This window comes from Citrobacter sp. GW821-FHT02E08, from assembly GCF_059421685.1.
Genome location: NZ_JBWKVL010000009.1, coordinates 1 through 57,671, shown reverse-complemented (window position 1 = coordinate 57,671; position 57,671 = coordinate 1). Strand labels below are relative to the sequence as shown.

General features: G+C 52.2%; 49 protein-coding genes, 3 tRNA genes and 1 pseudogene (1 of these 53 running past the window's edge). 40 read left to right on the top strand and 13 right to left on the bottom strand.

Going from position 1 to position 57,671, the window contains the following annotated elements; genetic code table 11:
* The 14 genes from cbiG to ldtA form a co-directional block, all read left to right on the top strand.
* A protein-coding gene (gene cbiG, locus AC07UY_RS13095; protein WP_494701339.1) for a cobalt-precorrin 5A hydrolase crosses the window boundary here: on the top strand, positions 1-178 show its 3' end. The gene continues 878 nt to the left of window position 1, outside the view; only the last 178 of its 1,056 coding nucleotides appear in the window; its start codon lies off the left edge, out of view; its stop codon occupies positions 176-178.
* On the top strand, positions 178-903 hold the full coding sequence (locus AC07UY_RS13090) for a precorrin-3B C(17)-methyltransferase (protein WP_490470451.1): 726 nt from the start codon (positions 178-180) through the stop codon (positions 901-903). The genes cbiG and AC07UY_RS13090 overlap by 1 nt, the downstream gene beginning before the upstream one ends.
* Positions 900-1,685 (top strand): cobalt-precorrin-6A reductase, encoded by a 786-nt coding sequence (locus AC07UY_RS13085; protein WP_494701340.1) that lies wholly within the window; start codon positions 900-902, stop codon positions 1,683-1,685. Before AC07UY_RS13090 ends, AC07UY_RS13085 begins: the two co-directional genes overlap by 4 nt.
* Positions 1,686-1,695: 10 nt before the next feature.
* Positions 1,696-2,490: a sirohydrochlorin cobaltochelatase gene (cbiK, locus tag AC07UY_RS13080; protein WP_494701341.1), complete on the top strand. Its 795-nt coding sequence runs from the start codon at positions 1,696-1,698 to the stop codon at positions 2,488-2,490.
* Complete coding sequence (locus tag AC07UY_RS13075; RefSeq protein WP_494660319.1) at positions 2,487-3,200, top strand: cobalt-factor II C(20)-methyltransferase; 714 nt, start codon at positions 2,487-2,489, stop codon at positions 3,198-3,200. Before cbiK ends, AC07UY_RS13075 begins: the two co-directional genes overlap by 4 nt.
* On the top strand, positions 3,197-3,934 hold the full coding sequence (gene cbiM, locus AC07UY_RS13070; protein ID WP_203360788.1) for a cobalt ECF transporter S component CbiM: 738 nt from the start codon (positions 3,197-3,199) through the stop codon (positions 3,932-3,934). Before AC07UY_RS13075 ends, cbiM begins: the two co-directional genes overlap by 4 nt.
* A 1-nt stretch (position 3,935) precedes the next feature.
* On the top strand, positions 3,936-4,217 hold the full coding sequence (locus AC07UY_RS13065) for an energy-coupling factor ABC transporter substrate-binding protein (RefSeq protein ID WP_203360789.1): 282 nt from the start codon (positions 3,936-3,938) through the stop codon (positions 4,215-4,217).
* Positions 4,204-4,881, top strand: a complete 678-nt coding sequence (locus AC07UY_RS13060) for an energy-coupling factor ABC transporter transmembrane protein (RefSeq protein WP_494660354.1) — start codon at positions 4,204-4,206, stop codon at positions 4,879-4,881. Before AC07UY_RS13065 ends, AC07UY_RS13060 begins: the two co-directional genes overlap by 14 nt.
* Before the next feature lie 8 nt (positions 4,882-4,889).
* Positions 4,890-5,705, top strand: coding sequence for an energy-coupling factor ABC transporter ATP-binding protein (locus tag AC07UY_RS13055; RefSeq protein ID WP_203360790.1), 816 nt, complete (start codon positions 4,890-4,892; stop codon positions 5,703-5,705).
* On the top strand, positions 5,702-7,222 hold the full coding sequence (locus AC07UY_RS13050; protein ID WP_494701342.1) for a cobyric acid synthase: 1,521 nt from the start codon (positions 5,702-5,704) through the stop codon (positions 7,220-7,222). The genes AC07UY_RS13055 and AC07UY_RS13050 overlap by 4 nt, the downstream gene beginning before the upstream one ends.
* Entirely contained in the window at positions 7,219-7,764 is a 546-nt protein-coding gene (gene cobU / locus AC07UY_RS13045) for a bifunctional adenosylcobinamide kinase/adenosylcobinamide-phosphate guanylyltransferase (protein WP_192612655.1), read from the top strand. Before AC07UY_RS13050 ends, cobU begins: the two co-directional genes overlap by 4 nt.
* Positions 7,761-8,504, top strand: a complete 744-nt coding sequence (gene cobS / locus AC07UY_RS13040) for an adenosylcobinamide-GDP ribazoletransferase (RefSeq protein ID WP_494660321.1) — start codon at positions 7,761-7,763, stop codon at positions 8,502-8,504. Before cobU ends, cobS begins: the two co-directional genes overlap by 4 nt.
* 25 nt (positions 8,505-8,529) lie before the next feature.
* Entirely contained in the window at positions 8,530-9,594 is a 1,065-nt protein-coding gene (gene cobT / locus AC07UY_RS13035) for a nicotinate-nucleotide--dimethylbenzimidazole phosphoribosyltransferase (protein WP_494660322.1), read from the top strand.
* A 154-nt stretch (positions 9,595-9,748) separates the two neighbouring features.
* Entirely contained in the window at positions 9,749-10,678 is a 930-nt protein-coding gene (ldtA, locus tag AC07UY_RS13030; RefSeq protein ID WP_494660355.1) for a L,D-transpeptidase, read from the top strand.
* Between the two features lie 155 nt (positions 10,679-10,833).
* Here ldtA and AC07UY_RS13025 read toward each other — a convergent pair whose 3' ends face one another.
* Complete coding sequence (locus AC07UY_RS13025) at positions 10,834-12,387, bottom strand: PRD domain-containing protein (RefSeq protein ID WP_494660323.1); 1,554 nt, start codon at positions 12,385-12,387, stop codon at positions 10,834-10,836.
* 218 nt (positions 12,388-12,605) lie between these two features.
* Here AC07UY_RS13025 and AC07UY_RS13020 point away from each other — a divergent pair, with 218 nt between their 5' ends.
* The 3 genes from AC07UY_RS13020 (at position 12,606) to AC07UY_RS13010 (ending at position 16,336) form a co-directional block, all read left to right on the top strand.
* Positions 12,606-14,162 carry a PTS transporter subunit EIIC gene (locus AC07UY_RS13020; protein ID WP_494660324.1) on the top strand — a complete coding sequence of 519 codons (1,557 nt, stop codon included), beginning with the start codon at positions 12,606-12,608 and terminating at the stop codon, positions 14,160-14,162.
* A gap of 17 nt (positions 14,163-14,179) precedes the next feature.
* Positions 14,180-15,538, top strand: coding sequence for a class-II fumarase/aspartase family protein (locus AC07UY_RS13015; protein WP_494660325.1), 1,359 nt, complete (start codon positions 14,180-14,182; stop codon positions 15,536-15,538).
* Positions 15,539-15,631: 93 nt separating this feature from the next.
* On the top strand, positions 15,632-16,336 hold the full coding sequence (locus AC07UY_RS13010) for an oligogalacturonate-specific porin KdgM family protein (protein WP_494660326.1): 705 nt from the start codon (positions 15,632-15,634) through the stop codon (positions 16,334-16,336).
* Positions 16,337-16,478: 142 nt separating this feature from the next.
* Here AC07UY_RS13010 and AC07UY_RS13005 read toward each other — a convergent pair.
* Together AC07UY_RS13005 and AC07UY_RS13000 are read right to left on the bottom strand one after the other, a co-directional pair.
* Positions 16,479-16,554: transfer RNA gene (locus AC07UY_RS13005), tRNA-Asn, on the bottom strand.
* A 99-nt stretch (positions 16,555-16,653) separates the two neighbouring features.
* Positions 16,654-18,108, bottom strand: coding sequence for an EmmdR/YeeO family multidrug/toxin efflux MATE transporter (locus AC07UY_RS13000; RefSeq protein WP_494660327.1), 1,455 nt, complete (start codon positions 18,106-18,108; stop codon positions 16,654-16,656).
* A gap of 192 nt (positions 18,109-18,300) precedes the next feature.
* On the opposite strand from AC07UY_RS13000, the gene AC07UY_RS12995 reads away from it, so the two are divergent.
* Positions 18,301-18,376: transfer RNA gene (locus AC07UY_RS12995), tRNA-Asn, on the top strand.
* A 50-nt stretch (positions 18,377-18,426) separates the two neighbouring features.
* On the opposite strand, the gene AC07UY_RS12990 is transcribed toward AC07UY_RS12995, so the two are convergent.
* From AC07UY_RS12990 to AC07UY_RS12975, 4 genes are all read right to left on the bottom strand, one after another.
* On the bottom strand, positions 18,427-20,205 hold the full coding sequence (locus AC07UY_RS12990; protein WP_494701343.1) for an aminopeptidase P family protein: 1,779 nt from the start codon (positions 20,203-20,205) through the stop codon (positions 18,427-18,429).
* Positions 20,206-20,220: 15 nt separating this feature from the next.
* Complete coding sequence (locus tag AC07UY_RS12985; RefSeq protein ID WP_494660329.1) at positions 20,221-21,675, bottom strand: AMP nucleosidase; 1,455 nt, start codon at positions 21,673-21,675, stop codon at positions 20,221-20,223.
* Positions 21,676-21,817: 142 nt separating this feature from the next.
* Positions 21,818-23,314, bottom strand: coding sequence for a C69 family dipeptidase (locus tag AC07UY_RS12980; RefSeq protein ID WP_494660330.1), 1,497 nt, complete (start codon positions 23,312-23,314; stop codon positions 21,818-21,820).
* Between the two features lie 497 nt (positions 23,315-23,811).
* Positions 23,812-23,887, bottom strand: a tRNA-Asn gene (locus AC07UY_RS12975).
* 327 nt (positions 23,888-24,214) lie between these two features.
* Between AC07UY_RS12975 and nac the strand changes: the two genes are divergently transcribed.
* Together nac and cbl are read left to right on the top strand one after the other, a co-directional pair.
* On the top strand, positions 24,215-25,132 hold the full coding sequence (gene nac / locus AC07UY_RS12970; RefSeq protein WP_490470492.1) for a nitrogen assimilation transcriptional regulator NAC: 918 nt from the start codon (positions 24,215-24,217) through the stop codon (positions 25,130-25,132).
* Between the two features lie 101 nt (positions 25,133-25,233).
* Positions 25,234-26,184 carry an HTH-type transcriptional regulator Cbl gene (gene cbl / locus AC07UY_RS12965; RefSeq protein WP_494660331.1) on the top strand — a complete coding sequence of 317 codons (951 nt, stop codon included), beginning with the start codon at positions 25,234-25,236 and terminating at the stop codon, positions 26,182-26,184.
* Between the two features lie 229 nt (positions 26,185-26,413).
* Here the strand turns inward: cbl and AC07UY_RS12960 are convergent, their stop codons facing one another.
* From AC07UY_RS12960 to tagK, 6 genes are read right to left on the bottom strand one after another with little or no spacing between them, the layout of a single operon-like run.
* The gene (locus AC07UY_RS12960; RefSeq protein ID WP_494701344.1) at positions 26,414-27,463 is read right to left on the bottom strand and encodes a type VI secretion system protein TssA; all 1,050 of its coding nucleotides are present in this window, start codon (positions 27,461-27,463) and stop codon (positions 26,414-26,416) included.
* A gap of 10 nt (positions 27,464-27,473) precedes the next feature.
* Positions 27,474-28,469, bottom strand: a complete 996-nt coding sequence (gene tssG / locus AC07UY_RS12955) for a type VI secretion system baseplate subunit TssG (protein WP_494701345.1) — start codon at positions 28,467-28,469, stop codon at positions 27,474-27,476.
* Entirely contained in the window at positions 28,466-30,349 is a 1,884-nt protein-coding gene (gene tssF / locus AC07UY_RS12950) for a type VI secretion system baseplate subunit TssF (protein ID WP_494701346.1), read from the bottom strand. Before tssF ends, tssG begins: the two co-directional genes overlap by 4 nt.
* A gap of 15 nt (positions 30,350-30,364) precedes the next feature.
* Positions 30,365-30,859, bottom strand: a complete 495-nt coding sequence (tssE, locus tag AC07UY_RS12945) for a type VI secretion system baseplate subunit TssE (RefSeq protein ID WP_494660335.1) — start codon at positions 30,857-30,859, stop codon at positions 30,365-30,367.
* Entirely contained in the window at positions 30,856-31,686 is an 831-nt protein-coding gene (locus AC07UY_RS12940; RefSeq protein WP_494660336.1) for a type VI secretion system accessory protein TagJ, read from the bottom strand. The genes tssE and AC07UY_RS12940 overlap by 4 nt, the downstream gene beginning before the upstream one ends.
* Positions 31,673-32,584: a type VI secretion system-associated protein TagK gene (tagK, locus tag AC07UY_RS12935; RefSeq protein WP_494660356.1), complete on the bottom strand. Its 912-nt coding sequence runs from the start codon at positions 32,582-32,584 to the stop codon at positions 31,673-31,675. Before tagK ends, AC07UY_RS12940 begins: the two co-directional genes overlap by 14 nt.
* A 354-nt stretch (positions 32,585-32,938) precedes the next feature.
* On the opposite strand from tagK, the gene tssH reads away from it, so the two are divergent.
* The 20 genes and pseudogenes from tssH to AC07UY_RS12835 all read left to right on the top strand — a co-directional run.
* A complete protein-coding gene (gene tssH, locus AC07UY_RS12930) occupies positions 32,939-35,593 on the top strand; it encodes a type VI secretion system ATPase TssH (RefSeq protein WP_494660337.1) in 2,655 nt (884 codons plus the stop codon).
* Positions 35,594-35,676: 83 nt separating this feature from the next.
* A complete protein-coding gene (tssB, locus tag AC07UY_RS12925) occupies positions 35,677-36,222 on the top strand; it encodes a type VI secretion system contractile sheath small subunit (protein ID WP_494660338.1) in 546 nt (181 codons plus the stop codon).
* Between the two features lie 23 nt (positions 36,223-36,245).
* Positions 36,246-37,754, top strand: a complete 1,509-nt coding sequence (tssC, locus tag AC07UY_RS12920; RefSeq protein WP_494660339.1) for a type VI secretion system contractile sheath large subunit — start codon at positions 36,246-36,248, stop codon at positions 37,752-37,754.
* Between the two features lie 88 nt (positions 37,755-37,842).
* Positions 37,843-38,016, top strand: coding sequence for a BPSL0067 family protein (locus tag AC07UY_RS12915; RefSeq protein ID WP_494701347.1), 174 nt, complete (start codon positions 37,843-37,845; stop codon positions 38,014-38,016).
* 324 nt (positions 38,017-38,340) lie between these two features.
* On the top strand, positions 38,341-38,826 hold the full coding sequence (locus AC07UY_RS12910; RefSeq protein ID WP_494660341.1) for an Hcp family type VI secretion system effector: 486 nt from the start codon (positions 38,341-38,343) through the stop codon (positions 38,824-38,826).
* 66 nt (positions 38,827-38,892) lie between these two features.
* Complete coding sequence (gene tssJ / locus AC07UY_RS12905; RefSeq protein ID WP_494660342.1) at positions 38,893-39,414, top strand: type VI secretion system lipoprotein TssJ; 522 nt, start codon at positions 38,893-38,895, stop codon at positions 39,412-39,414.
* 3 nt (positions 39,415-39,417) lie between these two features.
* Positions 39,418-40,761, top strand: a complete 1,344-nt coding sequence (tssK, locus tag AC07UY_RS12900; RefSeq protein WP_494660343.1) for a type VI secretion system baseplate subunit TssK — start codon at positions 39,418-39,420, stop codon at positions 40,759-40,761.
* Positions 40,758-42,083, top strand: coding sequence for a type VI secretion system protein TssL, long form (gene tssL, locus AC07UY_RS12895; RefSeq protein WP_494701348.1), 1,326 nt, complete (start codon positions 40,758-40,760; stop codon positions 42,081-42,083). Before tssK ends, tssL begins: the two co-directional genes overlap by 4 nt.
* On the top strand, positions 42,083-45,943 hold the full coding sequence (gene tssM / locus AC07UY_RS12890; RefSeq protein WP_494701349.1) for a type VI secretion system membrane subunit TssM: 3,861 nt from the start codon (positions 42,083-42,085) through the stop codon (positions 45,941-45,943). Before tssL ends, tssM begins: the two co-directional genes overlap by 1 nt.
* Positions 45,943-46,713 carry a TagF domain-containing protein gene (locus AC07UY_RS12885; RefSeq protein WP_494701350.1) on the top strand — a complete coding sequence of 257 codons (771 nt, stop codon included), beginning with the start codon at positions 45,943-45,945 and terminating at the stop codon, positions 46,711-46,713. Before tssM ends, AC07UY_RS12885 begins: the two co-directional genes overlap by 1 nt.
* Complete coding sequence (locus tag AC07UY_RS12880) at positions 46,599-47,582, top strand: hypothetical protein (protein ID WP_494701351.1); 984 nt, start codon at positions 46,599-46,601, stop codon at positions 47,580-47,582. Before AC07UY_RS12885 ends, AC07UY_RS12880 begins: the two co-directional genes overlap by 115 nt.
* Positions 47,572-47,841, top strand: a complete 270-nt coding sequence (locus AC07UY_RS12875) for a hypothetical protein (protein ID WP_494701352.1) — start codon at positions 47,572-47,574, stop codon at positions 47,839-47,841. Before AC07UY_RS12880 ends, AC07UY_RS12875 begins: the two co-directional genes overlap by 11 nt.
* A gap of 446 nt (positions 47,842-48,287) precedes the next feature.
* On the top strand, positions 48,288-49,043 hold the full coding sequence (locus AC07UY_RS12870; protein WP_494660349.1) for a hypothetical protein: 756 nt from the start codon (positions 48,288-48,290) through the stop codon (positions 49,041-49,043).
* Positions 49,040-49,423 (top strand): hypothetical protein, encoded by a 384-nt coding sequence (locus AC07UY_RS12865; protein ID WP_494660350.1) that lies wholly within the window; start codon positions 49,040-49,042, stop codon positions 49,421-49,423. The genes AC07UY_RS12870 and AC07UY_RS12865 overlap by 4 nt, the downstream gene beginning before the upstream one ends.
* 24 nt (positions 49,424-49,447) lie before the next feature.
* A pseudogene (locus tag AC07UY_RS12860) lies at positions 49,448-51,493 on the top strand (type VI secretion system Vgr family protein); the annotation flags it as partial.
* A gap of 362 nt (positions 51,494-51,855) precedes the next feature.
* Positions 51,856-55,749, top strand: a complete 3,894-nt coding sequence (locus AC07UY_RS12855; RefSeq protein WP_494701353.1) for an RHS repeat-associated core domain-containing protein — start codon at positions 51,856-51,858, stop codon at positions 55,747-55,749.
* A gap of 1 nt (position 55,750) precedes the next feature.
* Entirely contained in the window at positions 55,751-56,143 is a 393-nt protein-coding gene (locus AC07UY_RS12850; RefSeq protein ID WP_494701354.1) for a hypothetical protein, read from the top strand.
* Positions 56,144-56,319: 176 nt separating this feature from the next.
* Complete coding sequence (locus AC07UY_RS12845) at positions 56,320-56,727, top strand: hypothetical protein (RefSeq protein WP_494701355.1); 408 nt, start codon at positions 56,320-56,322, stop codon at positions 56,725-56,727.
* 38 nt (positions 56,728-56,765) lie between these two features.
* Positions 56,766-57,101, top strand: a complete 336-nt coding sequence (locus AC07UY_RS12840; RefSeq protein WP_494701356.1) for a hypothetical protein — start codon at positions 56,766-56,768, stop codon at positions 57,099-57,101.
* A 238-nt stretch (positions 57,102-57,339) separates the two neighbouring features.
* The coding region (locus AC07UY_RS12835; protein WP_494701357.1) for an RHS repeat-associated core domain-containing protein at positions 57,340-57,671 on the top strand (332 nt) is incomplete at its 3' end.

Below are 57,671 nucleotides of genomic sequence, written 5' to 3'. Positions count from 1 at the left end.
TTCCGCTGACGCGCTGCGTGAGCACGAACATCGCTTTCCTGCTTCGTCGTTTGTGCGTCAAACGGTGGGCGTCGGGAGCGTATCAGGTCCGGCAGCCTGGCTGCTGAGCCATGGACAACTGTTAGGCGAGACCCTGCGTGAGCAGGGCGTGACTATTACTTTGGGAGTTTCACACTGATGTTAACCGTAATTGGAATAGGCCCTGGCTCGCAGGCAATGATGACGATGGAAGCGGTCGAGGCACTACAGGCGGCGGAAATTATTGTCGGTTACAAAACCTACACCCACCTGGTGAAAGCCTTCACGGGCGACAAGCAGGTGATCAAAACCGGTATGTGCAAAGAGATCGAACGCTGTCAGGCGGCGATTGAACTGGCGCAGGCTGGGCATAACGTGGCGCTGATCAGCAGCGGCGACGCAGGCATTTATGGCATGGCGGGTCTGGTGCTGGAACTGGTCAGTAAGCAGAAACTGGATGTTGAAGTCCGTCTGGTGCCCGGCATGACCGCCAGCATTGCGGCCGCGTCTTTGTTGGGCGCGCCGTTGATGCACGATTTTTGTCACATCAGCTTAAGCGATCTTCTGACGCCGTGGCCGGTCATTGAAAAACGCATTATCGCCGCAGGCGAAGCCGACTTTGTGATTTGCTTCTACAACCCGCGTAGTCGGGGCCGCGAAGGGCATCTGGCGCGCGCGTTCGAATTACTGTCGGCCAGTAAGAGCGCAGAAACTCCGGTTGGCGTCGTGAAGTCGGCGGGACGTAAGAAACAGGAGAAATGGCTGAGCACGCTTGGCGGGATGGACTTCGAACCCGTGGATATGACCAGCCTGGTGATTGTCGGTAACAAAGCCACCTACATCCAGGATGGTCTGATGATCACGCCAAGAGGCTACGTGCTGTGAGATACGGCGAGGTGCTGGTGATGGGCGGAACCAGCGATGCGCGGGCGTTGTGTCAGCAACTGGACGCGGCAAACGTCCCTTACACCCTGTCGGTGGCGACCCCCACTGGCCAGCAACTGGCAGGGGAGATTAAAGGGCAAGTGCGATGCGGTCGTCTGGAGCTGGAGCAGATGATCGCCTGGCTGCGGGACAACCGCACCCGCTGGGTGATCGATGCGTCACATCCGTATGCCGAAGTGGTGAGCCGTAACATTCTGCGCGCCTGCGAAGCGGCGGGCGTGTTGCTGAGTCGCTACCAGCGCCCGGAGCAACTTAGCGACCTGACGCACCCGTTGCTTTATACCGTTCAGAGCATTGCACAAGCCTGTGATGTGGCACAGAAGTTTGGCGATCGTGTGCTGCTGACCACCGGCAGTAAGGACCTGGCGCAATGGCGTGCAGGGCTGCCGGAAAAAACATTGCTGGCCCGCGTCTTACCCGTTCCTGATGTGATTGCGCAATGCGCTGGACTGGGATTTGGCGTAGGGGAGATCTTCGCCCTCTGCGGCCCCTTTAGCGCTGAATTTAACGCCGCGTTTTATCGCCAGTGTCAGGCCGACGTGGTAGTGACAAAAGCCTCTGGCGCAGAAGGCGGTTATCAGGAAAAAGTTCAACCCTGTCTGGATGCAGGGATCCCCTGCATCGTGATCACCCGCCCGGCGCCGCTGGTGACGGGAGACGAATTACTGGAAAGTCAGGCCGCATTTGCACAGCGTTTAGCACGCTGGCTGGCCGCTGATTAAGGAGTCACACATGAAAAAAGCACTTCTGGTCGTCAGTTTTGGCACCAGCTATCACGACACCTGTGAGAAAAATATTGTGGCCTGTGAGCGCGATTTGGCGGCCAGTTGCCCTGACAGAGATCTGTTTCGCGCCTTCACCTCCGGGATGATCATCCGCAAACTTAAACAGCGCGATGGTATTGATATCGACACGCCGTTGCAGGCCTTGCAAAAACTCGCCTCGCTGGGATATCAGGACGTTGCCATTCAGTCTCTGCACATCATTAACGGTGATGAATACGAAAAAATTGTCCGTGAAGTGCAAAGCATGCGCCCGCTGTTTTCCCGTCTGACTCTGGGCGCGCCGTTATTGAGCAGTCATCGTGATTACGCGCAACTGATGCTGGCGTTGCAGCAACAGATGCCCACGCTTGAGACAACCGAGAAGGTGGTGTTTATGGGGCATGGCGCCAGCCATCATGCGTTCGCCGCCTATGCCTGCCTTGACCATATGATGACGGCGCAGGGTTTTCCGGCTCGCGTGGGGGCGGTAGAGAGTTACCCGGAAGTCGAGATTCTCATTGAGAGTCTGAGCAAGGAAGGCGTTAGCGGCGTACATCTTATGCCGTTGATGCTGGTCGCGGGCGATCACGCCATCAACGACATGGCCTCTGATGAAGAGGACTCCTGGAAAACGCGCTTTAACGCTGCAGGTATCCCGGCAACGCCGTGGTTAAGCGGGCTGGGCGAAAACCCGGCGGTGCGTGCGATGTTTGTCGCGCACCTGCAACACGCGCTGGAAATGGCAGTGGAGGAAGCAGCATGAGCGGCAAACTGTATGCGTTGAGCACGGGTCCTGGCGCGTCTGACCTGATCACAGTTCGTGGGGCGCGGCTCCTCGGTTCACTGGATATTTTATATGCCCCGGCCGGACGTAAAGGCGGTGACAGCCTGGCGCTCTCCATTGTGCGTGAATATATCGGCGAACAGACAGAGGTGCGCTGCTGCCATTTCCCGATGAGTGCCGACAGCGCCGAGAAAGAGGCGGTCTGGGACGAGGTCGCCGCCGCGCTGGTCAAAGAAGTTAAGGCCGGAAAACAGGTTGGCTTTATTACGCTGGGCGATGCCATGTTGTTCAGCACCTGGGTCTTTTTACTGCAGCGTATCGGCAACCCGGAGTGGCTGGAGATTGTCCCTGGCGTCACCTCGTTTGCCGCCATTGCCGCCCGCTCAAAAACGCCGCTGGCAATGGAACAACAGTCGCTGGCCGTGATCTCCTGTACAGCACCGGAAGCTGAAATTCAGCAGGCGCTAAAGCAGCACGAAAGCCTGGTGCTCATGAAGGTGTACGGCAGATTCACGCGCATTAAAGCGTTGCTGCAACAGGAAGGCTTACTGGACTGCGCCCTGATGATGGCCGAAGCCACCCTGCCTGGTGAGCAATGCTGGCGCCATCTGGATGAGGTGAGTGATGAGCAGTCTCTGCCTTATTTCTCGACCATTCTGGTCAACAAACGGTGGGAGTATAAGGAATGATACTCGAAAAACAGCTGAAACAACTGTCATTCAGTGGGCTGGGTGCGGCGCTATTGCTGATGGTGGTTCCCGAGCAGGCGTTCGCGATGCACATCATGGAGGGTTTTCTGCCGCCGATGTGGGCGTTGGCATGGTGGCTGCTGTTTTTGCCTTGCCTGTGGTACGGACTGGTTCGCCTGCGGCAGATTGTCCAGGAAGATAACCATCAAAAAGTGCTGCTGGCGCTGTGCGGGGCATTCATTTTCGTACTCTCGGCGCTGAAAATTCCATCCGTGACCGGGAGCTGTTCACATCCGACCGGCGTTGGGCTGGCGGTTATTTTGTTCGGGCCCGGCGTTGTGGCGGTGCTTGGCGCGATCGTTCTGCTCTTCCAGGCATTGTTGCTGGCGCATGGCGGGTTGACCACGCTGGGTGCGAATGGCATGTCGATGGCGGTGATTGGGCCGGTTGTGGGATATCTGGTGTGGCAAATGGCCTGTCGCGCAGGATTGCGCCGCGATGTTGGGGTCTTCTTGTGCGCGATGCTGGCGGATCTGGTGACCTATTTCGTCACCTCTGTGCAGCTTGGGGTCGCCTTCCCGGACCCGCAGGCGGGCGCGCCAGGATCCATCGTCAAATTTATGGGCATTTTCTGTTTAACACAGATTCCGATTGCGATCGCGGAAGGGTTGTTAACCGTCATGATCTACGACCAGTTGACCAAGCGGCGGTTGATTACCGCACAAGGACATTAGGATGAAAAAGACGCTGATATTGTTGAGCATGGTGATAGCCCTGGTGATCCTGCCGTTCTTCATTAATCATGGCGGCGAATACGGCGGTTCTGATGGGGAGGCTGAAAGCCAGATCCAGGCCATTGCGCCGGATTATAAACCCTGGTTTGAGCCACTGTATGAACCGGCCAGTGGTGAAATCGAAAGTTTGCTGTTCACCCTGCAGGGTTCGCTTGGCGCGGCAGTGATTTTCTACATTCTGGGTTATTGCAAAGGTAGACAACGTCGTGATGACCGGGCTTGACAGGCTTAGCTACCAGAGCCGCTGGTTTCATGTATCACCGGAGCGAAAGTTTTTGCTCTGGGTGGTGATGATGACGCTGGCATTCACCCTGCCTCCCTGGGGGCAGGGCGTTGAGCTTCTGTTTACCGCAGGGCTGACCTGTTGGTTATTACGCCTTTCGGTGTGGCGCTGGTGCCGGTGGATGGCCTTGCCCTTTGGTTTTTTAGTGGTTGGTGTGGTGACGATTCTGTTTAGCGTAAGCCGCGATCCCCACTCGCTGTTGGTCAGTTTGCCTGTCGGATCCTACTGGCTGGGGATTACCTCTTCAGGGCTTATCACCGCTAACGAAACCTTCTGGCGTAGCCTGGCCGCACTGGCGGCAACGTTCTGGCTGGTGCTGAATCTACCGTTTCCCCAACTGATTGTATTGCTAAAACGCGCACGCGTGCCGCGACTGCTCACTGAGCAGATCCTGCTGACCTGGCGCTTCATTTTTATTCTGTTAGACGAGGCGCTTGCCATTCATCGCGCGCAAACGCTGCGTTTTGGTTATCGTAGTCTGCCGAAAAGCTATCGTTCTCTGGCGATGTTGGTCGGATTACTGTTTACTCGCGTGCTGATCCGCTATCAGCAAATGGCTACCACGCTGGATATCAAACTGTATCAGGGTGATTTTCACCTGTAAGGAAAAGCATGCTTGCCACGACAGAGCTCTGGTTTCGCTATCAGGATGAGCAGGTACTCAAAGGGCTCACGCTGGATTTTTCCGCGCATTCTGTGACCGGATTAGTGGGCGCGAATGGCTGCGGGAAATCGACGTTGTTTATGAACCTGAGCGGCCTTCTGCGCCCACAAAAAGGGGCGGTTCTGTGGCAGGGGAAACCGCTGGATTACAGTAAACGCGGCCTGTTGGCGTTGCGCCAGCAGGTGGCTACCGTCTTTCAGGACCCCGATCAGCAAATATTCTATACCGACATCGATAGCGACATTGCGTTTAGCCTGCGTAATCTGGGCGTGGCGGAAGCCGAAATAGCCCGACGTGTGGAGGATGCGCTGACGCTGGTGGATGCCCAGCATTTTCGCCATCAACCGATCCAGTGTTTAAGCCACGGGCAGAAAAAACGGGTGGCGATTGCGGGGGCGATGGTATTACAGGCCCGTTATCTGTTGCTGGATGAACCGACGGCAGGTCTTGACCCTGCTGGCAGAACGCAAATGATCGACATCATCAAGCGGATTGTGGCGCAGGGGAATCACGTCGTCATCTCCAGCCATGATATCGATCTCATTTATGAAGTCAGCGATGCGGTATATGTCCTGCGCCGTGGCGAAGTGCTGGCGCATGGCGAGCCGGGCGAGGTATTTTCCCGTACTGAATTAATCGAACAAGCTGGGTTAACGCAGCCCTGGCTGGTGAAACTGCATGCCCAATTGGGGCTACCGCTGTGTAAAACCGAAGCTGAATTTTTTAGTCGTATGCGAGAGAACGCACTGAAGGAGGCGTCATGACGCAGGCAATAATGTTGCAGGGAACGGCATCTGATGTGGGCAAAAGCGTGCTGGTGGCAGGGCTGTGCCGTATTTTTTATCAGGACGGTCTGCGTACGGCGCCTTTTAAATCGCAGAATATGGCGCTGAACTCCGGTATCACACCGGATGGCAAAGAGATGGGCCGCGCGCAGATCTTTCAGGCGGAGGCCGCAGGGATTACCCCCGACGTGCGGATGAATCCGGTGCTGCTAAAACCCACCAGCGATCGCAAAGCGCAAGTGGTACTGATGGGCAAAGTGGCCACCAATATGGATGCCGTCAGCTACCACGAATATAAACCGCGACTACGGGAACAGATCCTTGAGGTATACAGCAGCCTGGCGCAGGAACATGACGTCATCGTGCTGGAGGGGGCGGGCAGCCCGGCAGAGATAAACCTGCGCGATCGCGACATCGTCAATATGGGGATGGCGGAGATGGCAAAATGCCCGGTGATCCTGGTGGCGGATATCGACCGGGGCGGGGTCTTCGCCTCTATATATGGCACGCTGGCCCTGCTGCACGACCATGAACGCGCCAGGGTGAAAGGGGTCATCATCAACAAATTCAGAGGTGATGTGGCGCTGCTTTACTCCGGCATTGAACAAATAGAGTCATTGACCGGGGTGCCGGTGCTGGGGGTAATGCCCTGGCTGGATGTGGATCTGGAAGATGAAGATGGCGTGGCGCTGCAAAAAGGGAAATACCTGCGCACCGAAAAACGCGACATCGATATTGCGGTTGTTCAACTGCCGCACATCTCAAATTTTACCGATTTCAACGCGCTGGCAGCCCAACCGGATGTCCGGGTACGCTATGTGCGGCATCCTGAAGAGCTGGAAACAGTCGATTTGGTGCTTCTGCCCGGCAGTAAAAACACGCTGGGCGATCTGGTGTGGATGCGCGAAAGCGGTATGGCGCATGCTGTTTTACAGGCACATCAACGCAGCGTACCCATCATGGGCATTTGCGGCGGCTACCAGATCCTCGGCGATACCATCATTGATGAAGTGGAGTCCGGGCTGGGCACGCTGCCGGGGCTTGGCTTACTCGACACCGTCACCCATTTTGCGCAGCACAAAACCACGACCCAGGTAGAAGCAACAATGTCGCCTGCACTGCCCGGATGGCTGGCTGCAGCTTCAGGTTTGCCCGTACGTGGCTATGAAATTCACATGGGCGAAACCACGCTGAACGAGAATTGTCGCTCCGTGATGCAGTTGCAAAAAAACGGGCAAGATGTGGCGGATGGCGCGGTGACCGAGGACGGACTGGCGTTTGGCACCTACCTGCATGGTCTGTTTGATAGCGATGATTTTACCCGTGCTCTGCTCAATGGCCTGCGCGTGCGTAAAGGTCTGCAACCCCTGGATATGGCTTTTCAGTATGGGCAGTACAAATTGCAGCAGTTCGATCTGCTGGCAGAAGGGATGCGTGAACATATTGATATTGATAAGATTTATCAAATCATGCAACAACATCAGGAGCCGGTATGATGATTCTGGTAACGGGCGGGGCGCGCAGTGGAAAAAGCCGACATGCCGAAGCGCTGATTGCGGACTCGCCGCAGGTGTTATACATCGCAACGTCTCAGGTTTTTGACGAGGAGATGGCGGCGCGAATTCAACATCATCGGGACGGACGACCGGCGCACTGGCGTACCGCCGAGCGCTGGCAACAGCTTGATGAGTTGATCACAGCGCAAAACGATCCCAATGAGGCCATTTTGTTGGAGTGCATCACGACAATGGTGACCAACATGCTGTTTGCGTTGGGGGGCGAGAGCGATCCCGATAGCTGGGATTATGCGGCGATGGAACGCGCCATTGAGGACGAGGTCCACGCGCTGATTGCTGCCTGCCAGCGCTGTCCTGCAAACGTGGTGCTGGTGACCAACGAAGTTGGGATGGGCATCGTCCCGGAGAATCGTCTGGCGCGCCATTTTCGCGATATTGCTGGGCGGGTTAACCAACGGCTTGCCAGCGCTGCCGATGAGGTGTGGCTGGTAGTGTCAGGTATTGGAGTCAAAATTAAATGAGTAAGTTGTTCTGGGCAATGCTTTCGTTTATCAGTCGTTTGCCCGTACCCGTCCGCTGGTCGCAGGGACTGGATTTCGATCAGTATTCACGCGGCATTGTGATGTTTCCGCTGATTGGTCTGGTGCTGGGTGGGTTAAGTGGTCTGGTGTTTATGGCCGTGCAACCCTGGTGCGGCATTCCTCTGGCGTCACTGTTTGCGGTGCTGACGCTGGCGCTCTTAACGGGTGGTTTCCATCTGGATGGCCTTGCCGATACCTGCGATGGCGTATTTTCTGCGCGTCGCCGGGAACGCATGCTGGAGATCATGCGTGACAGTCGTCTGGGAACGCACGGCGGGCTGGCACTGATTTTTGTCTTGCTGGCGAAGGTTCTGGTGATCAGTGAACTGGCGCTGCGGGGAACGCCTGTACTGGCGTCGCTGGTCGCTGCCTGTGCCGCCGGACGGGGCATTGCCGTATTGCTGATGTACCGCCATCGCTATGCCCGCGAAGAAGGGCTGGGCAATGTGTTTATCGGCAAAGTCACCGGGCGACAGACCTGCGTCACGCTAGGTTTAGCGGCGATTTTGGCCGCCGTGCTGCTTCCGGGTATGCATGGGCTGGCGGCGATAGTGGTCACAATGGTGGCGATTTTCATTCTTGGTCAATTACTTAAACGTACGTTGGGTGGACAAACTGGCGATACGCTGGGCGCGGCTATCGAACTTGGTGAGTTAATCTTCCTGCTGGCTCTGCTGTGAGTCAGCCAACACAATGAGAACCCTTATGCAGACTTTATCCTCAGTACTCCGTGCGATCCCACCGATTGACGGTGATGCGATGTCGCGTGCGCAGCAACATATTGACGGTTTGCTCAAGCCGCCAGGCAGTCTCGGTCGCCTGGAAGCGCTGGCTGTGCAACTGGCCGGAATGCCGGGTCTCAACGGCATACCTCACGTGGGTGAGAAAGCGATGTTGGTGATGTGCGCAGATCACGGCGTATGGGATGAAGGGGTCGCCGTCTCGCCGAAAGTGGTGACTGCGGTTCAGGCTGCAAATATGCTGCGGGGAACGACAGGCGTCTGTGTGCTGGCCGCACAGGCGGGCGCAAAGGTGCATGTGATCGATGTCGGGATTGATTGCGACCTTATCCCTGGCGTTGTAAACATGCGCGTGGCGCGTGGATGCGGCAATATCGCCACAGGGCCGGCAATGAGCCGCACGCAAACCGAAGAGTTACTGCTGGAAGTGATTCGGTATACCCAGGAACTGGCAAAAAACGGCGTGACGTTGTTTGGTGTTGGGGAGTTGGGTATGGCGAATACCACCCCGGCCGCAGCAATCGTGAGCGTGCTGACCGGAAACGATGCTGAGGATGTGGTCGGAATTGGGGCCAATCTCCCGTTGTCTAAAGTGGGGAATAAAGTGGATGTGGTGCGTCGTGCCATTAGCGTGAATCAGCCTGACTCGCGTGACGGTATTGATGTGCTGGCCAAGGTGGGGGGATTTGATCTGGTTGGTATGGCTGGCGTGATGCTTGGCGCGGCGTCCTGCGGATTACCCGTACTGATGGATGGTTTCCTCTCTTATTCGGCGGCGCTGGCGGCTTGTCGGATTGCTCCTGAGATTAAGCCGTATTTGATACCTTCCCATTTCTCGGCGGAGAAAGGGGCGCGGATTGCGCTGGCGCATCTGGAACTGGACCCGTATCTGAATATGGGGATGCGACTGGGTGAGGGCAGTGGCGCCGCGCTCGCCATGCCGATCGTTGAGGCGGCCTGTGCGATGTACAGCAATATGGGACATCTGGCAGACAGCAATATCGAACTGCCGGACGGTAAAGAAGCATAGTCACTCTCTGCAACCCCCGCTTACAGGTGGGGGTTTCCTTTTTAAACCCGTTTATTGTTACACTCTTGCAAGTGAATAGTCCTTCGTTAACACCCATCGTATATCAAAAAGCTATAATTAACTGACACCTGCCGCGACTGAGGAAAGGGAAATGATGCCTCGTGTGAAATTGTTTTGCTCTCTGGTCATGCTATTGACCAGCCAGATCGCCATGGCGGTGACTTACCCGCTACCGCCTGACGGAAGTCGCCTGGTGGGCGCCCCGCTGACGATGATAGTACCGGATAAAAATACCCAACCGCTGGAGACATTTGCAGCTCAGTACGGTCTGGGATTGAGCAATATGCTGGAAGCGAACCCCGGAGTGGATGTCTATCTCCCCAGGTCCGGGTCGACGCTCGTTATCCCGCAACAGCTCATTTTGCCCGCAACGGTCCGCGAGGGCATAGTGATTAATGTTGCGGAAATGCGTCTCTACTATTATCCGAGTGGGGGAAATACGGTTGAAATTCTGCCCATCGGCATTGGCCAGGCAGGGCGAGAAACCCCGCGTAACTGGGTGACATCGGTACAGCGCAAACAGGAAGCGCCGACATGGAGTCCTACCCCTAATACACGTCGTGAATATGCCCGGAGAGGGGAGAGTCTGCCCGCGTTCGTTCCTGCGGGGCCGGATAACCCGATGGGGTTGTATGCCATTTATATTGGCAAGCTGTACGCTATTCATGGCACGAACGCCAATTTTGGCATTGGCCTGCGTGTGAGTCAGGGCTGTATCCGCTTACGTAACGATGACATTAAATATCTGTTCGACAACGTGCCGGTGGGCACGCGTGTGCAACTGATCGACCAGCCGGTGAAATACACCACAGAGCCGGACGGTAGCCGCTGGCTTGAAGTTCACGAGCCGCTGTCACGTAATCGCGCCGAATATGAATCCGACAGAAAAGTCCCGCTGCCGGTAACGCCTGCGCTACGCACCTTCATGACGAGCGGTGGCGTTGATGCCAGCCGGGTCAACCATGAACTGGAGCGTCGCTCCGGAATGCCGATAAATATTAATGTCGGTGCCATCAATCAATAAATGATGCGCCTGAATAACGGCAGTAGCAGAAAAGAAAAATACCGCCAGATGTTATGGCGGTAATAAATCAGACATTAGCATTGCTTTTCACAAATCCCCAGGCCCTGTTTTTTAGTGATTATGGTTGGCCTCTAAAATTTAATCTGTCGCGAGAATTAAGTAAAATAATTCATATAGTTCCGCTTAAGGATTTCATGGATCTCCTCTCTCGACTTTCCTTCAATAGCATCTAAAAAATCGTGAGTGGACAGTTTTCTATTGAGATTGCTGGAGAAACCATGATCCATAAAAATCCGTATGTCGTTATCCTTGAGGTGATAATTTACTTTAATATGGTCAACGTTCATCTCATTCAGCAACCATGAAATACGGTTTGAGAAGGTGACGACAATATCGGCATCTAAATCTTTTAGCCGTTCTTTTTCATGAATGTTAATCGATTCTTTTACATCGATGTCCAGATGAAATTTGAGATGACTGATAAAAAAGTCAATTTTTTCTACAGCAGAATTTGTTACTATGATAACTGTTTTTCTATTTCGACCCGATAACTTGCTGCTGTTGATATGTTTTTTTATTATCAGGGTTATCGTTGATAGCTGATTTTTATCAAGATTAAGTTGGTATGCCGATTCTAAAACCTGAATTGACTGCTGAACAATTTGGAAAAGGTTGGGGTAGTGTTTCTCAGTACTTGATAGATTATTATCAAATAGGCTGTAACCAAGAATACTGCGCAAAATGCACTTCTGAATATACGGATAAAGTTCATGCAAAAGCGCATCAGGGTAGATTATTGTAGTAATGATATTTTTACTCACTTCAGTAAAAAATGCTCTCAGCGTCTCGTACAGACGCAAATCGATGAGTGGCAGTTCCGTACTTCTTTGATCGAGTGAGTGGATAAAATAGTGCCTCAGTTGCTCTTCCGCACTGTATGCTTTGTGAGGACAAAGCGGCAGTAATACGGGTACATCGCAGGGGGTGACATGACTTTCGGGAGCACGGACCGACTCTAACAGCAGCCAGATATACAGCAATTTTTTGCTAGGGTAGGAGAGAGCCAGTTGCTCATCGCGGATAACAGCATGAAACCTGCTAACCACCTCAGGTAAAGTTTGCGATTGTTGACTAAACCGGGAAAACATCAATCTTTCATAGACATCGTTAGCGGCGCGCCCGACCAGGGATGCTTCGTGATTCAGTTCGCAAATGGATGCCAGGATCTCCATAATAAGAATCCGCCACGCCGTTTCATTACCCGTAATTCTTATCCCTTTACGACTGACAACTTCAGATTTCAAATCTCGTGCTGATAAATAATTTTCCAGTATTTTCAAATCTTTCTTTTTCGTCGTTAAGCTAATGCCAATCTCTTCATAGAGTCGGGATGTGTTTACCGTCGTATAAAGAAATGCGTAAAAGAGAATAAGTTTAATCCTCTCTTCAACGGATGAGTTATAGTCTTTGACTTTAAGATTTGATAAAAACGCAAGCAAATCAGCATAAGTGAGATCGCAGACAAAAGAGTCGGCATGAATGGCAATACGCTCTGTTTTAAGGTAATAATTAATGTTTGCGACGCTGCGTTTTAACGTGAGTAAGCTCTTTCCTGGAAAATGCTCAGGAATATCCGTAAATGCCAACTGTCCTTTATCTTGCATAAAGCTAAGAAAAGCAATGTCATACTGGTTAATGCTAATAATCACCTCCTTTTTATGCGCACAATCTCAGTTGGTTTAACCTTCATGTCAATATGTAGAAATTGATAGTGAGACGATGCTCACACATTCACGTTATCGTGTTTTCACGGAAACTTATTGTCGCAGTTTTATTACATCAAGTTACCTTGAATGTTGATGTGCCCGCAGATGACAATAGGATCAAATAGTTAAAATTACTGATTAATTAAGACAGAGTATAGCCAATGAAGATGGACAAATTTAAAGACGGCATACAGCTATTTGGACGCTCACTATTATTGCCAATAGCGGTGATGGCACCGATTGGGATGATAATGGGTATCTGTGCTGCGCTGAGCCAGTCTTATATGATAAATAAGTTACCGTTCCTTGGTAACGATGTAATAAAAATGATACTGGAGAGTATGAGGGACATTACCGGGATCGTCTTTAACAATATCCCGTTATTGTTTGCCATGGGGGTTGCCTATGGGCTTTCCAAAAATGAGAAGGGTATTGCAGTATTCTCTGCGGTATTGGCTTACCTGACGCTTACCATCGTGATGAACGTCTGGCTAAAGGTGAATGGCGCGTTAGCCAAGGGCGACCTCTCTTCTGTGGGCCAGGGCCTGGTACTTGGTATACAAACGCTGAAGATTGAAGCAATGGGGGGGATTATTTCCGGGCTGGTGGCTGCAAAAGTGACCGATCGATTTTACCGGCTGCAGCTTCCTCTGGCTTTTGCTTTCTTCAGCGGTAAGAAGTCAGTCCCGATCATCACTTTCCTGTACATGATCCCTGTTGGGTTGCTGATTCCTTTCGTCTGGAGTGGGGTCACCACCGCGCTGACCAGCATCTCATTCATTATGATGAACGACACGTTCGGCGTCGGTGTGTACTGGTTTATTCACCGCACTCTGATTCCTTTCGGCCTCCATCATGTGCTGGCCTCGGTGCTGCGCTTTACCGAAGCAGGCGGGACCTACTTGATTAATGGGGAAACCTATACCGGTATTCTCAATGCCACCAATAAGATCCTCTTTGAGCTTGGTCCAAACGATCCGAGCTGGTCATTGATGCCTAAACTCACCGCCTACCTGGGCGCAGGCCAGATGCTCAATACGCTCTTCCGTGTTCCAGCTATTGGTCTGGCAATGTATCACGCCTCGTTTAAGGCTAACCGTCCTATTGCTAAAGGGATGATCCTGACCATCGTGTTGACCGCCTTCCTCGGCAACGTGACTGAACCGCTGGAGTTTTCATTCCTGTTTATCGCGCCAGGTCTGTTCTTTATCTACACCGTGCTGTGTGGGGTGATGGCCATCCCTCTGGCGTTCCTTGATGTTTCCATTGGCTATATCCGTGGCACCATTTTTGACTTCGGTATCTTTGGACTGCTGTATGAAAACACCCACTGGGTTCAGCTCGTTATCCTGGGGGCGGTGAACTTTGTCGTCTTCTATGTGGTGTTCCGCTTTGCGATTGAAAAATTCAAAATCCAGACGCCGGGCCGTGAAGAAGAGATCAGAAACAATAACCTGTTGAAAGAAAAGCGTTATCTGGAAATTGCCACTCTGGTATTAGAAGGACTTGGCGGGAGTGACAATATTAAGAATGTTGATAACTGCGTAACTCGCTTACGTATCGATTTAAAAGACCAGGGTAAGGTACAGACTGATACGTTAAAAAATGCAGGATCTTCAGGAATATTTATTCCTAAAAATAACCATATCCACGTTGTTTTCGGTCCACACGTCGAGTTTGTAAAGAACGCGATTGTCGATAAGATTGCTGGCAAATGATCAATAAGGAATAAATCGTGAGTGCTTTATACGATTCAAAAACAAAAACGATGGATGATCGCGGGATCAGAGCGTTATTAACCGAAGAAGAAAAATTCCGCTCCTGGCTGGATATTGAAGCCGCGCTGGCAAAAGCTCAGAGTGAAATAGGAATAATTCCGGCAGATGATGCCAAAAAAATTATCCAGTCGTGTCGCATTGAAAACATCGATATTAACACCGTTAATGAGTTGCAAAGAGAAATTGGGCATGGCTTTGTGCCCTTTCTAAAAATGCTGGTAAAAGCTTGTCCGGCGGATAGTGGAAAATTTGTTCACTATGGTGTTACCACACAAAATATTCAGCAGAGTGCGCAACTGCTGGTAATGAAGAAGGTACACGTTAAATTCAAAACGGTTATTGAAGAGATTCTGCTTAATCTTGCACAGATCGCCACCCGTGAAGCGAATACCGTCATGCCAGGACGAACTCATGGCCGCCATGCTATTCCCATTACGTTTGGCTTTAAGGTTGCGGTATGGATCGATGAATTCCAGATGATGCTGGAACGCATGGAACAATGCGAAAAAAGGGTATTTCGCATCATGATGGGGGGAGCCGTAGGCGCCTTCAACTCAAGTGGTGAAGCTGGGCGGCAGGTACAAACTCGCATGGCTGAACTGCTGGGTATGTCTGAGATGCGCGTTCCTTCTCGCAATATCGCCAACCATAAAGTTGAGTATGTTCAGGTGCTTTCATTGCTGGCCAGTTGTTGCCACAAGATCGCCGAGGAAGTTTACAGTACGTCACTGGAAGAAATTGCTGAGCTGGGTGAAGGATTTACGACCGGAACGGTTGGCAGCAGCACGATGCCTCATAAGGTCAATCCAAAGCTTGCTAAAGGTATTATCGCTAACGCACAGAAACTGTACTCACTTTCTTCTGTCATGCTCAACTCTTCAAGTCGTCCCTACGAAGCGGACAGCTCTTCTTATATGCTACTGGAATCATCGTTACATGAAGCGCTGGCGTTAATGACAGAAATTATTTTACGCGCTGAGGAGCTCACCCGAACGCTGCATGTTAACCGGGAGCAGATGTGCCGCAATGCAGGTATTAATAGCGGTCTGGATAATAGTGAATTCATAATGATGAAGCTTGCTGCCGTACTGGGAAAAGATAAGGCCCATGAAAAAATGTATTCACTGGCAATGCAGTCAATACATGAGAAATCCAGTTTTTCTAAACTGCTGTGTGAAGACCCTCAAATTTCAGATTTATTTACAACAGATGAGATTTTGACATTTCTGGAACCCAATAACTATACCGGATTGTCATCAACAATCGCCGAAGAAGTCGCAAGGTCCGTCAAGGAAGAGTTAACCCTACGGGGCTAATCGCCATCTGATAATAACGACAAATTGTGAATATAAAGTATGGGCAGAAATGCCCATACGACAGATTTTCTATGTTTAAAATATGGAGTGTTTATGAACAATTTTTTTAAATTGAGTACCCTGTCTATTATTATTCTCTCTTTTTCTGCTGGTGCGGTAACACTCGACTATCGGCATGAATATAAAGCCGACAGTAAAACCAATGCAGATCGCCTGAAACTGAGTCACACCACCCAGAGTGGGTATTTTGCTAGTGTGGAAGGTAAGCAGGCGGAAAGTACGAAAGTGATGTCTGATGGATTTAAAGAAGGCAATGGTGGTTACAGTGGCAATGGCAGCGAGTGGGAATTTGGGCGTAATTTTAAAATAACGGATAAATTAACTCTTGCCCCGGCCGTGAATCTGGATAATGGTGATACCTTTGTTGGTTATCGTGCGCAGATTAAAGCCATTTATAAAATTACTGATAGCTGGGTGACAACATTTCGCTGGCGTCCGGGTATTCAGGTTGATGAAAAATCATCCGTAGATAACAAAAATTATAACCAGTTCAACTGGGAGTTTGGCTACGTCAGCGATAAATTTACCGTAACGGGTGATTATGAATACCGCTTTACAAACTATGAGGACTACAAAGGGGATCATAATTACTGGTTGTATAATGTTGTCGCGACGTTACCGCTCAACAAAAACTGGACACCTTATACTGAAATAGGCGTGGTTCCTCGTTACAACACCAACCACGAAAAAGACGAAATGGAAATGCGCTACCGTCTTGGCATTAAATACAACTTCTAAATTAGCCATTCACCCGACATCAGTATTTGGTCGGGTACGCAAGCCTACCGTATCTGCGTACGCCGGGGATGTGGGTCATACTGGCGAATTAAGGCTGAATCAGAAAGCAAAAAGCCCGCTAAAAAGCGGGCTTTTCTAAATATGGCTCCTCTGACTGGACTCGAACCAGTGACATACGGATTAACAGTCCGCCGTTCTACCGACTGAACTACAGAGGAATCGTGTGAACGGGGCGAATATTAGCGACGCCCATCGTCATTGTCAAAGCCTGAATGCACAAACTTGATCGTTTGCCGAAATTTTCCCCATTTCGCCGTTTATTCACACGCGTTCGGTTGTTTTACACACTTTTCATGCGCCGGGCGAGGGTATTTCCAGAGCCATCGTCCGGTCACCATACGCCAGTAAAAGAGAGCCGCACGGACTGCCCAGTCGAAGAACATCCCCATCCAGACACCCACTACGCCCCAGCCAAGAACAATTCCCAACGTGTAACCTGCCACGACACGGCATCCCCACATCCCCAACATCGAAACCCACATGGCATACCGGGCGTCACGTGCGCCCTTAAATCCGGCAGGTAATACCCAGGATGCCGCCCAGATAGGCATAAATGCTGCGTTCAGCCAAATCAGGATCACCACCACATCTTTTACATCCTGATCGTGGGTGTAAAACGATGCCATTATTCCGGCAAAGGGCGCGCTCAACCACGCGATTGCCGTTAATCCGATGGTGGAAAGCCAGAACACATGGCGTAGCTGAATCTCCGCCTGCGCCATTTGACCATTACCCAGTCGTCTGCCGGTGATGATAGTTGATGCCGACCCCAGGGCGTTTCCCGGCAGGTTGATCAACGCAGCAATCGAGAAAGCAATAAAATTACCGGCAATAACACTGGTGCCCATCCCTGCAACGAACATTTGCGTTAGCAGTTTCCCGCTGTTGAACAGGACCGATTCAATACTTGCCGGAATGCCAATGCCCATCACTTCCCAGATAATGGCGAAATTTAGCGGCTTAAAGTAGCTTTTTAGCGTGATACGCAATGCCGGGTTAAACCCAATCATCAGTACCCAGATAATGGCAACAGCGCCAATATAGCGGGAGATGGTCAGCCCCAGCCCGGCCCCCACAAATCCCAGCCCCTGCCATGAAAAAATCCCGTAAATCAAAATACTGCTGATAATGATATTCAGGATATTCATGCCACCATTGATGAGTAACGGGATTTTGGTATTACCCGCCCCACGTAACGCGCCACTACCAATCAGCGCAATGGCGGCCGCAGGATAACTGAGGACCGTCAGTTCCAGATAAGTCAGCGCCAGGGCTTTCACGTCTGGGGTGGCTTCTCCAGCCACAATATCAATGATCTGCTCACCGAAATAATGAATCACAGCCGCCAGTACGATGGCAAAAAGCGTCATGATCACCAGCGATTGCCTCGCAGCGGCTCTGGCTCGTCGCCGATCGCGTTTACCCAGGCTAAACGCCACCACGACCGTAGTCCCCAGATCGATAGCGGCAAAAAACGCCATGATAACCATGTTGAAGCTATCGGCGAGCCCGACGCCAGCCATGGCCTCTTTGCCCAACCAACTGACCAGGAAGGTACTTAATACCCCCATTAACAGGACACAGGTGTTTTCAAGAAAAATAGGGACAGCAAGCGGGGTGATTTCACGCCAGAAAAGAACTTTATAACTCTTGCGTTTGGCATACCAGGGTGTGCGGGAAACAGCCCGGCGTAAAGCGGTGGAGACGTTCAAAGTGGACCTTAAAGAAAAAGTTGAAACCTCATTTCAAATGATGAGGGAGAAACAGAAAAGCTGCAAAGTTTTTTCCAGGAAAAATGTCTGCAATTGCTACAAATTGTTGAGAGAAACGGCAAATGAACCGTTATGGGGGAAATGGGGTTTGACAAAAAAAATTTCGCCGCTAAGATATGCCTCCACACCGATTCCTCTGTAGTTCAGTCGGTAGAACGGCGGACTGTTAATCCGTATGTCACTGGTTCGAGTCCAGTCAGAGGAGCCAAATTTAGAGAAGCCCGCTTTTTAGCGGGCTTTTTGCTTTCTTATTCAGGCTTAATTCGCCTGTACCCGAATGGGTGCCGTTGCGGCAAACAGCCACGGACGCGCCTCGCTGTTCACCAGCGGAGATAACGTTTCTCTGACCTGCTGATGGTAGTCATCGATCCATTGTTTCTCCGCGTCACTCAGCAGATGTAACTCCACCAGATTCAGATCGATGGGCACCAGCGTCAGCGTGGAGAACTTACAGAATCCTGGGCGGCTTTCTACGATCTCAACCTGATTTTCAATACGGATACCGTATTGTCCTGCGAGGTAATAACCCGGCTCAATGGTCATGATATTGCCTGCGGTCAACGGCCACGGATTCACTTTTTTGGCCAGACGGTGAGGCTGCTCGTGGATCAAAAGCTGATGACCGACACCGTGACCGGTTCCGTGATCGTAGTCGAGGCCGAGTTCCCAAAGCGCCCGACGGGCGAACGCATCGAGTTGGTGGCCCTGACTTCCGCTGGGGAACTGCAGGGTGATCAGTGACAGGAAGCCCTTCAGTACAGCAGTGTAATGCAGCTTCCTCTGTGCATTCTGAGGCCCAAACGCCAGCGTACGGGTGGTATCGGTGGTTCCATTGTGATACTGGCCGCCGGAATCGTTCAGGTACATCGCTTGTGATGTGATCGGCGTATTGGTTTGTTCGCTCGAGTGATAATGACACATGGCGGCGTTGCTTGCGGAGGCCGAAATCGTGCCAAAACTTTGTTCAATAAACCCTGGTTGCTGTTGACGATAGAACAGCTGTTTTGCCTGGGCCTCCAGTTCGGTCACGGGATTGCCTGCTGCTTCGCGCAGGGGAACCTCATGCGCCAGCCATGCCAGAAAATTAACCCAGGCGGCGCCATCCTGTTGGTGGCATTCCCGATAACCGGCCAGCTCTGTTTCGTTTTTATTCGCTTTGATAAAGGTAATGGGATCGGGCGCCCAAATGACTTCGCCGCCGTGCTGTTCAATGGCAAAACGTAGCGCAACCGGTGCGTAATCTTTATCGACCAGAACGCGTTTCCCTGGGGCGAGTTGTTGGCAACGAGACAGGAAATTCTCCTGCGCTGAGAGCGTCAACGTCTCCAGCAATGTCTCCGGTAATGCTGTGGTTTTTCGGCTATCGACGAACCACTCCAGTTCACCCGTGCGGTGCAGCAGAGCAAAAGAGAAAGGCACCGGCACCATATTCAGGTCTGAGCCGCGCACATTCAGCAGCCAGGCAATGTTGTCCGGCAAGGTGATAGCGAGAAGATCAGCCTGATGTTTATCCAGAGCTTCAATAATCCGCGCGCGCTTTTGCGTGCTGCTTTCTCCGCTGATTTCAATCGGCATTTCTCGAATGAGTCCACAAGGTGGCGCGGGACGGTCGTGCCATACGGTGTCGAAGGGGTCACTCTCTAAGGCGACCAGTTCACAGTGCGTCGCAGAGAGGGCTTCAAACTGGCTGTTAGCCATCAGTAAAGGCTCGAACGCGATACGTGCGCCTGCCGGAACATGTGTCTGTAGATAGTCTGCCAGCGGTTCGTCGTGCAAATGATGAATCTCAAAATCGTTGAGATCGACTTCGGCGCGCACCTGTACCTGGTATCGCCCGTCGACGAAGATTAACGCCCGGTCGCGGAGCACCAGCGCCAGTCCGGCGGAGCCGCTAAACCCGGTCAACCAGGCCAGTTTGTTGTCATGCGGCGTACAATCTTCGCTCTGATGAGCGTCGGCGCGTGGGACAATCATGCCATCCAGCCCTTGCGTTATCAGTAAGCTGCGCAGAGCGGAAAGGGGAGTTGAATTTTGCATAGATACCTTCTGGCCTTAACGGAACGGCGGTTCGTTGAACGTACGTAATTTACGGGAATGCAGACGATCGCCTTCTGCGCGCAGCAGGTCGATCGCCCGGATACCAATCTGCAGGTGCTCGGAAATGGCACCCTCATAAAAACGGTTAGCCTGACCCGGAAGTTTGATTTCTCCGTGCAGCGGCTTATCGGAAACACACAGCAGCGTGCCGTAGGGAACGCGGAAACGGTAGCCCTGCGCAGCAATGGTGGCGCTTTCCATATCAATCGCCACGGCGCGACTCAGGTTGAAGCGCAATGCTGAGGCCGAATAACGTAACTCCCAGTTTCGATCATCTGTGGTGACCACGGTTCCGGTGCGCAGGCGTTGTTTAACCTCTTCACCCGGCATTCCACTGACCTGTTTGGTGGCGTCATAGAGCGCGCGCTGTACTTCGGCAATGCTGGGGATTGGGATATCGGGCGGCAGTACGGCGTCCAGTACGTGATCGTCGCGCAAATAGGCGTGAGCCAGCACGTAATCGCCAATGGACTGGCTTTCACGTAATCCACCACAGTGGCCGATCATGAGCCAGACATCCGGGCGCAGGACGGCCAGATGGTCGCAAATCGTTTTGGCGTTTGAAGGGCCGACACCGATGTTCACCAGCGTAATGCCCTGGCCGTCCGCCGTGATCAGATGCCAGGCGGGCATTTGATGCTTTTTCCAGGCCAAATCGGAAATGGCCTCTTCCGGCGCTTCTGTTTCTGCGGTGATCCAGATCCCTCCTGCACAAGACAGGGCGATGTAAGGGCTGTCTGGATCCAGAATTTGGCTGCATCCCCAGCGCACAAATTCATCCACGTAACGGGTGTAGTTGGTAAACAATACGAAGGGCTGAAAATGTTCAACCGGCGTGCCGGTATAGTGGCGCAGGCGCGCCAGCGAGAAATCGACACGGCGGGCATCAAAATGCGACAGGGGAGAAAACTCTGCCGGATGATAGATGCCGTCGGCTGTTTCATCACCAATCTGTGCCAGTTCAGTGGTTGGGAAATGGCGCGTGAGTCCGGCGCTCATTGAACGATCAAGCGTCAACGCGGAGCCGTCAATGACATAAGGATAGGGGATTTCATGGTGCGACGGTTCAACGGAGATATGCGCGCCGTAGTCCTGATAGACAAGCGTGAGCTGTTCCAGCAGATAAGCGCGAAACAGTTCGGGGCGCGTTACGGTGGTGGTGTAGCATCCCGCATGGGTAAAACGCCCAAAAGCGCGCGTTTTGGGGGGATTCGTGGCGGTGCCATCCCAGCTTACTGAGAGTGAAGGGTAGACGAAAAGCCCATTATTTCTTGCGTCGGCATCGGGTAGCGTACCGTTTTCAATATAGTGAGAGATGGCTTCCCGTAGTGCATTTACTGACTGATCATATAACTCATTAAGGCGTTCCAGCGCCTGTTCGGGTGTCAGACCTTTACCCTGATTCTCCATATTGTTCTCCTTATGCGTTCACAGGTTGCCCATACCATTCGATAGTATGTCAGCGAATTGTGAAACAAAAGGGGGCGATGAACGTGGGGTGAAAAAGCCGGAGGGCATCCGGCTTTAGTAGGTTACAGTGTTACTGTTTCCGTTAGTCTTTTTTGGCGGCATTAGCAAAGAAGATATCGGACTGAATATCCTTGGTGCGTAGAGTGAAAAGCTGGTTTGTTAGCGACTCAGTCAGATTCTCGGCGTCAGCCATTACGCGTAAATTAAAGTCATTCAGCATTTTATTTGCGGCATCTTTATTGGTTTTTGCCATTTTCAGATACTCGGCTTCGACCTCTTTCTGTTCTTTCGCGACCTTATCTTCCCAGTCTTTATACGCACGCTTAACGATAGGGGCGAGTTTCGGGTAATCCGTCATCGTCAGCGTCTGCAATTTACGGTATTTCCAGTAAATTGACTGACTGTCCGCTTTATCTGTACCGATACTATAGTTGGCAGGATAGGCTTTTAATCCGCTGTAGTAGGGGACAAATGCGGTGAGATCGGCCATGCCGAGGCCAATATAACTGACTTCGCCGATTTCCTTCGGCAGCCACGGGCGGACCTGCATAACGTGCGCCTCATAGGTACGGAAAACGCTTACCGGACGCCAGGGTTCTTTTCCATTCAGACCTTTTGAATAGGGATCATGTTCGGTGCCTTCGTAATGATCGCGCAGGACGGCTTTAACGTCATCCAGCGTCATTTTTTTCTCAGGCGTGGCGAAGACAGGGAATTGTCTACCGGCGGCGACATCCTGATTCAGTGACGGTGTAAATTGCTTCTGGATAGTCCAGACGCGCGGGTCGTTATACGTCCGGTCACGTTCATCATCACGGGTATAAGCTTTGGAGAAATTAAAAGCTCCGTCGCGTTTCTGGTCATAAAGACCTTTTTCCGTGGCAAATTCAATCAGGGTTTTTGAACCCATAAAATTAGGATCTTTTGCATCGTAAGCTTGTAAACGCCCCTGATTGCCTGACGCAAAATATTGCCCGGAAGGAAGACGCTGCGCCATCCACTGATGTCCGGTGGCGGTTTCCAGATACCAGACTTCATTATCATCGACAACGGCAACACCAAAACCTTCGCCAGCACCTACGGTTTCAATAATATGGCCCAGCAATGCGACGGCTTCCCGTGCGGTTTTTGTCTGGGAAAGGAGAACATCTGGAATATCGTCTTCCGTAATGCCGACATCTTCGACATAGGGATCAAATGCCAGTGCTTTTGGTGAGGCAAAAATAGATTCTGTGCCGCTCACACCGACACCAGCTTCGTTAAAGCCCGTTGCGCCGTGTAACTGGGTTTTCCAGTTAGGGACAGTGGTATAGCGTAAGGAATCCTTCGGTAATGGCCAGGTGAAATTATTCGCACCGTTATGCGCTTTGGTACTGTACACCCCGGTTTGATTTTTTTTCGCCGGATGAATCAGGAAATGCTGTGCTTTCATTGCGTCACTGTCTGCACTACGGGCAACCATCATGGAGCCATCCGCAGACGCTTCATTTCCGACCAACAGTGTTGTACAGGCAAAACCCGATGAAACTACCGCTACGTTTATTGACAGTGCAATAAGGCACTTTTTAAAAGTCGACATGCTCAATCCCTCTTGGTTCCGTTATCAATAGACCGGAAACACACTGCTTCCTTAAGCGCGATGACGCTTCGACTGACCCCGCGTCGTTCGCCAGAGAGATAAATGCGTCTGCCCGCATTTTCTCCAAATATCTGTCCGCGCATCTCAGTCTTTTGGACAAAATAATCGGTCCGTTTCGCTTAATTATTACGCAGAGGATATTGAGGTATTCAGGATGTTACCCAAACAGAGTCGAAGAATAGCAATGACGTAAAGATGATTTCAGTGACGTATATCTCAATGCCGCGCAGCGTAAAAAGAACGGAATGTCTATCTGGAGACATTAATGTGGTTATCAGAAAACAAAATGAAATGAATGAAAGGTGGCGTATCCGGGGGAATATTGCGATACCGGAGGATTATTTTTACTGACTGTAATTAATTGCAAAAAATAAGCACAGGCAGAGAGTAAATCCCGAAAAGCAAAAAGCCCGCTAAAAAGCGGGCTTTTCTAAATTTGGCTCCTCTGACTGGACTCGAACCAGTGACATACGGATTAACAGTCCGCCGTTCTACCGACTGAACTACAGAGGAATCGTGTGAACGAGGCGCATATTAGCGGCGTGAGTTTGGGTTGTCAAAGGGTGAAATACGATTTCGCGTTCGTTTGCTGACAAAATCAACAAAGCGATGCTCTTTCGGGCAGTTTCCCATTTTGCCCTGATCTGGTGCGCTTTTACCTGTGATGGAGCAGAACAATATGACCGATTGGGTTTATAAGAATGTCATGAAGGAATAATGACTTGTTTAACAACCCATTAGAGTGCGTGTCGTCGATTGATAGAAACTGGCAAGCATCTTGCAAAATCTTCTGAAATACGGTTGCCAGCACCAGGGCTGGCGTTCCGGACAGGAGGCAAAATGAACTTCAGACGGCTGAAATATTTCGTAAAAATCGTCGATATTGGTAGCCTGACTCAGGCTGCTGAAGTGCTGCATATCGCGCAACCTGCACTTAGCCAGCAGGTCGCAACGCTGGAAGGGGAACTGGATCAACAACTGTTGATTCGAACCAAGCGTGGCGTAACGCCTACTGAGGCTGGAAAAATTCTCTATACGCATGCACGGACGATACTCCGCCAGTGCGAGCAAGCCCATCTGGCGGTGAATAACGCCGGCCAGACCCTCAGTGGGCAGGTGTCTATTGGTCTTGCTCCAGGGACCGCTGCCTCTTCTATAACCATGCCGCTGCTTCAGGCGGTGCGCGCCGAGTTACCCGATGTGCTGGTCTACTTACATGAAAATAGCGGGGCTGTGTTGAATGACAAATTGCTCAATGGCCAACTGGATATGGCAGTGCTGTATGAACGCTCCCCGATCGCCGGTATTACCAGTCAGCCTTTGCTCAAGGAAGATCTGTTCCTGGTGGGAACCTGTGATTGCCCCGGGCAGAGTGTCGATTTAACGGCGGTTGCTGAGATGAATCTGTTCCTTCCACGGGACTACAGCGCGGTTCGCCTACGTGTGGATGAAGCGTTTTCGCTACGCCGCCTGACGCTGAAAGTGATTGGTGAAATTGAATCTATCGCAACATTAACGGCGGCAATTGCCAGCGGAATGGGGGTAACAGTGTTACCTGAGTCGGCAGCCCGCGCTCTGAGCAGTGCGGCAAATGGCTGGATGGCCCGTATTACAACACCTTCTATGAGCTTACCTTTGTCGCTGAATACGCAGGCCAAAGGGAGCTTGTCACCTCAGGCTCAGGCGGTAAAAGAGATTTTGATGTCTCTGGTGAGCCATCCAACCCTGGAAAATCGGGAACTGCTGCTGGTGAGTTAATCGTTATTCCTCAGTGGAATAAGATGCGGGTTTTTATTATTTGTTATGCCGGGCATCAGACTTTAACAATATCGTAATGTCTGATGTTTCCGGAGCGAAGAGTGAATTTTCAGCAACTAAAAATAATCCGCGAGGCGGCCCGTCAGGACTATAACCTGACGGAAGTGGCCAATATGCTCTATACCTCTCAGTCGGGCGTCAGTCGGCATATTCGTGAGCTTGAGGACGAGCTGGGCATCGAGATTTTTATCCGGCGCGGTAAACGTTTGCTCGGCATGACGGAACCCGGCAAAGCGCTGCTGGTGATCGCCGAGCGGATTCTCAATGAAGCCAGTAATGTTCGCCGACTTGCTGATTTGTTTACCAACGACACCTCCGGTGTTTTAACGATTGCCACCACGCACACCCAGGCGCGATACAGTCTGCCCGAAGTCATCAAAGCTTTCCGTGAATTGTTCCCGGAAGTTCGCCTGGAGCTCATTCAAGGAACACCGCAAGAGATTGAAGGGTTGTTGCATAGCGGCGGAGCCGACATAGGGATTGCCAGTGAGCGGTTAAGTAACGACCCTCAGTTAGTCGCGTTCCCCTGGTTTCGCTGGTATCACAGTCTGTTGGTGCCTCGTGATCACCCACTTATACACTCCTTACCCTTAACGCTGGAGTCAATTGCACACTGGCCGTTGATCACATACAGACAAGGAATTACCGGGCGCTCCCGCATTGATGAAGCGTTTACTCGCAAAGGACTACTCCCTGATATCGTCCTGAGCGCTCAGGATTCGGATGTGATTAAAACCTACGTGGGACTGGGGTTGGGGATAGGTCTGGTGGCAGAGCAATCAAGTGGTGAGCAGGAAGAGGGGGCGCTGACACGTCTCGATACCCGACATTTATTTGATGCCAATACGGTTTGGCTCGGTCTGAAACGCGGACAGTTACAGCGTAATTACGTCTGGCGTTTCATTGAGTTATGTAATGCTGGGTTGTCAGTTGAGGATATTAAGCGACAGGTGATGGAATCAGACGAGAGCGTCATCGATTATCAGATATAAAGCAAAAAGCCCGCTAAAAAGGATTACCCGCTACAATCGCAGGCATTTCCTGTCTTCACGGTGAGGTCTGACGCCGCCGGGATGACGCGGCTTCAGGTCTGGTTGTAAAACACGTCGATGCAGGAAAAGCACATCCGGGATATTCCTTTGGTATCCCGTTGTTGATGTTTAATTCTTCGCCGCCAGAAGCGGCGTGTGAAGAAAAACGTAAACTCATTGCTTACTGCTACTACTCCAGCGCATCCCACTTCTCTAGTAGCTCCCCAGGAATTTCATTGATCACTTCAGAAAACCTTTTTCCGACCAGCCGTTCTGCCTGGCGCAATAATGGGATCGTCGGACTGCTCGGCTCACTGTTTTCAAACCAACGGCGGATGATCCGCAGGCGTGTCAGCGCATCGTTGCGATCGCGGATCGGTCCGGAGTCCGCGCTGTCCGTTGCGGCTATTTCCGCAGGGATGCCCACCAATGCGGGAGAAGGTGATGCCAGCATCGGTTCAATGCCAGGTATGATGGTTGAGTCTGGCTGAACAATCGGTGTTTCTGGCAGAGTGATCTCATGCGTGGTGGTCTGTACCACCCCCGGCAACAGGGCCAAAAGTTGTTGCAGGCGGGAAAAATCCGGGGCCAGATCGTGCAGTGTCTCCCTGGACCATCGTTGCAGTTGTTCCGTCGTCTCCATCGCCCGGCGAAAGGCTTCAAGAGGCAGCATGCCACGTGCTTCCAGGTCGGCCAGTTGCTGGCGTACCGATTCCGGTGCCAGCGCATCTGCCGGACGTGGTGCGGACATCGCTCGCTCCACATCCCGTACCTGAAGACGCATGGCTGCACTATTTGATAGTGCAATGCTGCGGATATCCGCCATCACACCTTCGGGATCCAGCAGCGCCGACAGCGCATTACTGCGTGCCACTACCGCATCTTCGATTGTGGTTTCCTGCCCAGCAAGAAGCTGCGGGTGGATGGCGTCAGGATAAGTGGAACAAAGATTTTCCATCAGCGTGAGTGCTTCCGCCAGCCCCTGAGTTCCAGCCTGTTGGATACGGCAGCGCAGTAAGACCACCAGTACGCGAATATCTTTGCTGCGTGCCAGCAGGCGACGGGCATCCCGCTCCAGCTCCGCCCAGTTAACGGTTTCCGGTGAACTGATAAAATCGCCATACTGGGCTTCCGCCCGGGGGGCTGCACGGGTGAACAACAGCAGATATTCCGGGTCATACTCCAGATCGGGACCGCAGGGGAGTTCAGCAGAAACAGGTTCAGACAGGGATCTATCCATAAAGCGGCCCTCAGTGCGTCAGATAACATTCAGGTTCAAAAATCATACCCGTCACCGGGTCATCGTTTATGGCTTTCCCCGCCCAGGCCGTCCAGCCAAGCTGGTGGGGGCCGCCAATCACCGCCGGGGGCGCTGTGTGTGGTTTAAGCTGCAGTTCAATTTCCCAGCAGTATTCAAAACCGGTGAAAGCGCGCACCAGTTCTGTCAGTACTGGCAGATTATTGCCGCCGGGTAGGAAGCGCTGGTAATCCGCCAGGGTGAGAGGGCCGATGACCAGTCGAAATTTATACTGCATGTCCGGCACGGCCTGGCCGATGAGTGCGCCATTGCCAATCACAGAGGATGGCAATGGCATACCCAGCCGGGTGATTTCATCATTCGCCACGGCTATCCAGTGCAAAACAAATTCCTGTATGCGGAAGGGAACGCCAAAATAGTGCGCCAGCGTGGAAGCCAGCCCATCCGGGTTACGGGATTCACGTACCAGGTGAGCTGACGCTGCCAGGCGGACGTGATCCGACAGTGGGCTGACCGCACTCTCCCGCAGATCCTGTCCACTGAGACTGGCAATGTAGAAGGCGAAGCGATCGTATTCCGGTTTATCCAGCCCGCCTCCTGCCGATTGAGCACTCCGCCAGGCCTGGTAAAACTGTGTCAACCAGCGGTGATGAAAAAGATCGGAAAAACGGGTCAGTGTCGGATCGCGGCGGCTTTCTGTTCGGTTCAACGCCAGCTCGGTATAGTGCAGCGGCAGCGGGCCATTCGGTCCCCACAATCCGAGACTGTAAAGACCCAGGTGCAGGCGTCCTTCCTGCCAGCTCACCTGGGCGATTTCCCGTGGTGCAAAGGTCAGGGTGGGTGTCTGCCCGAGGCGAAATTTTTCCATGCGCGGCTGCCAGGTGCTTCCGACCGGAGCCGCACAGAGCTGTACGTCCACGCGTCGCATCAGATTCAGAAAACTATAGCGCCAGGGGGCAACCTGAGCCTGGATGAATGCTGAATTCATACACTTCCCCGCTGTCCGGTTCTTACCGGCCAGGTCATGATGCGACCACGCTGCATCGAGAGCATAGTCATCTGCGAGAAGGTATTGATGGAGACATGGCGTGCAATATAGTGTTCCAGTACCAGCCCGAACAAATATGGACTGATGCCGGAAAATCCTTCCTCATCCACAGTCAGCTCGCAACTGACGCCGCGACCATAGACCAGCAGCCCTGAACCCGGTAGGCGGCGGGTAACCGGGGTGGTATTACAGCCAATCAGACTGCGTATCTGACGTGATTGCGGGCTGTCGTGCGCCGGAATAAACAGGTTCAGCAGATCGCGTAATGCCTGGCCGCCAGTGCGGTGATCCAAATCGGCAAGCGGCAGATAGTTAAATGACAACTGGCGGATCAACCGCCAGGCCATTTCGCGTTCGGCCAGCGGAGGTTGTGGTGGACGAGGAGGCCGGATAAGGCCGACGCCAGCCACCGGAATGGCAGCATCCACGGTCAGATCATCAAGACCATTACGTCGGATCAGACAGGGTAGATCACGGTTTGTCACCATTGCTGTGATGGTGATGTGACGCAGGTTTTCCGGGTAGGGGGCTTCATGCTGATCAACCAGCGACAGGAAAACCTCCGACCCGGTATAGGCTGTACGGGTGCCGTAGCGACGGGCATTCTCTGACAACCGGCGCTGTTCCCGGCGCAGGGAGAAGTAACGCCCGTGGTTGCCTTCATCATTATTGCGGGTGTGGTAGAGCGGGCGGAATGTCATTTTCCGCGTGGTTTCTGCCTCCAGACCCTCAACTTCCTGTACGGAGAAGACCTCATAATCCAGAGGATGAGTGCGATCTACCACCAGATGCTGCTCCGTCATGCTATGGGTGACTTCGACCCGCGTGGTGGTGCGGGGAAAGAGATTAATCACCGGTGTACAAAACAGACTGAACTGTGCGGTATCCGTCTGATGGAGTAGCCAGTCCGGCGGCAGACGGTTAAGTAATATGACAATCTCGGCAACGCCGCTATTAATTTTCTGTAGTCCGGCAGAGAGGCCGGTCGGGGTGAAGAAATAAAAACGCTCAGGACAGGCGAAGTATTCCTGCAGTAGATTATGGCCGTGGAACACATTCCAGGCGAGCGGTAACAATCCTTGATCTGGTTCCAGTCCCTCGTGCGTTACAGGCTGCTTCAGGTTTACGTCCAGAACGCCGTCAAAATGTCCTGGCTCTCCGGCCAGCGTGGCGACGGCACTGGTATGCAGCAGTTCAAACAAATGTGAGGCAATACGCTCTTCGCCGCAGAGGTAAAACGACAGCCGATCCGGCCCGGTAAGTTGGCTGAAACTCAGTTCACCGAAGGTGCGCAACGTGATACGCAGCGCGCCAGCGACATGAATGTTCGCAGGCAGATAACGGTGCAGGGCGGGCATATCCGGAGGTGCGGCGGTCAGGCGAACTTCTTCAATAGAAAGAGGCCACAGCGTGACATCCTGGCTGCTACGAAACTGGCAGGCGGTGTTTTCGCCTTCGGGGATTGTGGAGAAAAAAGCGGTGTCACGCGGTACGGTGAACCCCTTTGCCAGATCGCCTTCCTGCGGATCAGGATACAACCGGGCCACGGTCATAGAGGGTATAGGCGCAACGTAATTGGGACTGACAACCTCCAGCAACCGCTGGGTGAAACGGGGAAACTCGGCATCAATTTTTAGCTGTGTGCGGGCGGTCAGGAAACTGAATGCCTCGATCATGCGTTCCACATACGGATCGGCAATGTCCTTGTCCTGTATTCCCAACCGGGCGGCTATTTTGGGATGGCGGGCCGCGAACTCTGCACCGGTTTCCCGCAGGTAGCTCAGTTCGCGGTTGTAATATTCCAGTAGCCGTGGATCCATGAATAATTCCCTGTGTTAAAAAAACGTAATGCGACTCTGTTCCATATCCAGCGCGCTGCGTACCCGAAACGCCGTCGGATAAGGCTGCGTCAGGATTTCTCCGCGAATTTCAAACTGCAGCGTGTTGTGACCGTTCTGACGGCGTTCATCCTGTAGCGGGATGATTTGCAGCGTGGATGACTTCAGGCGAGGTTCAAAACGGATAATGGTACGCAAGATAGCCTTGCGGATATCATCCCATTTATGTTCATACATAAAGCTACCCGCCAGCGGTGGCAGGCCGTAGTTCAACACTGACGCCGCCACCTGCGGATGACGACTGGTGTCGATATCATCTTCATGGCTGACCGTATTAAGTAGAAAAGATAAGTCCCGGCGGATGATCTCCTTAAGTTGTACCGGACTGACGCTGACATCACGGTCGCGCTTCTGGTTCGGGGCGTCATCGCATAGCCGATCAAACAGTGTGGGGAGCAGAGGGTTACCTGGGGGCTGGCGGAAAACGCTCATGTATTGCTCTCTTTCGGGGTATGAAAGATGCATTTGGTGAGATCAAGCAGGCTGATATCGCCACTGCTGGTCAGCCACACTTTTTGCCCCAATCCCTGCACGACGGTGTCGCCGGGACCGTCCTGCCATGTCGTTTCACGGCATAACCGCAGTGCATCGGTAGCATTTTCGGAACCGCTGTAGCGGCTGAACAACCATGCACCATGTTTATCACCATTCACCAGCGTGATGTTCACCGGCTTCCACAGCAGATCGGTCAGGCGAGTCGGAGAAGATGAGTCCATCGAGTGGATTTGCGAAAGTGGCAACCAGATATAGAGGCCGCCGGTGACCACTTCGGCCACAGGCCCAGTCCGGGAGTCGCTGTCGCTAATCCAGTCGAACTCTCCGCCGTTCCAGCGCCCTCTGACATCTGTCATTGCATTCAGCGCCTGGTTTCGGCGTTCATCGGCTTCATCTATTTCGCCGCGTGCAGTACAGGCCAGAGCGAACAGCATATCTTCCATCCAGGCGGGTGGTGGCTGAATAAAGCCCGGACGCTGTTCCCCCTGAAAACAGCGCTGACGGAACATTTCGCAACGGATCAGTTCCCCGAACAGCTGAGCCTCCTGGGTATAATGTGCATCCATTCGGGCGCATAACTGAAGCTGCTGCAGCGCCCGTAACCAATCGCCGGTAATGCACAATAACTGAAACAGGCTATGTCGTCTGGCGACTAGCGTCGGGTGAGTCCGTACCTGCTGTTCGGCCATCTGAAGGCCATCAGTCAAAGTGTGTTCCTGCAACAGTGCAGACAATGAGGCGGGCAGCGTGTCATTTTTCTTCATGGGAATGCTCTCCGTTTTGCTGCAAGTTGCTTATTCGGTAATGGCTATCAATGCCGATGATACGGTGCTCTCGCTGCGTCAAATCGGGCAGCATATCGCTATGCGCAGCTTGTCGTGTGTGTCCGGAGGAAAGCAGATGCAGAATATCCGGGATGATTTCCTGTGCGGGCAAGGCGGTTTCTTTATCGCCGGTGGCGTCAAGCAGATCGAGAATGGCGTCAATACGCAGCTCACCGGTCACCATATCCTGTAACGTACCGGTTTCTGCTGTTCTGTCGCGCAGGGAAGACAGGTCCTGTGTGTCCGCGTCATTCTGGGGAAACAGGCTAGTCCGGCTCCGGGTAGTCTTTACAGGAGACAACAGCGCCTGCTGGTATTCATGGTAAAGCTGAATCAGCGTGTTATCTGTTAGTGGTGAGCCTTTGGAGGATGTTGCTTCGTGAACAGGGATAATATCGAAAGGGTTTTGCGGATTCAGTTGCTGCTGCTTAAACCAGTCCAGATCCAGATATTCGCTCATGACTTCAAAGGAAACCGCGGATTGGGGTTGCGCGTTTTCAGAATGTGGTACCTGAGGGAATGTATGATCTCGGACAAGACGCCAGGAGGACAGACCCCATTCAATAACGTCTTCTTCATTCAGCCGCATACGGCTGTTGGGTTCCAAAATCTGATCATTAACGGCACAGCAATATTCACTTGAGTAATTGATAATCCACCAGACTTCCTCGTGACGGATCAGGCTGAGGGCAATATTGGCACTTTCGTTAAGATCAAACACAGGAACCTGAGGCGCTATGGCTGTGAACGTTATCTGTGTCCCGGCAATATAGGTTGTGTTATCTGCAACGCCCTTCGCCTGAAGTTTCTGCAATATCCATGTATTTTCTTGTTTCATCATGTCACTTGATATTCATTTTTCACTGTTGTTGGAATATTCATTATTCTTCAGATGATTCATGTGAATTAAATATATTGTAAAAACATTTCATCTGTTTTTCTTATTATTTGTTTTATGAATTAAAAGTCGTTTATTTGAATAATATTATATTCAATGATTTTTTTGAATCAGCCTTTCATTATGTTTTCCTATCTTGATGGGAAATATATTAACCATTTGATTGTATTGTAATCCGTGATCTGCATCATTGTTTTGTTTGTGTATTTTGATAATTCTATTTGTGTGGATTTTCTTACGTGTACATATGTATTCATGCTCTCTTAATATGGACTTTTACGTCAGGTGTAACAGATGGAAATTACTGTTTCACGTAGTGCGCTATATGGAAAACTGGCAGGCTCGTTGTTCCGAACCCTTGAGTCAGCAACAACATTCTGTAAATTACGATCCAACCCGTATGTTGAACTGATCCATTGGTTACATCAGTTAATACAACAGCCAGACAATGATATTCACTATGTTCTTCGGCATTATCGGATTGCCGCTTCTGATGTGGAAAAGTCGTTACTTCGGCAACTGGATTTGTTGCCCTCCGGTGCCAGTGCGATCAGCGATTTTTCCCACCACATTGATCTCTCCATTGAAAAAGCCTGGATGTTGGCAAGTATCCGTTATGGTGACCACAAAATCCGCAGCGGCTGGCTATTGCTGGCGTGGCTGACCACACCTGAACTGCATCGGGTACTGGGAAGTATTTGTGTGCCATTGACCGGGATCCCGGTTAATGATCTGCCAGAAATTCTGCCTTCTCTGATCGAATCATCACCTGAAGCACAGGAGTTATCCCGTGACGGCTTGGACCTGCCATCTGCGACCCCTGGCGAGAGCAGTCAAGCACTTCCGGGTGAGATTCAGGGCGAAAAGTCCGCGCTGGCGAAATACTGTCAGGATATGACCGCTCAGGCACGTGAAGGCACTATCGATCCGGTGACAGGTCGCGAACACGAAATCCGCACCATGACCGATATTCTGCTGCGCCGTCGCCAGAATAACCCGTTGCTGACCGGTGAGGCGGGTGTCGGGAAAACAGCGGTGGTAGAAGGTTTTGCGCTGGCGATTGCCCAAGGCGAAGTACCACCTTCATTGCGTAACGTGCGGTTGCTGTCGCTGGATGTAGGGACGCTGCTGGCAGGAGCCAGCATGAAAGGTGAATTTGAGTCCCGTCTGAAGGCCCTGCTGGAAGAGGCCGTGCGTTCTCCACAGCCGGTAATTCTTTTTGTTGATGAGGTCCACACGCTGGTAGGGGCGGGTGGCACATCCGGTACAGGAGATGCGGCTAATTTGCTGAAACCCGCGCTGGCACGCGGCACTTTGCGCACCATCGGTGCCACCACGTGGAGCGAATACAAACGCCATATTGAAAAAGATCCGGCGCTGACCCGACGTTTTCAGGTGTTGCAGGTGGCGGAGCCGGAAGAAACCGCCGCAGTGGAGATGGTGCGCGGTCTGGTGGAAACACTGGAAAAACACCACAACGTGCTGATTCTGGATGAAGCAGTACGTGCAGCCGTACAACTTTCCCACCGCTACATTCCCGCCCGGCAGTTACCGGACAAAGCCATTAGCCTGCTGGATACCGCAGCAGCCCGTGTGGCTCTGTCGCTACATACGCCGCCTGCACATGTGCAGTATCTGCGCCAGCAACTTAAAGCGGCTGAAATGGAGCAGGCACTCCTGTTAAAGCAAGAACAAATGGGGATCCGCACGGAGCACGGTGACACCCTGGCAGAACGGATCACATCACTGAATACGGGCTTGTCTGAAGCAGAAACCCGCTGGCAGCAAGAGCTGGCGCTTGTTCATACGTTGCAGGAACAGCGCACCGCAGAGCCGGGTGAACATGATGAAACCTCGTTACAACAGGCGCAAACGTCATTAAAACACTGGCAGGGAGAGGAGCCCGTCGTGTTCCCGGAAGTCGGCGCGGCGGTGGTAGCGGCGATTGTTTCTGACTGGACCGGCATTCCCGCCGGGCGCATGGTGAAAGACGAGGTCAGCCAGGTACTGGAGCTTCCTGCCCGTCTGGCACAGCGCGTCACCGGGCAGACGAATGCGCTGGCACAGATTAGCGAACGGATTCAGACCGCGCGGGCGGGTTTAGGCGATCCGCGCAAACCTGTTGGCGTGTTCCTGCTGGCTGGGCCATCCGGCGTCGGTAAGACCGAAACCGCGCTGGCGCTGGCTGAAGCCATCTACGGCGGTGAGCAGAATCTGATCACCATCAATATGAGTGAGTTTCAGGAATCTCACACCGTTTCCACGCTTAAAGGCGCACCACCCGGTTATGTGGGCTACGGTGAAGGCGGCGTTTTAACGGAAGCGGTTCGCCGTCACCCGTGGAGCGTGGTGCTGCTCGATGAGATTGAAAAGGCTCACCATGATGTCCACGAACTGTTCTACCAGGTCTTGGATAAAGGTGGAATGGAGGATGGCGAAGGCGTCCACATTGATTTCAAAAACAGCACGCTGCTGCTGACCACCAATGTGGGTTCTGAACTTATTAGCCAGCTCTGTGAAGACCCGGCGTTGATGCCTGATCTGGCTGGATTGAAGGAGGCGTTAATGCCGGAGCTGCGCAAACATTTTGCGGCAGCGTTCCTCGGGCGTATGACGGTGATCCCTTATCTGCCACTGGATGAAAGCGCGCGGGGTGTCATTGCCCGCCTGCATCTCGACAGGCTGGTGGCGAGAATGGCAGAGCAGCACGGCGTTACGCTGGTTTACGGTGATGAGCTGGTTGCGCATATCGTGGCGCACTGCCCGATGCACGAAACAGGTGCGCGGCTGCTGATCGGTTATATCGAGCAATTTATTCTGCCGCACCTGTCGCGCTACTGGTTGCAGGCGATGACAGAGAAAAATGACATCACCCAAATTCACATTGGTGTTGACAGCGATGAGCGGATTTTTTTTGAAACTGATTTTGAAACCGGTTTCTTTGGGTGACGTACCTGCGATGCGATTTTTAAACTGACCGTTATGCCGCCTTCCTGGCGGCTGGCGGATGACTGATAAGGAAATTAAGGATTATGGCTATCAATAACAGCGCGCAGAAGTTTATTGCCCGCAACCGCGCGCCGCGCGTGCAGATTGAGTATGACGTGGAGATTTACGGCTCCGAGAAAAAAATTGAGCTGCCGTTTGTGATGGCGGTGCTGGCCGATCTGGCCGGAAAACCGCGTGAAGAACTGCCGCCGGTGACGGAACGGAAATTCCTCGATATTGATATTGATAACTTTAACGAACGCATGAAAGCCATTGCGCCGCGCGTGGCATTTGCCGTGCCCAATACGCTCACGGGCGACGGCCAGTTGATGGTCGATATCACGCTGGAAAGTATGGACGATTTTTCCCCAGCGCAGATTGCCCGCAAGGTGGATGCCCTGAACCAGTTGTTGGAGGCCCGCACCCAGCTTGCCAACCTACAAACTTACATGGACGGCAAAGCTGGTGCGGAAAATCTGGTCAATAAGCTGTTGCAGGATCCGACCTTACTGAAGACGCTGGCAAATGCGCCAAAACCGGCTGTTGCTCAGGAAGATGTGTCTGCGGATGAGACGGGATCAGCAGAATAATTGCGAATTTTTAAGGAGTTTTCATGGCAAACACTAACATGCAGGCGAGCAGTGCGGTTGCTCAGGATACCGCTTTCGCATCCGGCGAGTTTGACTCGCTGCTGAACCAGGCCTTCCGACCAAAAACCACTCAGGCGGCAAAAGCTGTAGAGGCAGCTGTACAAACACTGGCACAGCAGGCACTGGCAAATTCCGTCACCGTCAGCGATGACGCTTACAAAAGCATCAGCGCCATCATTGCGCAAATTGATTACAAACTGACGGAACAAATTAAATTAATCCTGAGCCACCCGGAGTTTCAGCAACTGGAATCCTCCTGGCGCGGAATGGAGCACCTGGTCTACAACACAGAAACTGACGAAAAATTAAAAATCCGCTTTATGAATCTGTCGAAGGATGAACTGCGGAAAAATATGAAGCGTTACAAGGGGATCGCCTGGGATCAAAGCCCGATGTTCAAAAAGCTGTATGAAGCAGAGTACGGGCAACTGGGTGGTGAACCTTACGGCTGTATCATTGCCGATTACTACTTTGACCATACACCGCCAGATGTGGATCTGCTCGGTTCTATTGCCAAGGTGGCGGCGTCGGCCCATGCGCCGTTTATCGCTGGTGCATCGCCTTCTGTTCTGCAAATGGACTCCTGGCAGGAACTGGCGAATCCCCGCGATCTCACCAAAATTGTTACCCAGAACCTGGAATATGCACCGTGGAACTCGCTGCGGACCAGCGAAGATTCGCGTTATATCGGCCTGACCATGCCGCGTTTTCTCTCCCGCCTGCCTTACGGTGCAAAAACTAACCCGGTGGATGAGTTCGATTTTGAAGAAGATGCCGACGGCGCTGATCACAGCAAATACGTCTGGAGCAACGCGGCTTACGCGATGGGTGTGAACATCAACCGTTCTTTCAAGCATTACGGCTGGTGTACGTTGATCCGTGGGGTGGAATCCGGTGGGGCGGTGGAAAACCTGCCTTGTCACACATTCCCGACCGATGACGGCGGCGTGGATATGAAATGCCCGACGGAAATTGCTATCTCTGATCGGCGCGAAGCAGAACTGGCGAAAAACGGCTTTATCCCGCTGATCCATCGTAAGAATTCAGACTATGCCGCCTTTATTGGTGCGCAGTCGCTGCAAAAACCGCAGGAATACTATGACCCGGACGCCACGGCCAACGCCAATCTCTCCGCTCGTCTTCCGTATCTGTTTGCCTGCTCGCGGTTCGCACATTTCCTCAAATGTATCGTGCGCGACAAGATCGGCTCGTTTAAAGAGCGTGAGGACATGCAACGCTGGCTGAACGAATGGATTATGAACTACGTAGATGCCGATCCGATGAACTCCTCGCAGGAAACCAAGGCCCGCCGTCCACTGGCTGCTGCGGAAGTGGTGGTGGAAGAGGTTGAGGGTAATCCTGGCTATTACGACGCAAAATTCTTCTTGCGCCCACATTTCCAGCTTGAGGGATTAACAGGTTCACTGCGTCTGGTAACGAAACTGCCGTCTGTGAAGCAAACGGGCGCATGAGGAGATTAAAAGATATTTAGGCATTCGAGGTTTAATTAGCAATTGATGCGTTGATTCAACATTATATTCGTGCGGGGCAAACATCTATATGGAACCAGGGAGCAAGGTCCCCGGAAGTATTGCCATCGTTGTAGCTATCTTCGTCAATGGACGCTACCCCGATCATGGGAGTGGCAATGATGCTGCGTTTTACCTGGGCCAAGATGCCGGAGGAATAGAGGTGATGGAGCACATCTGGTTTACCTGCCGCTATGAGCAATGAGCTGTTTTACTTTCCAATAAGTTCATGGGGTAGTTTCAAATTTCCGGGGTCAGTATAGCGTGCCAGAAAAGTTGGTTTGTAAGTAAGGGAATAATGGTTTTATGAATTTTATTTTATAAATTATTCTCAGTGAATATTAATTTCATCTGAAATGTATTTGTTATGCAAATACATGGATTCCGGTGTTTAATTTCCGGAAGGTATACAGGTTCTGTTCTCCTTAATTTATGGGGGAAGGGGTTCTGTACGGCAATGGTTTATCTAAATTCTGCTCTGCAGATAAACCAAAGGTTATTTTAAGTAATTCTTAATAGGGAAATAAAAATGGCTTATGACATTTTCTTAAAAATTGACGGCATTGACGGCGAGTCAATGGATGACAAACATAAAAATGAAATCGAAGTGCTGAGTTGGCGCTGGAATATTCATCAGGAGTCCACGATGCACGCAGGCAGTGGCCTTGGCTCCGGCAAAGTGTCTGTCACCAATCTGGATTTTGATCACTATATCGATCGCGCCAGTCCTAACCTATTCAAATACTGCGCCTCCGGCAAGCATATTCCGCAGGCCATTCTCGTGATGCGCAAAGCGGGTGGTAATCCGCTGGAGTATCTCAAATACACTTTCACAGACCTGATCGTTGCCGTGGTTTCACCCAGTGGCAGCAAGGACGGTGAAGTTGCGTCCCGTGAAACCGTGGAACTGTCTTTTAGTACCGTGAAGCAGGAATACGTGGTGCAGAACCAGCAGGGCGGTAGTGGCGGCACGATCACTGCAGGCTACGACTTCAAAGCCAACAAAGAAATTTAATCTGCGATTCCCGGCCCGGCATTATGCCAGGCCGGTTTTTACCTTTTGATTGATAAGGAAAATTCGGTGAATAAACGGCGTAACCTTGCAGGGTTATGTGCGGTAGCCATGTTTTTACTCTCTGGATGTGGCAGCAACACCGCCACGCCGCCAGCCCGTGAGCTGCTGCAACTCGACCTGACTGTGACGGCTTCTGACAACGTCAACCCCGACAACCAGGAGAAGGCCGCACCCATAGAGGTTCGCATTTATGAGCTGAAAAATGATGCTGCGTTTACAGCAACAGACTATTGGTCGCTCCAGGATAAAGACAAAGCTGTCCTTTCTGACGACCTGCTGCACCGCGACAGTTTCATTCTGCGACCTGGCGAGGTGAAAACACTGCGTCGTCCGTTAAATGCGCAGACCACCGCGTTGGGCGTGCTGGCGGGATACCGCAACCTGGGTAAATCCGTCTGGCGGGAAACCTATACCATGCCGCAAGCCCCGGAGACTACCTGGTACAGCCGTATGGTGCCGGGAAAGCAAGTGAAGTTAGATGCGAAATTAGAGCAAAGCACCATTGTGATCACCGAACGGGATAAATGAATTATGAGCTGGAATAACCGGGTTGTCTGGAGCGAAGGACAGTTTCTGCTGCCACAGATGTTTCAGCAACAGGAACGCTATCTGGAACACGTCATTCACCATCGCAGTCTGCCGCTGTCACCCTTTTTCTGGGGGTTCAGTGAATACAATATTGATGACGAAGCGCTGAATATCGGCAAATTGGTACTGAAAGAGGCAGCCGGTACTTTTGCCGACGGCACGGCGTTTAATGCGCCAGGGCACACGCCGTTGCCGCCGCCCCTGACCATTCTGCCGGAACATCTTAATCAACAAATCTGCCTGGCGGTTCCGGTACGTACGCCGAACAGTGAAGAAACCAGTTTTGATAATAACCCGGAATCACTGGCGCGTTTCTCGGTACATGAAAGCGACATTCGCGACGCCAATTCGCTGGGGCGGGGGGCGCAGTTGTTACAGCTCAGCCATCTGCGCCTGCGTCTGTTGCCGGAAAAGGCCGTGACGGGGGCCTGGATCGGACTGCCGCTTACCCGCATTACGGGTTTGCACCCTGATGGCCGGGTGGATATCGACCACGATCTGATCCCGCCAGTTGCCAATTATCAGGCAAGCTCACTGATGCGTACCTGGCTGTCATGGATCAACGATCTCATCCGGATGCGTGCGGATTCGCTGGCAGAACGACTGACCGGCAGCGACAGTCACGGTCAGGAAGCCGCGGAAGTTTCGGATTATCTGCTGCTGCAAATCCTCAACCGCTTTGATCCGCTGCTAATCCACCTGGCGAAAACACCACTGTCGCCGGAAGTGCTTTACCGCTATTTATCTGAACTGGCCGGAGAACTCTCCACTTACGTACGACCACAGACGCGTCGTCCGGGGGAATATCAAGAATACAAACACCTGACGCCATATGCCGGGCTGAAATCCGTGGTGGACGAGGTGCAGTATCTGCTGAATGCGGTGCTTATTCGGGGCGCGCAGCGTATTACGCTGGAAGAAGGCACTTACGGAATTCTTAATGCGGTGGTGGAGCCTTCCGAACTATCCGGTTTCAGTGCTCTGGTGCTGGCGGTGAAGGCACAGATGCCCTCCGATGCACTGCTGCAACATTTTTCCGCCCAAACCAAAATCGGGCCGTCTGAACGCCTGCCTGAACTTATTCGTTCGCATCTGCCGGGGCTGGTTTTACAGGTACTGCCTGTGCCACCACGCCAGATCCCTTTCCAGTCCGGGTACATCTATTACGATATTCGGCGCGACGGGGTGCTGTGGGAACACATTGCTCGTTATGGCGGAATGGCGATGCATACCGCGGGGGAATTTCCGGGACTGGTTATGGAACTGTGGGGAGTGCGGGATAAATGACGGACAACACCATCGCATTCGCACCGGGAGAACCGGTCATTCAGTCTGCCACACAGACCCTGGCGCAACTGCGTGACGGGAATGAACATGAAGCCGTCGTGACTGATAACCGCCGTGATTTGAAGGTTGTGATTGAGGACGGCCCGGATCTTAAACTCCGGCTGGCTGAAATCAGCCGTGCTGCAAATCCCTTACTGGCCGCTGCCCGTCCTCTGTTGTGCGCATTGGCTCAGATGCCCGGTGAGCTGGAGGATGGATTTGTGGAGCACTATCGCACGTTGCTGGAGCGTGAGGTGCATCTATACCAGACGTTATGCGATCAGGCGAACCTGCGGCGTGAACATGTATTGGCGGTGCGCTATTGCCTGTGTACGGCGCTGGACGAAGCTGCCAATAACACCCCGTGGGGAAGTCATGGGGTCTGGGCCGGAAAAAGTCTGCTGGTGACCTTTCACGGTGAAAGCGAGGGCGGGATCAAGCTGTTCCAGATCATCGGGCGTCTGGCGGGAAGTTTCCAGGAGCACGGTGATGTGCTGGAAATCATTTACCACATTTTGGGGTTGGGATTCGAAGGTCGTTATAGCGTAAGGCCTGACGGGCGTAAACAGCTTGATGACATTCGCCAGCAACTGCTGACGCAGCTTTCACAACGTCGGGATCCGGTTACGCCTGTACTTTCTCCGGGATTTCAGGGGGCCGTCAGCGGACAATTGCGGCGAATGCGTCGGGTGCCGGTCTGGCTGAGCGCCGGAATTGCCCTGCTGGTTATGTTGTTACTGTTCGGGCTTTACAGCTACCGGATGTCGGCACAGACCGGAGCGGTACAGCAACAGATTAACGCCATTGGCAAACATCTGCCGCCACCGCCGTCTCCACAGCCAGTAGCAGCAAGAAAACTACGGCTGAAAATTTTGCTGGCGAACGAAATCGCCCGTGGTTTTCTGACGGTTGATGAGGATGAACATCACAGTCGAGTGGTTTTCCGTGGTGATGCGATGTTTGTGGCGGGGCAACAAACGGTGAATGACACGCTGCGCCCGGTGATTAACAAGGTGGCGCAGGAGATTGCTCATGTCGGTGGTGCCGTGACTGTCACCGGTCACACGGACAGTCAGCCGATCCATTCTGCGGCGTTTCCGTCCAACCAGGTGTTGTCGGAAAAACGGGCGACAGAGGTGGCGGTACTGCTGAAATCCGGCGGTGTACCCGCCGGGAGCATTACCGTGATCGGAAAGGGAGACACCGTGCCGGTGGCCGATAACCGCAGCAAAACCGGACGGGCGCAGAACCGTCGGGTGGAAATTCTGGTGGTGGAACCATAATGCAAAAATTTCTGAATATGCTTTTTTCCCGCCGCGCGCTGGCGATTGCCGGGGTCATACTGCTGGCACTGCTAATCTGGTTCATTGGGCCGCTGGTGTCGTTTGATGCGCTGCATCCGTTGGATTCGGTTGGCAGCCGGGTGGTCACCATTGCCCTGTTGCTGATGTTGCTCCTCCTGTGGCTGGTTAACTGGTCGATGAGCATCATTGGCGTCAGTATCCTGTGTCTGGTGATTGGCTTTATCTCGCCGCTGCTGGCGTTTGGCGAGGTGCGCCCGTTTGCACCGCTGTGGATACGTCTGACCCTGATTGGCTTAATTCTGCTGGTTTACGCAGTGTACGGACTGTACCGCCTATGGCGGGCGTTACGGGTAGATGAACACTTACTACGCCGTTTCCTGCATCCGCGAGGGGACGATGTGTCGGTCTCCGGGGAAATCAAAGCCGATTTGCGTACCGTCAGCCACATTGTCTCGCGGGCGGTCCGGCAACTGAAACAACTGCGGGTGGATATTCCCGGCTGGCGGAAAATATTTGAAGGGAAGCGCTTCCTGTACGAACTGCCGTGGTTCATGGTGGTGGGCAGTCCTGGCGATGGCAAAACCACCGCTCTGCTCAACACCGGATTACCGTTCCCGCTTGCGGAGCAGATGGAGCAGACTTCTCGCATTCTGACGGTGCCCGGCGGCGGTACGCTGCACTGCGACTGGTGGTTCACTAACGAGGCGGTGCTGATTGACACCGCCGGTCGTTATGCCCGCCATGATGACGGTGGCGAAGGGAGCGCTTCACAGCGTAATGCTGGAGAATGGCAGGGTTTTCTCAGCCTGCTGCGTAAACATCGCCCCGGTGCGCCGCTAAACGGCGTGATCCTGACGCTGAACGTAGCGGACCTTACAGCGCAATCACCGACGGAGCGCCTGGCGACCTGTGCAGCCTTGCGAGCGCGACTGGCAGAGCTGCGCGAGACGCTGGGCATTCGATTTCCGGTGTACCTGGTGGTCACCAAAATGGATCTGCTGCCGGGGTTTACCGAATATTTCCGTGCGCTGACTAATCATCTCCGGGCGCAGGTTTGGGGTTTCGCGTTGCCCTACAGCCGCAGGCGTAAAGCGAATGATCCACAGGCGCTGCATACTGCCTGCGAACAGGAGCTGGCGCGCCTGACACTGCGGCTGGATCAGGGACTGGATACCCGGTTACAGGAGGAATACGACCTGCACAGCCGCCAGCGACTGTATGGCTTCCCGCGTGAGTTTGCGGCGCTGGGTATACCGTTACTGGAAGCCATCGACCAGATCTTCCTCGATTCAAAATTCGACGCCACCCAGTTGCACAACACGCTGCGCGGGGTGTTCTTCACCAGTGCGGCGCAGGCGCAGGCAGATGTCATAGCTGACCGGATGAGTATCTGGCAGCGTTTTGTTCGGGCGACAAGAAACGCCCGTGGTGGGGACGCTGTAACCCCTTCACATGCGCTACCGGACGCCAATCGCAGCTATTTTCTGCATGATCTGTTGACCCGATTTATTTTCCGCGAAGCGCACCTGGTGGAACCGAACCTTCAGTGGGCCTGGCGTTATCGCCTGCTGCGGACCTGCGGGCACCTGCTGGTGCTGGCGCTGGCCGTCTGGCTTTGGCAGGGAATGCAAGGCAGTCTGCTCGGCAACGGGGGCTATCTGAAAGAGGTCGGCGCGCGAGCTGCCCTGCTGGATGGCGATGTAAAAGCGTATACGAGAAAACCCGCGATGCAGCCGGTTCCGGCGTTACTGAACCAGGCGCGGGCGTTATCTGCCTGGCCGGGGCTGGATCCGGACTCACCACCGCTGGCCTGGCGCTACGGCCTGTACAGCGTACCACCCGTGATGGAGAGCGTGGCATCGCTGTATGATCGCCTGCTGGATCAACTGCTGTTGCCGCCGCTGGTGAAGCGTATGGAGTATGTGTTGGCGGATGCCATCGCCCGCGAGGACAGCAAAGCGGCGTATGACGCCCTGCGTGTCTATCTGCTGCTGAATCTGGACAAGGATCATGAGGATAAATACAACGCGGCAGAGATCCAGACATGGGTACTCAAGGATCTGGAAAACAATGACAGCGTTACGGAATTTGGTGGGCGCGCTGCCGTGCTGGAACATATCGAAGCCCTGTTTGACGGCAGTCGGGTGGTGCATTCACCGTATGACAGGAACGAAGACCTGATTCGGCAGGCTCGGGCTTTTCTTGACCAACATACCAGTACCGAACGCATCTATGCACGGGCGCTGGCCGCCATGGAAAGCGAAGCGCCGCAGGAGTTCACCCTGGTACGTGCGGTAGGGGCAGATGCAGGAACGGTCTTTGTGCGCACAAACGGCGCAGCGCTGGACCGGGGTGTGCCGGGTATTTTTACCCGCGAGGGCTACCGGAACCTGTTCGACAAACGTCTGCCGGAGTTTGTTGCAGCGGCCTCTGAAGACGATGGCTGGGTGATGGGTCGGGAGAGCGCGCAAAAAAAAACGGCTGACGCGTTGATGGAACAGTTGCCGGGTCAAGAATTGCCCGTTACCCGCGAGGTGCGCCACCTGTATTTAGCTGAATACGCCCGACGCTGGCAGGACTTTCTGGAAAGCATTCACAGCATCAACAGCGCCGGAGAGGAAGGGGGCTCAGGTCTGGCGTATGACTTGCAGGTACTGCGTACCTTCTCATCGCCGGACTCACCGTTGATGCGGCTGGGAAAGGCGGTGGTGGAGCAGACCACACTGGTGCCGCCGCTGGATGCACAGGCAAAACAGAAAGCACTGGCGCAGCGTGCGCAGGACAGGCTGTCTGGCAGAGCGGCGCAGACGGCGAAGTTGTTTCAGGATATTCACCCGGAAGAACGGCTGGAGAAAACGCTGGTAGACGACCGTTTTGCCGCGCTGAGGGAGGTGGTCTTAGGGCATGGCGATAGCGGCGGCGCAACACAGCTGAATTCGCTGCTGACCATGCTCAACGAATATTACACACAGCTCACCATTGCCGACAGTGCGCTGGCGGCCAGCACCCTGCCGGGGCGCATCAGTGCTGCGGATAAACTGCAACTGGAAGCAGCAAAACTGCCCGCGCCGCTAAAAAATATCCTGCTGGATCTGACGCAGCAGGGAACGCGCAAAATTAACGCCGGAACCGGAGAGGTGCTGAATGCACAGATGGAGTCGGTGATTGGCGACGACTGCCGGGATACCGTTGACGGACGATACCCTTTCGCCGACAGCCCGCAGGAGGTCAGCACGGAGGACTTTAACCGTATTTTCGCCACCGGCGGCGTGCTGGATGCGTTCTGGAGCAAACAACTGGCGCCGATGGTGGACACCGCCAGCAACCCGTGGCGTTACAAACCAACCGAAGGAAACATGACATTGCAGGGACCGGATCTGACGCCATTTCAACAGGCGAAGCATATCCGCAGCGTGTTCTTTAACGGGGAAGGCGGGAAAAAGTTCTCCTGGGCGATGCAAATTCGCGTGGCAGAGATGGACCCGGCCATTACGGAGCTGGTGATTGACATTGATGGTCAGGTATTGCGCTATGCCCACGGCCCGGACCGACCGCTGAAAGTGAACTGGCCGGGACCGCGCAACGGTTCGATGGCAGAAATCACCGCCAGCCCGCGTATTCGGCAGGATACCTCCACGCTGTTGACCGGAGGACCATGGGCACTGTTTCATCTGTTGGATGCCGGGATTGCGCAGGAAACCGCGGTGCGGGGAACGCAGCAGGTGGAATACGATTTTGACGGACGGCGGGTGGTACTGGAAATCACCGCAGGACGGGATTTTGACCCTGTGAACCGGGAACTGTTGCAGGATTTTAGTTGCCCGGCGAGGACGTTGTAATGCGCCGGACTGCGAGGATATCGGCTCCGGCAATTTTCGGCAAACTGCCGGATCAGCGGGATTACGTGCGTTGGCGGGTGAGTGCGCAGGAGGAGCAGGTTTGGCAGACGTGGCTGAACGAGCAGACCTGGCTGGGCCACGGACGCCATATTGTGCAGCCGCAAGGGCAGGCTGATACCAATGAAGAACATGATGGCTGGATGCGGCTGTCACCGCATGAAACGCCAGTGCCGGAGTTGCACCATCCGTTGCCGTGGAGTTTTGTACTGTCGCCGGGATTTTTGCCCGTGAGCAGCCGGGATGAATGGTTGACCGGGGTAGTTGTGGCTTCGCGCGACAGCGTGGGCAGGCCGTGGCCGCTGGTGATTTACCAGCGCAGCGGGCGGGAATGGCTTGAAAAGACATTGCCGGAAACCCAGGGCTGGCTGTACTGGTTGGCGAGGATGGCGGCGCAGCATGTGTCGCCTCAGGTAGAGCGGCACGGGCGACTGGCGGTGCAAACAGACCAGTTATGGGCCATGTGGCAACCGGGGCCGCGATGGACGCAGTGGCTGCGCGGGTTGCGTCGTGTGCCGCAGCGCAGCCGGGAATTGACCGGATTGCCCGATGCACCAGTGGTCGAACTGCCGGGTGTACGCCACCTGCCGTGGCCGGGATGGCCAGTAAAAATGCTGGCACAGGCTCAACCAAGGCAGGGCTGGTTCTGGCAGCAAAACAGCGAAGGGCGGTATGTGGATGCGCTGCGGCTGATGACAGAAGAGCGATTGTGAAAACAAAAAGGCAGGGAAGAATGAAAAATGCGGAAAACAGGTGGAAGGTTGCACAGACAAAGAGAATGCAAAACAGCTTCACAAGCATTTGTAGACCAGAAGATAATTTATTGCGAAATGGTGTGTTTTTATGGGTTGAGATAAATGGCTCTGGCCATGCTTTTGTTTCGGTGCACATGAATAATACCGTTTATCTGTACACCTATGGGCGATACGGAAGAACCGGATCCAGCATGACAGTAGGGGATGGCATTTTGAATTTCTTTGAAGGGGATGATGCCAGATATTATTATCGCTATGAGCTTTATGAGATGGAAGCGCGTGTATTCAAAATCAATGATGCTAATCCTATATTAGTGCGTGAATTCTTTGAGAATTTATGGAATGCCGCAAAATCACCTGTTTCGATAAAAAATATGACAGACCGAATAAAATCACGGGGACGCACAATTGACGTCTATGACGTGACCGGAAATAATTGTACGACCCATTCTGTTGCCGCAGTAAAGTATTCCGGATCTAAGGTGTTTGAAACGAAATACATATTGCCAGCGACTCCGTTGCCTGTTGGTACAGTTTCTTCGACACAGCGACCAGTGGATACTGAAATCGATTTCACGATCCCATATTCATTGCAGCGATACCTTGTTGAAAAAAAATCTGACTTTTCATCCATGCAGGTAGTAGATATGACCAGTAAATTCCGACAACAATATTATAATGTCGAAAATAAAGAACCTTCTGCTGAGGGTTCAAGTGCTGCAACAATGGGGATGGGAGCGGAAAGTTCCGCTTCAATGGGGTCTGGAACACCCTATTCTGGTGATACGTTTGGTGGTTCATTAGGAAGTACATACGATGATAAATAAATTCTGGATTCGTTGGGGAAGCATTATATTTATCTGCATTATTTATTTTGCGGTGATGTTCTTTTTTAACTTTATATCTGTACTGAATTTCTCAATAACCATGGAAGCCATGAATATGGGCGGAAATATCACTCCTTCTGAGTGCGGTTCGTTTGTGGATGGACTGGTTGCGGATCGTGATAATACGTCGCTTGCCTCATTTGCTGGTTTTTTAATTAGCATGCCGCTTATTTTGTTTGTTTTTAAAAAAATAAGATAAATAACGTGGCATTTATTAAGTTTGCTTATTCTTATATCTAATAATAATCAGGCCGTTTTTACTACAAATAGTGTAATGCAAATTTGTTGTCAATATTAACCTAGTTTCCAGACGGTTTATTTTAATCCGATATTAAAGGAGTAAATACCATGAGTTTTGCATCCATAGGCAATAAATCCGGTAATGGTAATAGACCCGTTATCACCACTCCCCCGATAACCTGAGAAAGTGGTGGTATGAGCGCTGGCTCAGCAACTGCCCCGCCGGTGTGGTGATCGCCGGAACCGTCAGGGCTGGTTCTGGCAGCAGAACAGCGAAGGGCAGTATGTGGACGGTCTACAATTGGCGGCAAAACAATACGCATCATGATTCTGAAAATAGCTATACAAAGAATATAACAACGAGTGTGCAGATAGGAAACGAATCAGTAATATATGGAGGCAAATATGGGCAATTCTCGTGATGAAGCAATTCAGCAGGCATATGATACTTATGATAGCTTAATTCTGGATAAACAATACATCAGGAAAAATTATGATGAAGGGGAGTTGAGAATAGATCGTGAAACAGGAGTAATCACACTATTACTGAGATGGAAATATTTTTGGGCGAAAAAAGATAATGTAAAAAGAGATTGGACAGAGCTGGAGAAATCGCATTTTTCAACAATGGCTGATTCGGCTATTCGGCAAGTGTGGAACGGTAAAGCATTGTTTTCAGTTTCAGGCTATTCGGATTTTGCCAGAAAATTTTCAGGTAAAAAACTTTCTTTTGGAATAGAAATTATTCCTGTGAACAGGAATCAGCATTGGTGGGTGACTGTATACAAAGTTAACTCGGATGATTTTGAAGAAACTTATGTATGGCATTATCAGCGGTCGATTCAGTTCGAAATAAAGGATATAGAATATTCTCATTTATGTGATTATGGTAAAGAAAAAATTTGTATTGATGGTCAAATAGGCGTGCCTCATGAAGTTGGTCATATAATGGGGTGGCTCGGTAGCGAAATGAGCGAAAATAATGATGAATATTATGATAATGAGAAAGAAAGAAAAGAAAGGTTACCAAATTCATCAGATGTTCATGCATTAATGAATATTGGTATGGAATTACGCCCTCGCTATTTTAAAACCGTTATTAAAAGATTAAATGAAATGTTTGCGAATACTACTTTTTCTCTTGTGAGTATGGGGGAATGATACGTAATTATATTTTTTTATTTTTGATGTGGGATGTGGTGGCAATATGTGTTGCTCAGGTTCCTGAATCCCCCCCAAATCTTGAATACTACAATAACAGGAATGAGGTGCACAGAGGCAACAGTGAAGGATTTCTTGTAGGGCAATATGGTAGGCCTGAACATCAGTTCATAAAACCTCGACATGATTTTGTTGGTATTTATTATAGAGGTATAGAACGAACCTATCCGTCAAAAAATTCTGAATTCAAAAACATCCCTATAAAAGAAATGTTCTGGCACTTGAAGGGTGATTTAAATTTGACATGTTGGCTTCATAATAAAGATGGGCAATGGATAGTTATTTCTTATGTTTTCTGGCCGCCAGGGGCTGAATTTTAATCCTGAATTAAAGGAGTAAACACCATGAGTTTTGTATCTACGGGTAATAAATCTGTTGGGAGCAGTGGGTCAGATATCACTACGCTTCCAATAGCCGGTGAAAGCGGTGGTGTTAGTGCAGGTTCAGCCGCCTCAGATATTACGGGGGCAGCGGAGCAAGCGGTGGAGACGCTGTTTGGCGACCTGCCTGAGCCGTCGGGGCTGGTTAAAGCTGCAGTAGCGGCAGCGCAGGTCGCCGCAACCGCAGTGGGAATATCCGATATGGCCAGTTCAGCGCTGGATGTTATGTCATCGTCTGTCTCCGGCGGGCCGGGGGCGCATAACGTGACGGTGAGTGGCAGCGCGGTGCCGCCGGGGTCGCTGTTGTTCGCAAGTCTGAACGGTTCGGAGAAACTCGGTACCCTGTTTGCCTACATCGTGCAGCTTAAAACCCTGGACACACTGAATCTCGGCTACGTTTCCCCCGCAGCCAACCTGCCACTCAAACCGATGGTTGGTAAAGACCTGTGTGTCAATATGGAACTTGACGGCGGCGGTAAACGGTATATCAGCGGGCTGGTGACGGCGGCGAGGGTGGTGGGTCATGAGGGTCGTTCGGTAACGTATGAACTGCGCATTGAGCCGTGGCTGAAGCTACTAACCCATACCAGTGATTACAAAGCGTTCCAGAACAAAACTGTGGTGAACATTCTTGATGAAGTTCTGGCTGAATACCCATACCCGGTTGAAAAGCGATTGGTGGAAAACTATCCGACAAGAACATGGCAGGTGCAGTACGGCGAGACGGATTTTGATTTTATCCAGCGACTTATGCAGGAGTGGGGGATTTACTGGTGGTTCGAACACAGCGAAGACAGCCACACGCTGGTACTGGCCGATGTCATTAGTGCCCACAAAGTATGCCCAGACTCACCGGTGGTGGAATGGCACCAGGAAGGGTTGAAGCTGGATAAAGAGTTTATCCACACCATCACGGCAAATGAAAGCCTGCGCGCCGGGCAGTGGGTGCTGGACGATTTCGATTTTATGAAGCCTCGCTCACTATTAGCGAATACGGTGGCAAACCCGCGTAAAACCGGGCATGCCAACTATGAGCATTACGAATGGCCGGGAGACTACTTCAACAAGGGTGAAGGCGAGATGCTGACGCGTGTCCGCATGGAGGCACAGCGCAGCCCAGGCAGCCGGGTACATGGCGGTGGGAATATCCGCACGCTGATGACAGGCAATACCTTCACGCTGATGAATCACCCGACAGCCGAAGTGAACCGGGAATACCTGCTAGTGCAGACCACGCTGTTTGTGCAGGATAACGCGCAGAATAGCGGCCAGGATCAGCATTTTACCTATGTCACCACATTTGAACTGCATCCAACCAGCGAAGTCTATCGCTTGCAACGGACGGTAAGCAAGCCGCACACGAAAGGCCCGCAGAGCGCCATCGTCACCGGCCCGGCAGGGCAGGAAATCTGGACGGACAAATACGGCCGGGTGAAGGTGCAGTTTGGCTGGGATCGTTACGGCAAACGGGACGAAAACAGTTCCTGTTGGATCCGGGTCAGCTACCCCTGGGCGGGTAAAGGATTCGGGATGATCCAGATCCCGCGCATCGGCCAGGAAGTTCTGGTGGATTTCAAAAACGGTGATCCAGACTTACCGATCATCGTGGGACGAACTTATAACCAGGACACCATGCCGCCGTGGGGACTGCCGGATAACGCCACCCAGAGCGGGATCTACAGCCGCAGCATTACTGGCGGTTACGACAATGCCAACGCCCTGCGCTTTGAAGATAAACCCGGCCAGGAAGAAGTCTGGTTGCACGCCGAAAAAGATCAGCGCATCGAAGTCGAACATGATGAAAGCCACTGGGTCGGTAATAACCGCCGTAAAACCATTGACGGTAACGAAACCGTCATTGTCCACAAAAACCGCATTGAAACTGTTGATCTGAATGAAAGCATCAGTATCCACAAAAACCGCACGTCCACGGTAGACCTGAACGCAGTCGAAAAAACCGGCATCAACAAAATGATGAACATTGGCATCGCTTACAGCCGCAACGTCGGCGTTGCGATGAATTCCCTGATTGGGTTGTTTCAGGCCGCTGAAGTTGGGCTGACAAAAAAACTACTGGTAGGTCAACAGTATAGCGCTGATATCGGTCAAATTTATCGTCTGACTGCAGGGCAACATATCCGCGAGAGTGCTGGCAAAACCAGCGTGTACAGCGCGGATGACCAGCTTGAACTGGTTTGCGGTAAAGCGCGTCTGGTCCTCGACAAAGAGGGGGGTATCTATTTACAGGGGACCCATATCGAATTTCAGGCTGAGAAAGCCCTGAACGGTGACGCCGGAACCATACAGTGGAACTGCGAAGCGACGCAAAAGCCCGCACCGACTCCCGAAACCGGACAGCAGGAGACAACATCATGAGTGGAAAACCCGCGAGCCGGATAAGCGACGGCGTGGCAAATGGTCAGATTGTGCAGGGTTCACGCACTGTGCTGATAGGCAGTCAGGGCGGCATTGCCTGTTCCGTGTGTCCCGGCGGCGTCACCGAAGGCGACCCGGTTAACCCCATACTCGGAGCCAAAGTCCTGCCCGATGAGGTGGATGTCGCGCTGCCCGGTCCGGTGCCCTTTGTTATCAGCCGCAGCTACTCCAGTTACCGCACACCGACACCAGCGCCGGTGGGGTTATTCGGCCCCGGCTGGAGCCAGGCGGCAGAAGTCAGCCTGCTCACCACGCCAGACACGCTTATCCTCAATGACGATAAAGGCCGTAGCATCACCTTCGACCCACTTGATGCCGGTGAGCTGATCTACAGCCGCAGTGAAAAGCTATGGATAGTGCGTGGCGGTGCCGCCGTCCTGGAGGGCGGGCAGTCGGACGTGCTGCAACCGCTGTGGCAGACGCTCCCGGAAGAGGCACGGCATCACCCTGAGCTGTACTTTGTGACCAGCGACTCACTGGGACCCTGGTGGATATTCAGCCATGAAGGTGCGGTGCAGCCGGGCCGTCAGCTGCTGCAGATGCAGCGTGACCGTTTCGGGCGCAGCATGGTGCTGGAACGGGCGCAGGAAGGTGAATTTGCAGGGCGTATCACCGGCGTCACCGACGGCAGTGGACGGCGTTACCGGCTTGAACTGATACAGGCGGTTGCCGGAACGGAAAACGACAGTGGCATCCGGCTGGCGGCCGTGTGGCTGGCGCAGGATGGCGGCGAGACGATACCGGAACAACCGCTGGCGCGTTACGGCTACAGTACGCGCGGCGAACTGGTCAGCGTGTCTGACCGCAGCGGTCTGGAGGTGCGTGCCTTTGTTTATCACCCAGCCCATCCCGGTCGGATGAGCGGTCAGCGACATACCGGCCGTCCGGCGACGGCGTATGAGTTCGACGACAAAGGCCGGGCGGTACGACAGATAACCGAAGATGGTCAGGGGCTGGACTATCATTTTGACTACCAGCCGGACAAAACCATTGTCACCTACAGCGACGGCAGACAACGGACGTATCACACCAAAGGTGAAGGCGGCTTAAAGCGGGTGGTCAGAATTGACCACCCGGACGGCAGCAGCGAGCAGAAAAAGTACGATGCCAGCGGGCGGTTGACTACCAGTACTGATCCGCTGGGCAGAAAGACCGCGTATGCGCTGGATGTGGTCAGCGGTGACGTCAGCAGCATTAAAGGGCCGGACGGGAAAGAAGTCCGTTTTGATTATAACCGTCAGGGCCAGCTTATCGCCACGCTGTACCCGGACGGCACCACCACCCGCAGCGACTATGACGCACTGGGCCGGATAACCGCACAAATGGCGGCAGATGGCAGCATCACCCGCTACCACTATGCCGGTGTCGCAAGCGACCTGCCAGTGGAAATCGAAGACGCCAGCGGCGGCAGGAAACAGCTGCAGTGGGACCGCCACGGGCAGCTTGTTTGTTATACCGACTGTAGCGGTTATAAAACCACATATACTTACGACCCGTGGGGCAACCTGACCGAAACCCGCGGCGAGGAAGGCAGCCACCTCACACACGAATATGACGCACGCGGCAACCGGGTCAGCAGCACCGACGCTGAAGGACGGACCACCCGTTACCAGTACAACAGAGCGGGCGACCTTACCGGGGTGATTCTTCCGGATGGTAGTGAACAACTTCTGACCCGTGACAAACGCGGTCATCTCACCGAATCCCGCCAGGGCGGGCTGGTGCGGGAATACCATTACGACCTGGCGGGGCGGCTCACTGGCCTGACTAACGAGAACCGGCGTCCGTACAAGTTCAGCTATGACGCAATGGACCGGCTGACGGAGGAGGTGGCGTTTGACGGCAGAACACAGCGTTATCGCTACGATATGGCAGGACAGCTGATACTGCGTCAGGACGGGGACATCACCCACCATTATCAGTACGACGACGCGGGACAACTTATCCAGTTACACAGCACTGGTGCGAAGGGTGACACCCGGACACAGCATTACCGGTACACAGATGCGGGTCAGACGGCTGAAGTCCGGGACGACACCGGCGGTGTCAGCTGGCGCTATGACGCAGGCGGGCGCATCGCCGAAGAAGTGCAGACCGCATATAACGTCGACGGGGAGGCCATCTGGCAGCATAAAAGCCGTCACCGTTACGACGCACTGGATAACGAGCAACAGACGCAGTACGGCGCACTGCCGCAGACCGGCTGGCAGCGCTACGGCAGCGGGCATCTTATCGGCGTCAGCCTGGGCGGTCATGTGATGGTGGAGCTGACGCGGGACAAACGACACCGGGAAGCGGAGCGGGTGTTCGGGCCTTACCGGGAGCAGCGACGCTACACGGCAGCGGGTCAGTTGGCAGCGCGGGTTACCGGCAGTGAGATGCAGGACTACCGGTACGACATCCGGGGTCAGCTCACCAATATTGGTGAAGAACGCCGGTACGGTTACGACGACAACGGGCGCTTAATCAGCGCGGTGCAGCCGGGGCTTAACGCGGACTACCGCTATGACCCGGTGGGCAACCGGGTGGACGGGGAAGGACGACAGCAGTTCGACAACCGCCCGGCAAAAGACAGCCAGTGGCAGTATGAGTACGATGTGTGGGGCAACCTGATTAAAAAGAGCAATGAGCGGGAGAAACATCTTTACACTTACGACCTGCAGCACCGCTTAACGGGCTATGAGAAACAGACCCCGGCAGGTACGGTCACACAGGCCCGCTATCAGTACGACCCGTACGGACGGCGCATCAGCAAAACAGTAAAACGCAATAACCAGAGCGACACCACGCGCTATGGGTGGGATGGCGACCGGCTGGTGCTGACGCAGACCAACAACCGAAAAGTTCACACACTCTACGAACCCGGCAGCTTTACGCCGCTGCTGCGCATTGAAAGCGACGGTGGAGATGAACCGTATACTCCACTTGTGCAGAAGTTGCAGCAGTGCAGCCAGATACCGTTTACCGCGCAGGAGTATGAAGACATGGAGCGTCTGGAGGAAGACCTGCGGACCGGAAACCTGTCGGAAAGAAGCTGCAACTGGCTGGAATTTGCGAACATCCCAGCACAATTGATGGCGGCGCAGCTTGACCCGCTGCCGGTGGTGAATATCCGCCGTGTTCACCTGTATCAGTGCGACCATTTGGGGACACCGGTGGCACTGATAAACACGGAAGGACAGACAGACTGGAAAGCAGAACTTGATCCGTGGGGAAATGTTCTGTCCGAAGACAATCCGAAGAAGATGGAGCAACCGCTGAGGCTGCCGGGCCAGTGGTATGACGAGGAGTCGGGGCTACACTATAACCTGCACCGGTACTACGATCCGGCGCAGGGGAGATATATCACGCAGGATCCGATAGGGCTGGCGGGGGGATGGAATGCGTATCAGTATCCATTGAATCCTGTCGTGAATATAGATCCACTTGGGTTGGTTGTCTTTTATCTGGGGGAACAAGAGTTAGCTACGGCATATAAGTCATTGAAAGTTTCATCACCTTTCGCTAATAAAATGATTAGTACCTTAGAGGCTTCTCCTTATATATATAAAATCACTAACGAAGAAGACAATACTGCTTATTATAAACCAACATCAAGAATCATAAGTGTTGATCCTCATTTTCACCCTAAAGTAAATGTTGATGTTACTTGCAACAGTCGTAAGGTAGAGGAAGCACCTACAGATATTTTATTAGCCCACGAAATAGGTCATGCTTTTTGGAATGTAGGTGATGGCTCTGATGGAATGTTGATGTTAACGCTTGCTGAAAATCCAGTCAGATCAGATTTAGGAATGTGCCCAAGAATTAACCATGAATGGGGTGAGTAAAGTGTTAAAGTATATTTTCTTTAGTTTTGTTTTTTGGTTTCCTTTTGCTAAAGGAACTAATGTTTATTATTTTCCATTTGATCGATGGACTTATGTTGGAATCACTTCTGACACTATAGAAAAATATTGTAATGAAAAATGGAACCTAGGATATCATAGCGATATTGAAAATTTAGAAAATATACTAAAAGGGGATGGTTCAATAAATAAATTTTCTGCATCGTCCGTTCGACTATTGTTTAATAATAATGATCGACATATATATGTGGATGTAAATGGAATTGTATCCAATGATTTAAAAACAGGAGCAAAAATTGACTTAATGGAATTAAATAAATATAGACAATTGCTGTCTCCGGGAGTAATTAGTCACTGTGATAAAATAAGGAATTGAGAAGTAGATAAAATTCTTATATACCCGTGATCATTGAAGACACTAGATTTATCAGAGCATGGCGGTAGCGTATTGACTATGATGCAGAAGTTTCAGTAACCTACGAATGAAACCAGTTGTATGATTCGTCGATCGAGAAGATTCGCCACCCCGATCCGATAGGATTAGCTGGGGGCATGAATATTTATTCATACTCACTTGATCCATTATTGGAGGTAGATCCGTTAGGTTTAGCAACCATTAAACTTGATGGGAAAAAAATACAGGTGCATAGCAATGATGTAGACCCATGGCCAAGCAACCCGCATGGTCATATTTATGATGAAAATCAAATTATTGATAAGAAAGGGAATATATACAATAAATCGACAGGGAAGGAATTGTGCAGTTTATCCAAAAAGTCTTTGGTAAAATGGACTGAGTTCCTTAAGAAAATTGGCAAACTTTCTATTGTGGGTGACGTATTGACATTACACGATCTTCTTACTGCAGAAGCTAAATCTGAATGTGCAAATGGAGATTTGGGCATGTGTGGTGTGTTAAATATTTTAGGTGGGGAGCAGGATGGCCCTGGGGCAATATAATACATTGCTCTTATTTAATATAAGTTTTGGAGGGGGGAATGAAAATTATAAAAATCACTCTTAAGATAAATGCACATGATTATCTAAATTTTTGTGATGAATGGGAAAGTAATGATGATGTCTCTGTGGATACATCTGAAATTTGTAATGCAAAAGCCATTGAATATTGTGTAAACCTAGTAATGTCTTTACCTAAAAGAGAGTTTTCATCAGTAATATTTGAAGAATTGTCAGAAAAAAAAGAGACGCCAATGGAAATGTTGAAACAAATTATTTGCCTCGGGGATCGAGGATGTATCGAAAGTGTATGTATGAGAACTGATCTCTCTGATGAATTAATGTCTCTTTGCCATTCACTTAATCTAGAGCATTAAAATCAATAGAAAGCGGTAATATCCCTGAGTCGGTGTCGACGCTGGCACAGGAGTCGGGGATTGCGTTTACTCCGGATGTGACACAGCGACTTAACCAGCTTGAGCAGGAGCTGCACGACGGGCAGTTAAGCCCACAGAGCCAGCAGTGGCTGGCGGTGTCACAACTGACACCGGATCGCCTGTTGCCGCTGTTTAAGCCGTTACCTGAGGCGGTGGTTCCGAAGGTGCATTTATACTATTGCGATCACCTTGGCACACCGCTGGCGCTGCTCAATCAGCAGGGAGAGACTGGCAGGCAGAGTTCGATCCGTGGGGTAACATTGTGGCAGGCCGCAACCCGAAAAAGCTGTATCAGCCGCTCAGAATGCAGGGCCAGCACTATGATGAGGAAACGGGACTGCACTACAACCGCCATCGTTATTACGATCCGATGCTGGGGCGGTATATTACGCAGGATCCGATTGGGTTAGCAGGGGGATGGAATCTCTACAATTATCCGTTGAACCCTGTATCAAAAATAGATCCGCAAGGGTTGGATGTAAGCGAAGCATTAGGGCCATTTGTTAATTC

Excerpts from the sequence above, each read along its gene's own strand:
- AC07UY_RS12875 (WP_494701352.1), top strand. The coding sequence starts at position 47,572 with ATGATAAATAAATTCTGGATTCGTTGGGGAAGCATTATATTTATCTGC.
- AC07UY_RS13060 (WP_494660354.1), top strand. The coding sequence starts at position 4,204 with ATGACCGGGCTTGACAGGCTTAGCTACCAGAGCCGCTGGTTTCATGTA.
- tssL (WP_494701348.1), top strand. The coding sequence starts at position 40,758 with ATGACGGACAACACCATCGCATTCGCACCGGGAGAACCGGTCATTCAG.
- AC07UY_RS12840 (WP_494701356.1), top strand. The coding sequence starts at position 56,766 with ATGAAAATTATAAAAATCACTCTTAAGATAAATGCACATGATTATCTA.
- ldtA (WP_494660355.1), top strand. The coding sequence starts at position 9,749 with ATGCCTCGTGTGAAATTGTTTTGCTCTCTGGTCATGCTATTGACCAGC.
- tssG (WP_494701345.1), bottom strand. The coding sequence starts at position 28,469 with ATGAATTCAGCATTCATCCAGGCTCAGGTTGCCCCCTGGCGCTATAGT.
- AC07UY_RS12990 (WP_494701343.1), bottom strand. The coding sequence starts at position 20,205 with ATGCAAAATTCAACTCCCCTTTCCGCTCTGCGCAGCTTACTGATAACG.
- tssM (WP_494701349.1), top strand. The coding sequence starts at position 42,083 with ATGCAAAAATTTCTGAATATGCTTTTTTCCCGCCGCGCGCTGGCGATT.
- AC07UY_RS13020 (WP_494660324.1), top strand. The coding sequence starts at position 12,606 with ATGAAGATGGACAAATTTAAAGACGGCATACAGCTATTTGGACGCTCA.
- AC07UY_RS12845 (WP_494701355.1), top strand. The coding sequence starts at position 56,320 with ATGAATATTTATTCATACTCACTTGATCCATTATTGGAGGTAGATCCG.
- AC07UY_RS12870 (WP_494660349.1), top strand. The coding sequence starts at position 48,288 with ATGGGCAATTCTCGTGATGAAGCAATTCAGCAGGCATATGATACTTAT.
- cbiK (WP_494701341.1), top strand. The coding sequence starts at position 1,696 with ATGAAAAAAGCACTTCTGGTCGTCAGTTTTGGCACCAGCTATCACGAC.
- AC07UY_RS13065 (WP_203360789.1), top strand. The coding sequence starts at position 3,936 with ATGAAAAAGACGCTGATATTGTTGAGCATGGTGATAGCCCTGGTGATC.
- AC07UY_RS12940 (WP_494660336.1), bottom strand. The coding sequence starts at position 31,686 with ATGAAGAAAAATGACACGCTGCCCGCCTCATTGTCTGCACTGTTGCAG.
- AC07UY_RS12910 (WP_494660341.1), top strand. The coding sequence starts at position 38,341 with ATGGCTTATGACATTTTCTTAAAAATTGACGGCATTGACGGCGAGTCA.
- AC07UY_RS13050 (WP_494701342.1), top strand. The coding sequence starts at position 5,702 with ATGACGCAGGCAATAATGTTGCAGGGAACGGCATCTGATGTGGGCAAA.
- cobT (WP_494660322.1), top strand. The coding sequence starts at position 8,530 with ATGCAGACTTTATCCTCAGTACTCCGTGCGATCCCACCGATTGACGGT.
- tssB (WP_494660338.1), top strand. The coding sequence starts at position 35,677 with ATGGCTATCAATAACAGCGCGCAGAAGTTTATTGCCCGCAACCGCGCG.
- AC07UY_RS12855 (WP_494701353.1), top strand. The coding sequence starts at position 51,856 with ATGAGTGGAAAACCCGCGAGCCGGATAAGCGACGGCGTGGCAAATGGT.
- AC07UY_RS13075 (WP_494660319.1), top strand. The coding sequence starts at position 2,487 with ATGAGCGGCAAACTGTATGCGTTGAGCACGGGTCCTGGCGCGTCTGAC.
- AC07UY_RS13090 (WP_490470451.1), top strand. The coding sequence starts at position 178 with ATGTTAACCGTAATTGGAATAGGCCCTGGCTCGCAGGCAATGATGACG.
- AC07UY_RS12980 (WP_494660330.1), bottom strand. The coding sequence starts at position 23,314 with ATGTCGACTTTTAAAAAGTGCCTTATTGCACTGTCAATAAACGTAGCG.
- AC07UY_RS12880 (WP_494701351.1), top strand. The coding sequence starts at position 46,599 with ATGGCCAGTAAAAATGCTGGCACAGGCTCAACCAAGGCAGGGCTGGTT.
- tssK (WP_494660343.1), top strand. The coding sequence starts at position 39,418 with ATGAGCTGGAATAACCGGGTTGTCTGGAGCGAAGGACAGTTTCTGCTG.
- cbiM (WP_203360788.1), top strand. The coding sequence starts at position 3,197 with ATGATACTCGAAAAACAGCTGAAACAACTGTCATTCAGTGGGCTGGGT.
- tagK (WP_494660356.1), bottom strand. The coding sequence starts at position 32,584 with ATGAAACAAGAAAATACATGGATATTGCAGAAACTTCAGGCGAAGGGC.
- tssE (WP_494660335.1), bottom strand. The coding sequence starts at position 30,859 with ATGAGCGTTTTCCGCCAGCCCCCAGGTAACCCTCTGCTCCCCACACTG.
- tssC (WP_494660339.1), top strand. The coding sequence starts at position 36,246 with ATGGCAAACACTAACATGCAGGCGAGCAGTGCGGTTGCTCAGGATACC.
- cobU (WP_192612655.1), top strand. The coding sequence starts at position 7,219 with ATGATGATTCTGGTAACGGGCGGGGCGCGCAGTGGAAAAAGCCGACAT.
- AC07UY_RS12960 (WP_494701344.1), bottom strand. The coding sequence starts at position 27,463 with ATGGATAGATCCCTGTCTGAACCTGTTTCTGCTGAACTCCCCTGCGGT.
- AC07UY_RS13010 (WP_494660326.1), top strand. The coding sequence starts at position 15,632 with ATGAACAATTTTTTTAAATTGAGTACCCTGTCTATTATTATTCTCTCT.
- cobS (WP_494660321.1), top strand. The coding sequence starts at position 7,761 with ATGAGTAAGTTGTTCTGGGCAATGCTTTCGTTTATCAGTCGTTTGCCC.
- AC07UY_RS12915 (WP_494701347.1), top strand. The coding sequence starts at position 37,843 with ATGGAACCAGGGAGCAAGGTCCCCGGAAGTATTGCCATCGTTGTAGCT.
- AC07UY_RS13055 (WP_203360790.1), top strand. The coding sequence starts at position 4,890 with ATGCTTGCCACGACAGAGCTCTGGTTTCGCTATCAGGATGAGCAGGTA.
- tssF (WP_494701346.1), bottom strand. The coding sequence starts at position 30,349 with ATGGATCCACGGCTACTGGAATATTACAACCGCGAACTGAGCTACCTG.
- tssH (WP_494660337.1), top strand. The coding sequence starts at position 32,939 with ATGGAAATTACTGTTTCACGTAGTGCGCTATATGGAAAACTGGCAGGC.
- nac (WP_490470492.1), top strand. The coding sequence starts at position 24,215 with ATGAACTTCAGACGGCTGAAATATTTCGTAAAAATCGTCGATATTGGT.
- AC07UY_RS12885 (WP_494701350.1), top strand. The coding sequence starts at position 45,943 with ATGCGCCGGACTGCGAGGATATCGGCTCCGGCAATTTTCGGCAAACTG.
- AC07UY_RS12985 (WP_494660329.1), bottom strand. The coding sequence starts at position 21,675 with ATGGAGAATCAGGGTAAAGGTCTGACACCCGAACAGGCGCTGGAACGC.
- AC07UY_RS12865 (WP_494660350.1), top strand. The coding sequence starts at position 49,040 with ATGATACGTAATTATATTTTTTTATTTTTGATGTGGGATGTGGTGGCA.